Below are 57018 nucleotides of genomic sequence, written 5' to 3' on the forward strand. Positions count from 1 at the left end.
GAGCTGGAGGAAAGTGCGTGAGCGCGACTGATGAGACCTCGGCCCGTCGCCCTCGGGGGTCGGCGCGGCCGGGGTACTCCCTGGACGTCAGGCTGTGGAAGGTCACCAAGACGGGCCGCAAGTCCCGTCCGTACCGGCTCCGCTGGGTCGTTGGCGGGCGGGTGCATGGCGACACCTTCGGGACCTCCGCCCTTGCGGAAAGCCGACGCTCGGAGCTCTGGCAGGCCATGAGGCGCGGGGAGGCGTTCCACGTCGAAGACGGCTTGCCTGAGTCGGAGATCCGGGCCGCTGAGGAAGCGGCCGCCGTTAAAGCGCCGATCCGCTGGTTCGAGTTCTGCCGGGACTACGTGGCTGGGCGCTGGCGTACGAGCGCGGGCAAGACGCGTGAGGGGCTGGCCGACAGTCTGGCGACGGTGGCTTTGGCCATGGTGGAGCGGGGCGATGGCGTACCGCCAGATGAGGATCTGCGGCTTGCCTTCCGCTGGGCGGTGGTACCGGCGAATCACGGGGAGGAGCCGCCGCCAAAGCTGAAGGCCGCTTACCACTGGTTGAGCACGTTGGACCGACCCGTGACCGACCTCCACAAGCCGGAAGTGTTCCGGGATGTGCGGTACCGGCTCAGCTTCCGACTGGACGGCGTACTGGCCGCAGGTGATACGTTCCGGCGTCGGCGCCGGGCGCTGAACACCGCGCTTGAATACGCCGTAGACGCTGGGATCCTCGCCGAGAATCCGCTACAGCGTGCGCGTATGGCGCGGCTGGCATCGACGGACGCCGTAGACCCGCGCGTCCTCGTGAACGCAGTACAGGGGCGCCAACTCCTCGCCGCCGTCTCCTACATCGGGTCATGGCACCGCAAGCGCGGGCGGCGGCTTATGGCGTTCTTCGCGGTCATGCTCTACGCCGGGCTCAGACCTGCTGAGGCGGTCGGGCTCCGGCTGGTCGATTGCCACCTTCCAGAGAAGGGGTGGGGCACGCTGACGCTGCGGGAGACGCGGCCGGTGTCCGGGAAGCAGTGGACGGATTCGGGGGAGCGGCACGACCGCCGGGGGCTGAAGGCGCGGGGGGCAACCGCGGACCGGCCGGTACCCATACCGCCCGTGCTGGTCGCCATTCTCCTGGCTCACCTAAAGGAATTCAGCATGGCCAAAGACGGACGGCTGTTCGGCAACGAGCGGGGCGACGTGGTCGGGACGTCGACCTACTGGCGGGTATGGGAGGAAGCACGGGCATACGCGCTTCCGCCAGACCGCTTCGCCTCACCGCTCGCCGGGCGTCCGTACGACCTGCGGCACGCATGCATCACACGGTGGCTCAACGCGGGGGTTCCCATCGCCGAAGTGGCCCGACGGGTCGGCAATTCCCCGGAGGTGATCCACCGCCGGTACCACGGCTGCATTGACGGTCACGAGGAAGCCGCCAACGAGAAGATCGCGAAGTCACTGGAGGAAGAAGGCGACACAGCTTAGAAGCTTCCTTTGCGTCAGGCCGGGCGGGAAACATCCGCCCGGCCTGACGTCAGGTGGCTTAACAAGGAGAGCGCGAGCGCAGCTGACGTGCTTCGTTGGTGATGCGGGAGGAGGCTCGATCGTGGATGCCTATGTGTGTAATCGCCTGGCCATTGGCATGCTGCTTGCGTCCTTCTGGCTTTGCACGCCTGAGGTCTTGGGGGAAGAGAGACTTCATCACTTTGTTCAAGTCCTCCACGGCAAGATTAACGCCCTAACTAATTTCCTGGAGGGTTGGGCTCCTGATTGGCTTCTAGGGGAACAGAGGCTCAGGTGGCGCGCCCTGAAGACGCTCGGTGTAGTAATGCTGTTCCTTCTAGTTATTGGGTTCCTGGCCGGTCTTGGGTTTGGAATTTATCTGTTGGTCTTGTATCGGATTCATTCTATTGAATCGCTCGTCCGGCATCGCTCTTCAGTCTGGTCTTACGCATTCGCTGGCACGGTTGTGAATCTGCTTTTTTATGCAGCTCTTGTTCTTGTGGTGCTCGGCATCGCGTTCGTTATCTTCTGGTCGCTCGTGATGGTGTCCACACTTGCTCTACTTCCGCTTTTTCTTTTGCTTGAACAATTGGCAAGTAGTTCCACATATCGCAAGCTCATGCTGAGATTTGGTGCTGTGCTATTTCATGTCGGTCTAGCTCTTCAGCTGGCCGCTACATTCCTTGAAAGTGAGGCATAGGCGGTGCGTACTGCAGCAGGTGAGGGGTCCGCTCGCCTCGTCTGGTGTCTCGCGATGCGCTACAACGACGATTGCGCTGGCGAGCCCGCTGAGTGCAACGGTCGGCAAGGTGGCTCTTCGGCCGACGCTGGTGGTTATCGCTGGCAAACCACGGGGCCGGTGTCCGGGAAGCAGTGGACGGACTCCGGGGAGCGGCACGACCGCCGGGGGCTGAAAGCGCGGGAGGCAACCGCGGACCGGCCGGTACCCATACGCCCGTACTGGTCGCCATTCTCCGGGCCCACCTAAGGGAATTCAGCACGGCCAAGGACGGACCGCTGGCAACGAGCGCGGGGGAGTGGTCGGCTCTTCCGCCTACTGGCGGGTGTGGGAGGAAGCGCGGGCGTACGCGCTCCCGCCGGAGAGCGCGTCGATTCGCCGTTGGCCGGGCGCCCGTACGACCTGCGGCACGCATGCACCACGCGGTGGCTGCGTTCCGCATGCCTTACTACTGGATAGCGCTCGAAGGACTCCTGGACCGCTATCCAGCGTTATAGAAGTTCGCAGTATGATGCCGCAGATTCTGCAAGTGGTAAAGACTCAGCGATTGATCATGGCGCCATCTCTAGTGCTCCAGTGCTTTCTGGGCTTCGGTGGTGAATTGCTCTGTCTGTCTTTTCAGGTGCACGAAATGCCCCATCGAAATATCCCAAAAGCTTCCAGTCTCCCAGGAGGTTTCTCGGCTGGGTTGACCGTCTTCCAGGTGATCGGCTAGCTCTTCAGCGCCCTCCGCCATCGTTTTAGCCAGCTCGCCTACCCCTGAAGGCCCTTCGATCATGACGGTGGAGGCGGCTGCACGCAGAGCGTGGGAGTGTTCGATGACGAGTTGCGCCTGCTCCGAGATTTCATCACGGTTGCGCTCTTCTAGACCTGCGTTGCTGTAGAGCTTGTCGATCGCTCGTTCTAATGCGGCGGCAGACCGGAGCAGTTCGCTGTAGGTGGTGCGTCTTCCGTCCCGTTGCAACTGCGCGTGATGGTTACGACCTTGAAGGTGCCCTGAGAGAAAAGCTGTGCCGAGGGTTCCCGTGGCGCCGAGGATGCCTCCAACAGTGGCGCCGAGAATGGCTGCTACTCCTGCGTCCATGCCGATCATGATGGCCCGGGCGTCACCGACGTCACTCGTTGGGTGCCGCACCACCAACTGCCCTGCGCATGAGGAACGTGTGGGTGTGTCGGAGGTGTGTCGCGAACAGTGAGAGACAACGAGAAAGAGCGGGAGTCAGTGAGACTCACTCCCGCTCTCCAGGCACGACATGATCGCAGGTAAGCGGCTTGATCACGCTGGTTGATGCGATGTGCCCCCGGCAGGATTCGAACCTGCGCACACGGCTCCGGAGGCCGTTGCTCTATCCCCTGAGCTACGGGGGCGACTCGTCGCGTGTTCGGCGACGGGTAGAACCCTACCAGCTCCGGCAGGGTGCCCATGAACAGGGTTTTCCGGGTGATGGGGCTCCCCCGCAGGTGGCGGAAGTGGGCAAAACCCGGACGCAGCCGGAGTCGTCGACCTACCCTCGGGTTGTGCCTGGCTCGTATGGCCGGGTCCTTGTCGTCGACGACAACAAGGTCATCCGGCAGCTGATCAGGGTCAATCTCGAACTCGAGGGGTTCGAGGTCGTGACCGCGGCCGATGGTGCCGAGTGCCTGGACATCGTGCATCGCGTGCGCCCCGACGTCATCACGCTCGATGTCGTCATGCCCCGGCTCGACGGGATGCGTACCGCGGCCCGGCTGCACGCCGATCCCGGGACCCGGCACATCCCCGTCGCGATCGTCAGTGCCTGCACGCAGCTCGAGCTCGACAGCGGGCACTCGATCGGGGTGGCCGCCTTTCTGGCGAAGCCGTTCGAGCCGGTCGATCTCGTACGGATGGTGCGTCGGCTGGCCGGGCGGACGGCGCCCGGGGCACCCGGCAGCTGCCTGCGCGGGCCGGCCGGAGGCGGAGGCGGCGGCGCCGAGACCGCCGTACGTCCCGCGCGCTGAACCGGGCAGTCACCGGTCGAAGCCAACCCAGCCCGACCCAGCCCGACCGAGCCCGGTCGAGCCCGACCCAGCCCGGTCGAGCCCGGCCACCCCGCGACAAACCCGTTCGCGGACCCACCCCCCACCTCCCATACGCTTGTCCCGTGACCCCCGCCGAGCTCTCCCGCACCGTGCTCTGCACCGTGCGCCGTGCCGTCGAGGCCGGTGAGCTGCGCGCGCCCGTGCCGGCCCGCGCGGTGGTCCGGCGTCCGCCCAGGCCCGGCTGCGGGGACTACGCCACCAACATCGCCCTCCAGCTGGCCAAGGGCGCGGGCCGCTCGCCGCGGCAGGTCGCCGAGATCCTCCGGCCCCGGATCGAGCAGGCCGCCGGGGTCGCGCGGGTCGATATCGCCGAGCCCGGGTTCCTCAACATCACCCTCGAGGACGGGTCGGACACCGCCCTCGTCCAGGCCGTGCTCGCGAGCGGCGCGTCGTACGGACACCAGCCGCCCAGCTCCGAGTCCGAGTCGTACGGGCACAGCGATCCCCGCACCCACCGCCCCGCCGTCGAGCTGAGCTTCCCCTACGACACCCGGGCCGCCGTCACCGCCGACGCGCTCGCCCGTATCCTCCGCGCCCGGGGCGCCACCGACGTCACCCTTCGCTGCGAGCGCGAGCCCGACCCCGTATGGGAGGAGCTGGGTGTCACCACCGATACCGAGACATACGGGTCGGTGTCCGCGGCCGACGAGCCCGCCGTCAGGCACGTCATCAGGCCCGTGCCCGTCAAGGTCCCCGCCCACGACCTCCTCAGGACCCTCGGACCCGACGCCACCCGCTGGGCTCTCCTCCGTCCTGCCGCCCACGACCACCCCCGCACCGCCCCCGCGCAGCTCCTCGCCCAGCGCGAGTCCAACCCCCTCTTCCGCGTCCAGTACGCTCACGCCCGCGCCCGCGCGCTCCTCCGCAACGCCGCGGACCTGGGCATCACGGACCCGGCCGCAGGCGATCCCGGCGACCCTGGCAACCCCGGCGACAAGCCCAGCCTCACCACCTTCGCCCCCCTCCTCGCCGCCCTCGGCGAGTACCCCGCCGTCCTCGCCTCCGCCGCCCGGCTCCGCGCCCCCGACCGGGTCGCGCGTCACCTCGAGGCGCTGGCCGACGCGTTCTTCCGCTTCCACGACACCTGCCCCGTCCTCCCGCGCGGTGACGAGAAACCCGAAGGCCCCCACCGAGCCCGTGCCGCCCTCGCCCAGGCCGCCGGGACGGTGCTCGCAGGCGGCCTGCACCTGCTCGGCATCACCGCACCCACCCACCTCTGAGCCTCCCTGAGCCCCGCAACCCCTGAACCCGCAACCCCTGAACCCCGTAACCCCTGAACCCCGTAACCCCTGAACCCTGTAACCCCTAAGCCCCCCGCCCCCTCTGACGCCCCCTCTGACGAGGATCCGAGGAGACTGAAAGACCCATGAGCCGTTCCGCCCACCCCGCCGGGCCCCGCCACGCCGACGTGCTGCCCGAAGGGCACTACACCGCTCCGCCCGCCGACCTCAACGCGCTCGACCCGCGCGTCTGGTCCCGTACGGTCACCCGTGACGCCGACGGCGTCGTCACCGTCGGCGGCCTCGACGTCAAGCGGCTCGCCGAGGAGTTCGGCACCCCGGCCTACATCCTCGACGAGGACGACTTCCGCGCCCGCTGCCGCGCCTGGCGCAGCGCGTTCGGAGAGGGCGCCGATGTCTTCTACGCGGGCAAGGCGTTCCTCTCCCGCGCCGTCGTCCGCTGGCTGCACGAGGAGGGGCTGAACCTCGACGTCTGCTCCGGCGGCGAACTCTCCACCGCCCTCGCCGCCGACATGCCCGCCGAGCGCATCGCGCTGCACGGCAACAACAAGTCGACCGAGGAGATCCACCGGGCGATCGAGGCGGGCGTCGGCCACATCGTCCTCGACTCCTTCCAGGAGATCGTCCGCGTCGCGCACATCGCCGAGCGGCTCGGCAAGCGCCAGCGCGTCCAGATCCGGGTCACGGTCGGAGTCGAGGCGCACACCCACGAGTTCATCGCGACCGCGCACGAGGACCAGAAGTTCGGCATCCCGCTCGCGGGCGGCCAGGCCGCCGAGGCCGTACGCCGGGTGCTCAGCCTGGAGAGCGTCGAACTCGCCGGAATCCACTCCCACATCGGCTCGCAGATCTTCGACACCTCAGGCTTCGAGGTGGCGGCCCACCGCGTCGTCGGACTGCTGAAGCAGGTGCGCGACGAGCATGGCGTCGAGCTGCCCGAGATCGACCTCGGCGGCGGCCTCGGCATCGCGTACACCTCGGACGACGACCCCCGCGAGCCGCACGAGATCGCCAAGTCGCTCGGCGAGATCGTCACCCGCGAGTGCGAGTCCGCCGGGCTCGCCGTGCCGCGGATCTCGGTCGAGCCGGGCCGGGCGATCGTCGGCCCCACCGCCTTCACCCTCTACGAGGTCGGCACGGTCAAGCCGCTGCCCGGCCTGCGGACGTACGTGAGCGTGGACGGCGGCATGTCGGACAACATCCGCACCGCCCTCTACGACGCCGAGTACAGCGTCGCCCTCGTCTCCCGCCGCTCGGACGCCGAGCCGATGCTGTCCCGCGTCGTCGGCAAGCACTGCGAGTCGGGCGACATCGTCGTACGGGACGCCTTCCTGCCCGCGGACCTGGCGCCCGGGGACCTGCTCGCCGTGCCGGCCACCGGCGCGTACTGCCGCTCCATGGCGAGCAACTACAACCATGCGCTGCGCCCGCCGGTGGTCGCGGTCCGGGACGGCGAGGCGCGGGTGATCGTGCGGCGCGAGACGGAGGAAGATCTCCTGCGTCTCGACGTCGGATAATTGAGAACGGTGTCTTGAATTCTGGACCGGGGATAGAAAGTCCGGTCCGGTGCGTGAGACTGGTGCAGCACCTGTATGTGGGAGAAATGAGGTCGGATGATGCGTACGCGTCCGCTGAAGGTGGCGCTGCTGGGCTGTGGAGTGGTCGGCTCAGAGGTGGCGCGCCTCATGACGACGCACGCGAACGACCTCGCGGCACGCGTCGGCGCCCCGGTCGAGCTGGCCGGGATCGCCGTACGCCGCCCCGGCCGGGCCCGCGAGGGCGTGCCCGCCGAGCTGATCACCACCGACGCCACCGCGCTGGTCAAACGCGGTGACATCGACGTCGTGGTCGAGGTCATCGGCGGCATCGAGCCCGCCCGCTCCCTCATCCGCACCGCCTTCGAGTACGGCGCGAGCGTCGTGTCCGCCAACAAGGCGCTGCTCGCCGAGGACGGCGCGGCGCTGCACGCGGCGGCCGAGCAGCACGGCGCCGACCTCTACTACGAGGCCGCGGTCGCGGGCGCGATCCCGCTCGTCCGGCCGCTGCGCGAGTCACTCGCGGGCGACAAGGTCGACCGGGTCCTCGGCATCGTCAACGGCACCACCAACTACATCCTCGACAAGATGGACACCACCGGCGCCGGGTACTCCGAGGCGCTGGACGAGGCCACGGCGCTGGGGTACGCGGAGGCCGACCCGACCGCCGACGTCGAGGGCTTCGACGCCGCCGCCAAGGCGGCGATCCTGGCCGGGATCGCCTTCCACACCCGCGTCACCATCGAGGACGTGCACCGCGAGGGCATCACCGAGGTCACCGCGGCCGACATCGCCTCGGCGAAACGGATGGGCTGTACGGTCAAGCTGCTGGCGATCTGCGAGCGGGCCGCCGACGGGCGGTTCGTCACCGCGCGCGTGCACCCGGCGATGATCCCGCTCAGCCACCCGCTCGCCTCCGTCCGCGAGGCGTACAACGCGGTCTTCGTCGAGGCCGACGCCGCCGGCCGGCTGATGTTCTACGGGCCCGGCGCGGGCGGCGCGCCCACCGCGTCCGCCGTCCTCGGCGACCTGGTCGCCGTCTGCCGCAACAAGGTGGGCGAGACGACGGGCCCCGGTGAGTCCGCGTACACGCAGCTGCCGGTCGGCCACATGGGCGAGGTCGTCACGCGCTACCACATCAGCCTCGACGTCGCCGACAAACCGGGCGTCCTGGCCCAGGTCGCCACCGTCTTCGCCGAGCACCACGTGTCCATCGACACCGTCCGCCAGCAGGGCAAGGACGGCGAGGCATCGCTCGTGGTCGTCACCCACCGGGCGCCCGACGCCGCCCTCTCGGCCACGGTCGAGGCGCTGCGCCGGCTGGATACCGTACGCGACGTCGCGAGCATCATGCGGGTCGAAGGGGAGTAAAGGGAGTCAAGGAACCATGTCTGCAATCGTCGACCGGCCAACCGGCACCCACCAGTGGCGGGGCATCATCGAGGAGTACCGCGACCGCCTGCCGGTGAACGCGAAGACCCCGGTCGTCACCCTCCGCGAGGGCGGCACCCCGCTGGTGCCCGCCCAGATCCTCTCCGAGCGCACCGGCTGCGAGGTCCACCTCAAGGTCGAGGGCGCCAACCCCACCGGGTCCTTCAAGGACCGCGGCATGACCATGGCGATCTCGCACGCGAAGGAGGAGGGCGCGCAGGCCGTCATCTGCGCGTCCACCGGCAACACCTCCGCCTCCGCCGCCGCGTACGCCGTACGGGCCGGGATGGTCTGCGCCGTCCTCGTCCCGCAGGGCAAGATCGCGCTGGGCAAGATGGGCCAGGCGCTGGTGTACGGGGCGCGCATCCTGCAGGTCGACGGGAACTTCGACGACTGCCTCACGCTCGCCCGCGGGCTGTCCGAGAAGTACCCGGTGGCGCTCGTCAACTCGGTTAATCCGTACCGCATCGAGGGCCAGAAGACCGCATCCTTCGAGGTCGTCGACGCGCTCGGCGACGCCCCGGACATCCATGTGCTGCCGGTCGGCAACGCGGGCAACATCACCGCGTACTGGCGCGGTTACCGTGAGTACGCCGAGAGCGGCGACGCCTCCCGCAAGCCGCGGATGTGGGGCTTCCAGGCCTCGGGCTCGGCCCCGATCGTGCGCGGCGAGCCGGTCAAGGACCCGCACACCATCGCCACCGCGATCCGGATCGGCAACCCGGCGTCGTGGAAGTTCGCCGAACAGGCGCGGGACGAGTCGGGCGGTCTCATCGACGAGGTGACCGACCGTCAAATCCTCGCCGCCTACCGGCTGCTGGCCTCGCAGGAGGGCGTCTTCGTCGAGCCCGCCTCGGCGGCGAGCGTCGCCGGGCTGCTGAAGGCGGCCGAGCAGGGCAAGGTCGACCCGGGCCAGCGGATCGTCTGCACGGTCACGGGTAACGGTCTCAAGGACCCGGACTGGGCGGTGGCGGGCGCGCCGCAGCCCGTCACCGTACCGGTGGACGCGGACGCGGCCGCCGAACGGCTGGGAATGGCATAGGCAGCCGCAGGTGAGCGGCTGGAAGCACGGGAATACGGCGACACGCATCGTGCGCCTCCCGTGCGCCCTATGTCGCGACAGAACCTTCCTTCGATAGGCTGGCAGTCGAACCCCGCCCCGCCGCAGCCTTCCGCCTGCATGCGCGGTCCTGTCGCCGGGCCAGGGGGTGCCCCTTGGGGACGCCCAGGGGCAATTCCTTCAGATCCACACCAAGGAGTGTCATCGAGCGATGGCCGGTCCCGCATTCCGAGCCGCCGCCGTACGGGTGCGCGTCCCCGCCACCAGCGCCAACCTCGGCCCTGGCTACGACGCCTTCGGCCTGGGCCTGGGGCTCTACGACGACGTGGTCGTCCGGGTGGCGGACGCCGGGCTGCACATCGACATCGCGGGCGAGGGAGCCGAAACCCTGCCGCGCGACGAGGACCACCTGCTCGTACGGTCCCTCCGGACGGCGTTCGACCTGCTCGGCGGGCAGCCGCGCGGCCTGGAAGTGGTCTGCGCCAACCGCATTCCGCACGGCCGCGGCCTGGGCTCCTCCTCCGCCGCCATCTGCGCGGGCATCACCGCCGCCCGCGCGGTGACCATAGGCGGGGCCGAGAAGCTCGACGACACCGCGCTCCTCGAGCTGGCCACCGAGATCGAGGGCCACCCGGACAACGTCGCCGCCTGCCTGCTGGGCGGCTTCACCGTGGCCTGGACCGAGGCGGGCGCGGCGCGGGCGATCAGGATGGAGCCCGCAGAATCCATCGTTCCGGTGGTTTTCGTGCCCGCGAAGCCGGTCCTCACCGAGACCGCCCGCGGCCTTCTGCCGCGTACGGTCCCCCATGTGGACGCGGCGGCGAACGCGGGCCGGGCGGCGCTGCTGGTCGAGGCGCTGACCAAGCGCCCCGAGCTGCTGCTCGCCGCCACCGAAGACCGTCTCCACCAGGAGTACCGCGCTCCCGCGATGCCGGAGAGCGCGGCCCTGGTGAGCCGACTGCGCGCGGACGGCGTCCCCGCGGTCATTTCCGGCGCGGGCCCCACGGTGCTCGCGCTGGCCGAGGACAGTGCGGCCGACAAGGTCGCACAGCTGGCGGGCGAGGGGTGGGCGGCGGGCCGCCTGACGCTCGACATGGCGGGTGCGAGTGTCCTGCCGCTCGCGTGACACACGATTGCCGGTCTTGGAGAGGGGGAATGTTTGTTGGATCCGGTAGTGTTAACCTCATGTCTGCACCCGACACCTCATCGGTGCGGTGCTCCGTGTCCCACTGTCGGGACGACCTTCTTCCGGGAGCCTCCCAAACTGCCTGAGCAGCCTGCCTGAGCAGATATCGAGCACGCTCCGGAAATCGGCGCATGAGCGCCGGAACCAATTAATTGTTCTCTCCGCCGTACCGGCGGACCACCGCCCCGGCCCGGTCCGCATTCCAGGACCGCAAGCCGGACAGCACAACCGGTCGCCGAGCCAGACAGGCCGACGCCCGCTCCAGGGAAGGACCCTTCGTGAGCGACACCACCGATCTGATGGGCGTGACTGCCGACAACACGGTCGGCGCTGCCTCCACGCCCGCCACGGACGCTCCCGCCGCGCCTGCCGCCGGTGCTGCCACTGGTACTGCCTCGCGGCGACGCCGCTCGGGCACCGGTCTCGAGGGCATGGTCCTCGCCGAGCTCCAGCAGGTCGCCTCCGGCCTCGGCATCAAGGGCACCGCGCGGATGCGCAAGAGCCAGCTGATCGAGGTCATCAAGGAGAAGCAGGCGGGAGGCGGGGCCCCCGCCAAGGGAGCCGAGGCTCCGGCCGGGGAGGCCGAGGCCAAGCCGAAGCGCCGTACCACCTCCAGGGCCCGTACGGGTGAGGCCGCGGCGGGCGCGGAAGCCCCCGCCGCGTCGGCCGAGAAGGCCGAGAGCCAGCAGCAGATCGAGATCCCCGGCCAGCCGGCGAGCGACGAGCAGCCGGCCGGTGAGCGCCGCCGGCGCCGCGCCACCGCGCAGGCGGGCAGCCCCGAGACCGCCGAGGGCGCGTCCGACACCAAGGTCGAGACGCGGACCGAGACGAAGACCGAGACGAAGACCGAGGACCGATCCGAGGCCAAGGCCGAGGCCGCGACCGACACTGCCGAAGGCCGTGGCAAGGGCGGCGACCGCCAGGAGCGCGGCCAGGGCGGTCAGGGCCAGGACCGCGGACAGGGCGGCCAGGGCGGTCAGGGCCAGAAGGGCGACCGCCGCGAGCGCGGCCGCCGCGGCAAGGGCGGTGACGACGGCCAGGGTGGGGGCAACCGCCAGCAGCGTGAGGGCCGCCAGGGCGGTCAGCAGGACGACGAGGAGTTCGAGGGTGGGCGGCGCGGCCGCCGTGGCCGCTACCGCGACCGCAGGGGGCGGCGCGGCCGCGACGAGTTCGCGGGCGAGCCGCAGATCGCCGAGGACGACGTTCTGATCCCCGTCGCGGGCATCCTGGACATCCTCGACAACTACGCCTTCATCCGGACCTCCGGCTACCTGCCGGGTCCGAACGACGTGTACGTGTCGCTGGCTCAGGTCCGTAAGAACGGTCTGCGCAAGGGCGATCACGTCACCGGCGCGGTCCGCCAGCCCCGCGAGGGGGAGCGCCGCGAGAAGTTCAACGCGCTGGTCCGCCTGGACTCGGTGAACGGCATGGCGCCCGAAACCGGGCGCGGGCGGCCGGAGTTCGGCAAGCTGACCCCGCTGTACCCGCAGGACCGGCTGCGCCTGGAGAACGAGCCCAGCGGCCTCACCGCGCGGATCATCGACATGGTCGCGCCGATCGGCAAGGGCCAGCGTGGTCTGATCGTCTCGCCGCCGAAGGCGGGCAAGACCATGGTGCTGCAGTCGATCGCCAACGCGATCACGCACAACAACCCCGAGTGCCACCTGATGGTCGTCCTCGTCGACGAGCGGCCCGAAGAGGTCACCGACATGCAGCGGTCGGTCAAGGGCGAGGTCATCTCCTCGACCTTCGACCGCCCGGCCGAGGACCACACCACGGTCGCCGAGCTCGCCATCGAGCGGGCCAAGCGCCTCGTGGAGCTGGGCCACGACGTGGTCGTGCTGCTGGACTCCATCACCCGCCTGGGCCGCGCGTACAACCTCGCCGCGCCCGCCTCCGGCCGCATCCTGTCCGGTGGTGTCGACTCGACCGCGCTCTACCCGCCGAAGCGCTTCTTCGGCGCCGCGCGGAACATCGAGGACGGCGGCTCGCTGACCATCCTGGCCACCGCGCTGGTCGAGACCGGCTCGCGGATGGACGAGGTGATCTTCGAGGAGTTCAAGGGCACCGGCAACATGGAGCTCAAGCTCGACCGGAAGCTCGCCGACAAGCGAATCTTCCCGGCCGTGGACGTGGACGCCTCCGGCACCCGCAAGGAGGAGATCCTCCTCGGCAGCGACGAGCTGAACATCGTCTGGAAGCTCCGCCGGGTTCTGCACGCGCTCGACCAGCAGCAGGCCATCGAGCTGCTGCTGGACAAGATGAAGCAGACCAAGTCCAACGCCGAGTTCCTGCTGCAGATCCAGAAGACGACGCCGACGCCGAACGGCGACTGACTTACGTTCCGACAGCACAGCCAGCAGCGCCAGCAGGGCCTGCTCCTCACTGCCGCACCGCAGTGACGAGCAGGCCCTGCCGCGTATGCGAGCGCACTCGAGCCCGGCGACGGCGGACCGACTACACCGCGCGCACGTCCGGCGGCAGCCGGTATCCGCGCCCGGGCACCGGCAAGGCCCCGCCGGAGATCTTTGACACAACCGACAAGATCGGCAGCGGCTGGAGCCAGTGCCGCATCTTCCGATGAATCCGCAGGTGAAAGGGGCCGTACGCAGCTGAGGGCGGGCGCGGCGCCCCCGCGACCGCTCCGAGCAGTCACTCAGAGGCGCCGTGCGAACCTGAACCTCGCCGTGTCGGCAGGGCAGGGAAGGGGAACCCGGGAGCGACGCACCAGCGAGGACTGAGGAGCAGATGGCGGACGAGAGCAGCGCAAGGGGTTCACACCCCGGTGGCATACCCGCCACCGGGCGGCGAGGCAGGCCGCCCGGGCGGAGCCGCAGGGTGCTCACGATCGCCGCCTGGTCCACCGCGGGCCTGGTGCTGCTCGGCGGGGCCGGCCTCGGCTACATCTACTTCCAGCTCGACGGCAACCTCAAGGGCATCGACATCAACGCGGCCCTGGGCACCGACCGCCCCGACGACGTCGACGACGGCTCGATGGACATCCTGCTCATGGGTTCGGACTCGCGCGAGGGCGCCAACGCCGAGTACGGCGACGACGACGGGACCTCCCGCTCCGACACCGCGATGATCCTGCACGTCCACAAGGGCCACACGAAGGCCAGCGTCGTGAGCATTCCCCGCGACACCATGGTCAGCCGCCCCGCGTGCAAGAAGACCGACGGCAAGGGCGTATCCCCCGCCGTGAAACGCACCATGTTCAACGAGTCGTACCAGGTGGGCGGCCCGGCCTGTGCCGTGAAGACCGTCGAGAAGATGTCCGGCATCCGCATGGACCACTACCTCGAGGTCGACTTCTCCGGCTTCAAGAAGCTCGTCAACGAGCTCGGCGGGGTGCCCGTCACCACCAGCCAGGCGATCAAGGACAAGGAGAGCCGGCTCAGCCTCACGCCTGGCACACACACCCTCAATGGCGAGCAGGCCCTCGGCCTCGTACGGACCCGGCACGCGGTCGGGGACGGCAGCGACCTCGGCCGGATCAAGCTCCAGCAGGCCTTCATGAAGGCGTTGATCGACCAGGTCAAGGACATCGACCTGTTCGGAAGCCCGGGCAAGCTCTACGGCCTCGCGGACACCGCGACCCGGACGGTCACCACCGACTCCGAGCTCGCGTCGGTCAACAAGCTCCTGGACTTCAGCAAGGGGCTGAAGGACATCGGCTCGGGCGACCTGCGCATGGTGACGCTGCCGGTGGCCTACGACAAGGCCGACCCCAACCGCGTCGTCCCGCTGGACAAACAGGCTCGCGAGGTCTGGGACGCGCTGCGCCACGACCGGGCCGTCCCGGCGTCCGCGACCAAGGGCACGGCGAGTGACAGGGCCGATACGTCGGAAGTCCTCACGGGCTGACTTGCTGCCACGGCGAGTGACAGGGCCGATACATCGGAAGTCCTGAAGGGCTGACTTGCTGCCACGGCGAGTGACAGAGCCGATACGTCGGGTGTCCTGAAGGGCTGAGCCTCCTCGGCAGGCGGCTGGAATAGATTCCGGCCGCCCCCGGTTTTGGGAGACACGGCCGGTCCTGGCAGACTGGTACGTCGGCCCCGGTTCACGTACGGGCAAGCCCGCCCGATACGACCCGGTGCCCTCCCGAACCTAGGAGAACCCTTGAAGCGCGACATCCACCCCGAGTACGTCGAGACCCAGGTGAGCTGCACCTGCGGAGCCTCGTTCACCACCCGTAGCACCGTCACCGAGGGCAACATCCGTGCCGATGTGTGCTCCGAGTGCCACCCGTTCTACACGGGCAAGCAGAAGATCCTCGACACTGGTGGCCGTGTGGCCCGCTTCGAGGCCCGCTTCGGCAAGAACGCCGGGTCCGCCAAGAAGTAGCGACCCTGTAGCGCCGGTCCTCGGCCGCCCCCGTCCGGGCGGCCGGACCGGCGCTTTTGCTCTTGTCCGGCCCACTTCTCCTACGCGTCACGTAAAGGAAAAACGATGTTCGAGGCGGTCGAGGAACTGATCGGCGAGCACGCCGACCTCGAGAAGCGGCTCGCCGACCCCGCGGTCCACGCCGACCAGGCCAACGCGCGGAAGCTCAACAAGCGTTACGCCGAGCTGACCCCGATCATCGGCACGTACCGCGCATGGAAGCAGGCGGGCGACGACATCGAGGCGGCCCGCGAACTCGGCGCGGACGACCCGGAGTTCGCGGCCGAGGTCAAGGAGCTGGAGCGGGAGCGCGAGGAGCTGACCGACAAGCTGCGGCTGCTGCTCGTCCCACGCGACCCCAGCGACGACAAGGACGTCATCCTCGAGATCAAGGCGGGCGAGGGCGGCGACGAGTCGGCGCTCTTCGCAGGCGACCTGCTGCGCATGTATCTGCGCTACGCCGAGCGCAACAACTGGAAGACCGAGATCATCGAGGCCAACGAGTCCGACCTCGGCGGCTACAAGGACGTCCAGGTCGCGGTCAAGACGAAGGGCGGCTCAGGCGCGGAGCCCGGCCAGGGTGTCTGGGCGCGGCTGAAGTATGAGGGCGGGGTGCACCGCGTGCAGCGGGTGCCCGCCACCGAGTCGCAGGGCCGTATCCACACCTCTGCCGCGGGCGTGCTCGTGCTCCCCGAGGCGGAGGACGTCGACGTCGAGATCAGCCCCAACGACCTGCGCATCGACGTCTACCGCTCCTCGGGCCCCGGCGGCCAGTCGGTCAACACCACCGACTCCGCGGTCCGTATCACCCACCTCCCCACCGGCATCGTCGTCTCCTGCCAGAACGAGAAGAGCCAGCTGCAGAACAAGGAGCAGGCGCTGCGCATCCTGCGCGCCCGGCTGCTCGCGGCGGCCCAGGAGGAGGCCGAGAAGGAGGCGTCGGACGCCCGGCGCAGCCAGGTCCGTACGGTCGACCGCTCCGAGCGGATCAGGACGTACAACTACCCGGAGAACCGGATCTCCGACCACCGTGTCGGCTTCAAGGCGTACAACTTGGACCAGGTGCTCGACGGTGAGCTGGACCCGGTGATCCAGGCGTGCGTGGATGCCGACTCGGCCGCGAAGCTGGCGGCCGCGCAGTAACGGGCGCGGCGCAGAACCCGCTGGAGGAATTGACGTGAACGTGCTGCTCGCCGAGGTGGCCCAGGCCACCCAGCGGTTGGCCGACGCCGGCGTTCCCTCACCGCGCTTCGACGCGGAGGAGCTCGCCGCGTTCGTCCACGGCGTCAGGCGGGGCGAGCTGCACGCGGTGCCGGACGCGGACTTCGACGCCCGCTACTGGGAGGCCGTCGCCCGCCGCGAGGCCCGCGAGCCCCTCCAGCACATCACCGGGCGCACCTTCTTCCGCTACCTGGAACTCCAGGTCGGGCCCGGTGTCTTCGTGCCGCGCCCGGAGACCGAGTCGGTCGTCGGCTGGGCCATAGACGCCGTACGGGCCATGGACGTCGTCGAGCCGCTGATCGTCGACCTGTGCACGGGCTCGGGCGCCATCGCGCTCGCCCTGGCGCAGGAGGTGCCGCGCTCGCGCGTGCACGCCGTCGAGCTCGACGAAGGCGCCCTGCAGTGGGCGCGGAAGAACGTCGAGGGCTCCAGGGTCCAACTGCACCAGGGCGACGCCCTGACCGCCCTGCCGGAACTGGACGGCCAGGTCGACCTGGTGATCTCCAACCCGCCGTACATCCCGCTCACCGAGTGGGAGTACGTCGCGCCCGAGGCCCGGGACCACGACCCGCAGCTCGCGCTGTTCTCCGGCGAGGACGGCCTGGACACCATCCGAGGCATCGAGCGCACCGCCCACCGGCTGCTGCGGCCGGGCGGCGTCGTCGTCGTCGAGCACGCCGACACCCAGGGCGGCCAAGTGCCGTGGATCTTCACCGAGGAGCGGGGCTGGGCCGACGCCGCCGACCACCCCGATCTGAACAACCGGCCGCGGTTCGCGACGGCCCGGCGGGCCACACCGTGACAGCGACCAGCCCTACGGACAGCAGGACAAGCAGCAGCCCCACCGACAGCAGGACGAAAGGCAGTCCCAGGGACGGCAGAACAAATCAGCAGTCCCACGGACAGCAGAACAAAGCAACAGTCCCATGGACAGCAGAGCAAAACAGCAGTCCCACGGACAGCAGGATGAGCTTCAAGGCCCGGAACTGAGCCTCAAGCCCCGGAACAGGGAGGCCCGTTAGACATGGCACGGCGCTACGACTGCACCGACGCGACCGACCGCACGTCAGGTCTGCGCGAAGCCGCATCCGCCGTCCGCCGCGGCGAGCTCGTCGTGCTGCCCACCGACACCGTCTACGGGATCGGTGCGGACGCGTTCAGCTCCGAGGCCGTCGGCGACCTCCTGGAGGCCAAGGGCCGCGGCCGCAATATGCCTTCGCCCGTCCTCGTCGGCTCCCCGAACACCCTGCACGGCCTGGTCACCGACTTCTCCGAGCAGGCCTGGGAACTCGTCGACGCCTTCTGGCCGGGTGCCCTGACCCTCGTCGCCCGGCACCAGCCGTCGCTGCAGTGGGACCTGGGGGAGACTCGCGGGACCGTCGCGGTACGGATGCCGCTGCACCCGGTGGCCATCGAGCTGCTGACCGACGTGGGTCCGATGGCCGTCTCCAGCGCCAACCTCACGGGACACCCCTCTCCGCAGGACTGTGACGCCGCCCAGGAGATGCTCGGTGACGCCGTCTCCGTCTACCTCGACGGCGGACCGACCCCTGCCGCCGTGCCGTCCTCGATCGTGGACGTCACGGGCAAGGTGCCGGTGCTGCTGCGTGCGGGCGCATTGAGCGCCGAGCAGCTGCGGGAGGTCGTACCCGACCTCGAGGTGGCCAATTGACAGTCCCTGAGGGGCGTGGCATAGCGGGGGGCAGCAGCAACGACACCTTCCGCATCCTCCACGTCAGCACCGGCAACGTCTGCCGCTCGCCGATCACCGAGCGGCTGACCCGGCATGCCCTGGCGCACCGCCTCGGCGACCCCCAGACCGGCGGCCTGATCGTGGAGAGCGCGGGCACCTGGGGCCACGAGGGCGCCCCGATGGAGGCGCACGCCGCGACCGTCCTCACCGATTTCGGCGCCGACCCGGCCGGCTTCACCGGCCGCGAGCTGCTCGACGAGCACGTCATCCGCGCCGACCTGGTCCTCACCGCGACCCGCGACCACCGCGCCCAGGTGATCTCCATGGGGCACTCGGCGGGCCTGCGCACCTTCACGCTGAAGGAGTTCACCCGGCTGGTCCGGGCCATCGATCTGGCGACGCTGCCGGAGCCGGAGCCCGCGGGCTCGGTCGTCGGCCGGGCGCGGGCCCTGGTCAGGGCGGCCGCGGCGCTGCGCGGCTGGCTGCTGGCGCCGAGCCCGGAGGCCGACGAGGTGTACGACCCGTACGGCGCGCCCATCACCTTCTTCCGCAGCATCGGCGACGAGATTCACCAGGCGCTCGACCCGGTTGTCACGGCGCTGACGGGGGTCAAGACGTAGCTCTGGGGTGGGCGGCGTACTGGGTGTGGGGGTATCGGCGATGAGTTTCACCAGGCGTTCGACCTGGTTGTCACGGCGCTGACGGGGGTCACGGCGAGGACCTGAGGGAGTCCCTTCGCGGGCGGCTGCACACACCGCGCGGGGCCGCCGTACCGGCCCTACATTGGGGTTGACGCCCGGTGCACTCCCCGCCGGTGGTGCGCCACTTCCTCAGGCCAGCCCGGAGCCAGCGATGCCGGTCAGCACGTCAGCCAGCCAGGGGGCGCAGCCCAGCGCCCGCGCCGAACACCTCCGGGAAGGCACCGCGCCCGCCGGAACCCGTACGCACTGGGGTCCGGACTTCGACGCGCTGCGCCGCCAGGACCCCGACCTCGCCGGGCTGCTGCTCGCCGAGCTGGAACGCCAGTCCGCGGGGCTGCAGCTCATCGCCGCGGAGAACTTCACCTCCCCCGCGGTCCTCGCGGCGCTGGGCTCACCGCTCGCCAACAAGTACGCCGAGGGCTATCCGGGCGCCCGCCACCACGGCGGGTGCGAGCTGGTCGACCTAGCGGAGCGGCTCGCCGCCGAGCGGGCCGCCACCCTCTTCGGCGCCCAGCACGCCAACGTCCAGCCGCACTCCGGCTCCTCGGCCGTCCTCGCCGCCTACGCCGCCCTGCTGCGGCCCGGCGACACCGTGCTGGCCATGGCCCTGCCCCAGGGCGGCCACCTCACCCACGGCTCCCCGGCGAACTTCTCCGGCCGCTGGTTCGACTTCGTCGGTTACGGAGTCCACCCGGATACCGGCCTGATCGACTACGACCGGGTCCGCCGCCTCGCCCGCAAGCACCACCCCAAGGCGATCGTCTGCGGCTCGATCTCCTACCCCCGGCATCCCGACTACGCGGCCTTCCGGGATATCGCCGACGACGTGGGCGCGTATCTGATCGCCGACGCCGCGCACCCGATCGGCCTGGTCGCAGGGGGAGCGGCGCCCAACCCCGTGCCGTACGCCGATGTGGTGTGCGCGACCACGCACAAGGTGCTGCGGGGTCCGCGCGGCGGGATGATCCTCTGCGGCGCCGACCTTGCCGACCGGATCGACCGGGCGGTCTTCCCCTTCACCCAGGGCGGCGCTCAGATGCACACCATCGCCGCCAAGGCCGTCGCCCTCGGTGAGGCCGCGACGCCCGCCTTCGCCGCGTACGCCCACCAGGTCGTGGCCAACGCGCAGGCGCTCGCCGAGGGGCTGGCCGCCGAAGGGCTCATGGTCACCACAGGCGGTACGGACACCCACCTGATCACCGCCGACGTGGCCCCGCTTGACCTCGACGGGCGTACGGCCCGGGGCCGCTGCGCCGCCGCCCGTATCGTCCTCGACACCTGCTGCCTGCCGCACGGCGCCGCCCCGCCCGCCCCGGCCACCGGGATCCGGCTGGGCAGCGCGGCGGTCACCACGCAGGGGATGGGCGAGCCCGAGATGTCGCGGATCGCGAAGGTGCTGGGGGCAGCGCTGCGGGACGACGCGGAGGCCCGGACCCAGGCCATGGAACTCGCCGCGGAGTTCCCGCCGTATCCCGCGGCGCATCCGGGGCAGGCGGTGAGCGCGTAGGGGGCGGCTGCAACTGTCCAGCAGTACTCGCCGCGGGATTCCCGCCGTATCCCGCCGCGTATCCCGCCGCGCATTCCGCCGCGCATCCGGGCCAGGCGGCGAGCGCATAGGGGACGCGGCTGAAACCATCCCGGCAGCGCGCGTGTCTTTCACCAATGAAGCTAGGGTGTGGGGCTGAGATGGTCGGCGATACTTCTGGGGCAGCCCGTGCGTGAATACCTGCTGACGCTGTGCGTCACGGCCGTGGTCACTTACCTGCTGACCGGACCCGTGCGGAAGTTCGCCATCACGATCGGGGCGATGCCGGAGATCCGGGCCCGTGACGTGCACCGCGAGCCGACCCCCCGGCTCGGCGGGATCGCGATGTTCGGCGGCCTGTGCGCGGGCCTGCTGGTGGCGGCCCACCTCCCCAACGTCGGCAAGGTCTTCGAGCTGTCCAACGAGCCGCGCGCGCTGCTCTCCGGCGCCGCGCTGATCTGGCTGCTCGGGGTGCTCGACGACAAGTGGGGCGTGGACGCCCTGGTCAAGCTCGGCGGCCAGATGATCGCCGCGGGCGTCATGGTCATGCAGGGCCTGACGATCCTGTGGATCCCGGTGCCGGGTGTGGGATCCGTCGCACTGACGTCGATGCAGGGCACGCTGCTCACGGTCGCCCTCGTCGTGATCACCATCAACGCCGTCAACTTCGTGGACGGACTGGACGGACTGGCCTCCGGCATGGTCTGCATCGCCGCCGCGGCGTTCTTCATGTACGCCTACCGGATGTGGTTCGGCTACGGCCTCGAGGCAGCCGCGCCCGCGACCCTCTTCGCCGCGATCCTCATGGGCATGTGCCTGGGCTTCCTGCCGCACAACATGCACCCGGCGCGGATCTTCATGGGCGACTCCGGCTCCATGCTGATCGGCCTCGTCCTCGCGGCAGGTGCGATCTCCATCACGGGCCAGGTGGACCCGGACGCGCTGAAGCTCTTCGCCGGTTCCGAGCGGGCGGCGGTGCACGAGACGGTGCCGGTCTACATCCCGCTGCTGCTGCCGCTGTCCGTGCTGATGGTCCCGGTCGTGGACCTGGTGCTGGCGATCGTCCGCCGTACGTGGAAGGGCCAGTCGCCGTTCGTCGCGGACCGCGGCCATCTCCACCACCGCCTGCTGGAGATCGGCCACTCCCACAGCCGCGCGGTCCTGATCATGTACTTCTGGTCGGCGCTGATCGCCTTCGGTGCGGTCGGCTACTCGGTCAACGGGGCCAGCGTCTGGATCGTTCTGGCGATCGTCGCGCTGAGCGCGGTGGGACTGGTGTTGCTGCTGATGCCGCGCTTCACCCCGCGCGCCCCGCGCTGGGCGGAGTCCTTCATCCCACCGCGCTACCGGCGCGGCGGGCGCCCCGCGGTAGCGGCCCCTGACCTTCCGGTGGTGGGCGTGACCGCGGCCGCCACTCCGAGTGAGAACGGCGATGGCCGTGACGACCGTACGCGGGTCCCGGCGGGCGCCACCGCGATCGGCGGCCGGTCGCGCACCTGGTAACAGCACAGCACCTCGTAGCACCTCGCAACACCTCGTAGCACCCCGGCTGCACCCGTCGGCATCCGACCCCGCCCGGAACTCAAAGCGGACATAAGCCCCATACTGGGCAGACGAATTGGTGTCAGCTCATCGGTGCAGGGCTTAGCTCGTCTGTGTGATGGGCAGCACACAGGCTAGGTAAAGACCTCATCAAATAGTTTGTGATACCGTTCACGAAACCCGGTGCTAACGCCGAAGGACCGTAGTGCGACGGCTCTTTGGTTACGAGGTGTGACCTCGACCGGGCCCTACGCTCGTCCATGACGACACTCGCCCCAACCCCCAGCGGAGTTGCCGCCATGCAGTCAAACGACGCCCGGATGTTCCTTCACACCGCCGTGCCCACGGCCGCCGCCGGCGTGATCGCCGTCGTTGCCGGTGCCGTGCTCGCCGGTGGAAAGGGGGCGCTCGGTGCGGCATTCGGCACACTGCTGGTGATCCTTTTCATGGGGCTCGGCCTCATCGTGCTGCAGCGCACCGCACGTTCGCTGCCCCATCTGTTCCAGGCGATGGGCCTGATGCTCTATACGACGCAGCTGCTGGCACTCGCCATCGTGCTGGCGGTGTTCAAGGACACAACTCTGTTCAGCGTCAAAGCCTTCGGGTTCGCGCTGCTCGCGACGACCCTCATCTGGGTCGCGGCGCAGGCCCGCGCGCACATGAAGGCCAAGATCCTTTACGTCGAGCCGGAGTCCACCGAGGAGCGCAAGCCCGAGCCCACGGGGTCGGCGGCGTGACAGGTGGGGCCGGTATAAGCATGCGATCGAGGTCCTGCTATCGTCCGGTGCCAACTGCGGCATCGCGGGCGCAGGCGGCTGAGTTTCCCGGTTCCACGGGACGGAACCGGCAGCCCATGCAGCTGATGCCAGCGCTCGGCTCAACCAGCCGCCCCCATATTCGTAAGACCAGTCCAGTGCCGACACGCGGCTGTGTGCCGCGCCGACACATCGAGGTTGCCGTACCCATGCGCCACGCTGAAGGAGCTCTCGGTGAGTGCTGACCAGACGACGCTCGCCTTCGAGACCGATTGCCACATCTTCGATGGGTGCGGCTTCGATGAAGTGGCCCCTGGGCTGCACTCCTTTGTCTTCCAGCCGCTCTTCACCGTCGGCGGCTACGACTTCAACAAGCCGATGCTGCTCGCCTTCCTGGGGTCGCTCATCATCGTCGGCTTCTTCTGGGCGGCGTTCAGCAAGCCGAAGATCGTGCCGGGGAAGCTCCAGATGGTGGCCGAGGCGGGCTACGACTTCGTCCGCCGCGGCATCGTCTACGAGACGCTCGGCAAGCGTGAGGGCGACAAGTACGTCCCGCTCATGGTCTCGCTGTTCTTCTTCGTGTGGATCATGAACCTCTGGTCCATCATCCCGGTCGCCGCGTTCCCGGTGACGTCGATCATCGCTTTCCCGGTGGGGTTGGCCGCGATCGTGTACGTGCTGTGGGTCTTCCTGACCTTCAAGAAGCACGGATTCGTCGGCGCCTTCAAGAACTTCACCGGCTACGACAAGTCACTCGGCGCTGTACTGCCGCTCTCCGCGACCATCGAGCTCTTCTCCAACCTGCTGGTGCGGCCGTTCACCCACGCGGTGCGGCTCTTCGCGAACATGTTTGCCGGTCACACCCTGCTGCTGCTGTTCACCATCGCCAGCTGGTACCTGCTCAACGGCATCGGCGTCGCCTACGCGGGTGTGTCGTTCGCAATGGTCATCGTGATGACCATCTTCGAGCTGTTCATCCAGGCCGTGCAGGCGTACGTCTTCGTCCTGCTGGCCACCTCGTACGTCCAGGGTGCTCTCGCCGAGCACCACTGAGCCTCACCTCCCAGACCAACAGACGTCCGGTGGCCAACCCCCACCGGTCAGTGAAAGAGAAGGAAGAACCGGCATGTCTGCTGCGCTCCAGACCCTCGCCCAGGGCGTCGAAATCAAGGGCAACCTCGGTGCGATCGGCTACGGTCTCGCCGCGATCGGCCCCGGCGTCGGCATCGGCATCATCTTCGGCAACGGCACCCAGGCCCTGGCCCGCCAGCCCGAGGCGGCCGGCCTGATCCGCGCCAACCAGATCCTCGGTTTCGCGTTCTGTGAGGCGCTGGCCCTGATCGGCCTCGTCATGCCGTTCGTCTACCCGAGCGCCTGATCTCGGTAAGACCAACCCTTTTCGACGGAAGGCACTGATGTGAACGCCCTGGTACAGCTGGCGCAGGAGGCCGAGGGGGAGAACCCCCTCATCCCGCCGATCCCAGAGCTCGTCATCGGCCTGATCGCGTTCGCCATCGTCTTCGGCTTCCTCGCCAAGAAGCTGCTCCCGAACATCAACAAGGTTCTGGAGCAGCGCCGCGAGGCCATCGAGGGCGGGATCGAGAAGGCCGAGGCGGCGCAGACCGAGGCCCAGGACGTGCTCGAGCAGTACAAGGCTCAGCTCGCCGAGGCCCGGCACGAGGCCGCCCGCCTGCGCCAGGAGGCGCAGGAGCAGGGAGCCGCGCTCATCGCCGAGATGCGTGCGGAGGGCCAGCGGCAGCGTGAGGAGATCATCGCCGCCGGCCACACCCAGATCGAGGCCGACCGCAAGCAGGCCGCTGCGGCGCTGCGCCAGGACGTGGGCAAGCTCGCCACCGACCTGGCCGGCAAGCTCGTCGGCGAGTCCCTCGAGGACCACGCCCGGCAGAGCCGCACCATCGACCGCTTCCTCGACGAGCTCGAGGAGAAGGCACAGTCGACTGGGGCCGCCCGATGAATGGAGCGAGCCGCGAGGCACTGGCCTCCGCGCGCGAGCGGTTCGACGCGCTGACGGACAACACGTCCGTCGACGTGGGCGTTGCCGCCGGGGAGCTGGCCGCCGTCACGGGGCTGCTCGACCGCGAGGTGTCGCTGCGACGGGTCCTCACCGACCCGGCGCAGGCCGGCGAGGCCAAGGCCGAGCTGGCCGCGCGCCTGCTCGGCAGCCAGGTCGGCGGCGAGACCGTCGACCTGGTCTCCGGCATGGTCCGCTCCCGCTGGTCGCGGTCCCGCGACCTGGTGGACGCGCTCGAGGAGCTGGCGAGCACCGCAGAGCTCGTCGCGGCGCAGCGCGCCGACGCGCTCGACGACGTGGAGGACGAGCTGTTCCGGTTCAACCGGATCGTCTCTTCGTCCCCCGAGCTGCGCTCCGCGCTCACCGACCGGGTCGCCACCGCCTCGGCCAAGGCCGAGCTGCTGCGCAGCCTGATGGGCGGCCGGGCGCACCCGGTCACCGTGCGGCTCGTCGTGCGTCTTGTGACACAGCCGCGTGGTCGTAGCCTGGAGGGAGGGCTCGAAGCCCTGTCCAAGCTGGCCGCGGAGCGCCGGGACCGGATGGTCGCGGTCGTCACCTCGGCGGTGCCGCTCAGTGACCAGCAGAAGCAGCGCCTCGGTGCTGCGCTGTCGGCGCTGTACGGCCGGGAGATGCATCTGAACCTCGACGTGGACCCCGAGGTCCTCGGCGGGATCCAGGTCCGCATCGGCGACGAGGTCATCAGCGGCACCATCGCCGACCGCCTCGAAGAGGTGTCCCGGCGGATGGCCGGCTGACCGGCCACCAACTCAACAAGCAGGTAGACGGCCCGAGTTGGGCCGTACGCAGAGTCTTCTGGGGTCGCCCCCCAGACCCCTAGAAAACTTCGGGCCCAACAAGGAGAGCAGGGAACCCAGATGGCGGAGCTCACGATCCGGCCGGAGGAGATCCGGGACGCGCTGGAGAACTTTGTCCAGTCGTACAAGCCGGACGCGGCCTCGCGCGAGGAGGTCGGTACGGTCAGCGTTGCCGGCGACGGCATCGCGAAGGTCGAGGGTCTTCCCTCGGCCATGGCGAACGAGCTGCTGAAGTTCGAGGACGGCACCCTCGGCCTCGCCCTCAACCTCGAGGAGCGCGAGATCGGTGCGATCGTCCTCGGCGAGTTCAGCGGCATCGAGGAGGGCCAGCCGGTGTCCCGCACCGGTGAGGTCCTGTCCGTCGCCGTCGGCGAGGGATACCTGGGCCGGGTCGTCGACCCGCTGGGCAACCCGATCGACGGTCTCGGCGAGATCGCGACCGAGGACCGCCGCGCCCTCGAGCTGCAGGCCCCGGGCGTCATGGCCCGTAAGTCCGTGCACGAGCCGATGGAGACCGGCCTCAAGGCCGTCGACGCGATGACGCCGATCGGCCGCGGCCAGCGCCAGCTGATCATCGGTGACCGCCAGACCGGCAAGACCGCCCTGGCCGTCGACACGATCATCAACCAGCGCGACAACTGGCGTTCCGGCGACCCGGCGAAGCAGGTCCGCTGCATCTACGTCGCCATCGGCCAGAAGGGCTCCACCATCGCGTCCGTGCGCGGCGCCCTGGAGGAGGCCGGCGCCCTGGAGTACACGACGATCGTCGCGGCTCCGGCGTCCGACCCGGCCGGCTTCAAGTACCTCGCCCCGTACACCGGCTCGGCCATCGGTCAGCACTGGATGTACCAGGGCAAGCACGTACTGATCATCTTCGACGACCTGTCGAAGCAGGCCGACGCCTACCGCGCCGTGTCCCTGCTGCTGCGCCGCCCGCCGGGCCGTGAGGCCTACCCGGGTGACGTCTTCTACCTGCACTCCCGCCTGCTGGAGCGCTGCGCCAAGCTCTCCGACGACATGGGCAAGGGCTCGATGACCGGTCTGCCGATCGTCGAGACCAAGGCGAACGACGTCTCGGCGTTCATCCCGACCAACGTCATCTCCATCACCGACGGCCAGTGCTTCCTGGAGTCCGACCTGTTCAACGCGGGCCAGCGCCCGGCGCTGAACGTCGGTATCTCGGTCTCCCGCGTCGGTGGCTCCGCCCAGCACAAGGCCATGCGGCAGGTCTCCGGCCGGCTCCGCGTGGACCTCGCCCAGTACCGCGAGCTCGAGGCGTTCGCCGCCTTCGGCTCCGACCTGGACGCGGCCTCCAAGGCGGCCCTGGAGCGCGGCAAGCGCATGGTCGAGCTGCTGAAGCAGGGCCAGTACGCGCCGTACGCGACCGAGGACCAGGTCGTCTCCATCTGGGCCGGCACCACCGGCAAGATGGACGACGTGCCGGTCGAGGACATCCGCCGCTTCGAGCGCGAGCTGCTGGACTACCTGCACCGGGAGCACAAGGGCCTGATGACGTCCATCCGCGAGGGCGGAAAGATGTCGGACGACACGCTCCAGGCGATCGCCGACGCCATCGCCTCCTTCAAGCAGCAGTTCGAGACCTCGGACGGCAAGCTGCTGGGTGAGGACTGAGATATGGGCGCTCAGCTTCGGGTCTACAAGCGCCGTATCAAGTCCGTCACCGCCACCAAGAAGATCACCAAGGCGATGGAGATGATCGCCGCTTCGCGGATCGTCAAGGCGCAGCGCAAGGTCGCGGCCTCGACGCCGTACGCGAGCGAGCTCACCCGCGCGGTGACCGCGGTGGCGACCGGCTCCGACACCAAGCACCCGCTGACCACTGAGGCGGACAGCCCGACGCGGGCCGCGGTGCTGCTCGTCACGAGCGACCGCGGTCTGGCCGGCGGCTACTCCTCCAACGCCATCAAGGCGGCCGAGCGGCTCATCGAGAAGCTCACCGCCGAGGGCAAGGAGGTCCTCACCTACATCGTCGGACGCAAGGGTGTCGCGTACTACAGCTTCCGCGGCCGCAAGGTCGAGGAGTCGTGGACGGGCTTCACCGACAACCCGTCGTACGGGGACGCCAAGCGCGTCGCCGCCCCGCTCATCGAGGCCGTCACCCAGGAGACGGCCGAGGGCGGAGTCGACGAGTTGCACATCGTCTTCACCGAGTTCGTTTCGATGATGACGCAAGAACCGGTCGACCGGCGGCTGCTCCCGCTCAGCCTCGAGTCGGGCGAGGCGGCCGAGGAGACGGAGAAGAAGGACGAGATCCTTCCGCTCTACGACTTCGAGCCCTCCTCCGAGGACGTCCTCGACGCTCTGCTGCCCCGGTACGTCGAAAGCCGGATCTACAACGCTCTGCTGCAGTCGGCCGCCTCCGAGCACGCCGCCCGCCGCCGTGCGATGAAGTCGGCGACCGACAACGCCGAGGAGCTCATCAAGTCGCTCACGCGGCTTGCCAACGCGGCCCGCCAGGCCGACATCACCCAGGAAATCAGCGAGATCGTCGGTGGCGCCAGCGCCCTGGCCGACGCGACCGCGGGGAGTGACTGAGAACTATGACCACCACTGTTGAGCCGACCGCTCCTGCCGGCGTGGCCGCTGGCCGCGTCGCGCGGGTCATCGGCCCGGTCGTCGACGTGGAGTTCCCCGTCGACGCGATGCCGGAGATCTACAACGCACTGACCGTCGAGGTCGCGGACCCCGCCGAGGAGGGCAGGAGGAAGATCCTGACCCTCGAGGTCGCCCAGCACCTGGGCGAGGGTCTGGTCCGCGCGATCTCGATGCAGCCCACCGACGGCCTGGTCCGCCAGGCCCCGGTGACCGACACCGGCAAGGGCATCACCGTGCCGGTCGGCGACTTCACCAAGGGCAAGGTGTTCAACACCCTCGGTGAGGTGCTGAACGTCCCCGAGGAGAACGGCAAGGAGACCGAGCGCTGGACGATCCACCGCAAGGCCCCCGCCTTCGACCAGCTCGAGTCCAAGACCGAGATGTTCGAGACCGGCCTGAAGGTCGTCGACCTGCTGACCCCGTACGTCAAGGGCGGCAAGATCGGTCTGTTCGGTGGTGCGGGCGTCGGCAAGACCGTCCTCATCCAGGAAATGATCATGCGTGTCGCCAACCTCCACGAGGGCGTCTCCGTCTTCGCGGGCGTCGGCGAGCGGACGCGTGAGGGCAACGACCTCATCCACGAGATGGAGGAGTCGGGCGTCCTGGACAAGACCGCGCTGGTCTTCGGTCAGATGGACGAGCCCCCGGGCACCCGTCTTCGCGTCGCCCTGGCCGGTCTGACCATGGCGGAGTACTTCCGCGATGTGCAGAAGCAGGACGTGCTGTTCTTCATCGACAACATCTTCCGCTTCACCCAGGCCGGTTCCGAGGTGTCCACCCTGCTCGGCCGTATGCCGTCCGCGGTGGGTTACCAGCCGAACCTCGCGGACGAGATGGGCCTCCTCCAGGAGCGCATCACCTCCACCCGCGGCCACTCGATCACCTCGATGCAGGCGATCTACGTGCCGGCGGACGACCTGACCGACCCGGCCCCGGCGACCACCTTCGCGCACCTCGACGCGACGACGGTGCTCTCCCGGCCGATCTCGGAGAAGGGCATCTACCCGGCGGTGGACCCGCTGGACTCGACGTCCCGCATCCTGGACCCGCGCTACATCTCGCAGGAGCACTACGAGACCGCCTCGCGCGTCAAGGGGATCCTGCAGAAGTACAAGGACCTCCAGGACATCATCGCGATTCTCGGTATCGACGAGCTCGGCGAGGAGGACAAGCTGGTCGTCCACCGCGCCCGCCGCGTCGAGCGCTTCCTGTCGCAGAACACTCACGCGGCGAAGCAGTTCACCGGTGTGGACGGCTCGGACGTCCCGCTGGACGAGTCCGTCGCGGCGTTCAACGCGATCTGCGACGGCGAGTACGACCACTTCCCCGAGCAGGCCTTCTTCATGTGCGGTGGTCTCGACGACCTCAAGAAGAACGCCAAGGAGCTGGGCGTCTCCTGAGCCCCTGCGCTCAGCGGTCAGGGGCGGGCCCCGCCCCGTCCCTGACCGCCACGCCCGTTATTCTTGACACCCCAGTCTTTTTCTGGACACCTGCCACGGCAGGTGGAGACCCGAGGAGCCACGTTGGCTGCTGAGCTGCACGTCGAGCTGGTCGCCGCGGACCGCAGTGTCTGGTCCGGCGAGGCCACCCTGGTCGTCGCGCGCACCACATCGGGTGACATCGGCGTTATGCCCGGCCACCAGCCGCTGCTCGGTGTGCTGGAGCCCGGCCCGGTCACCATCCGTACGAGTGACGGCGGCACCGTCGTCGCCGCGGTGCACGGAGGCTTCATCTCGTTCTCCGAGAACAAGCTCTCGCTGCTCGCCGAGATCGCGGAGCTGGCGGAGGAGATCGATGTGGCCCGTGTCGAGCGAGCCCTGGAGCAGGCGAAGTCCGAGGCCGACGCCGCCGCGGAGCGGCGCGCGGAGGTCCGGCTGGCCGCAGCGGCGGCGGGCGCCCGCTGAGCCGTTAGGCGTCGTTCCCCCAGCTGCCGCTGGGAGGTGCCCCGCACTCAGCCGCGGACTGCTCTGGGACTCACCAGAGCAGTCCGCGGCTGAGGCAGATCAAGAGGTCATACTGGTCCGGTACATGAGGCGAGGAGGTCGGTGAAGATGTTCCTCGCACTGCTGGTGAGCTGCGTGGTCATCGCGCTGGTGCTGCTGGGTCTTTTCGTGTTCGGCCTGCGGCGCAGGCTGATCCAGCGGTCCGGCGGCACGTTCGACTGCAGCCTGCGCTGGAACGTGCACGTCCCCGCGGACACCGACCCCGGACCATCGGCCCCGGAGCCCAGCGGCAAAGGCTGGGTGTATGGGGTCGCGCGCTATAACGGTGACCGGATCGAATGGTTCCGGGTGTTCTCGTACGCCCCGCGCCCGCGCCGCGTACTGGAGCGCTCCTCGATCGAGGTGCTGTCCCGCAGGGCTCCGCAGGGCGAGGAGGAGCTGGCGCTGCTCTCCGACGCGATCATCCTCGGGTGTCTGCACCGCGGCACGCGTCTCGAGCTCGCGATGAGCGAGGACGCGCTGACGGGATTCCTGGCCTGGCTGGAGGCGGCTCCGCCAGGCCAGCGCGTTAATGTGGCTTGAGACTTCTTGCGTCTTCTTGCGTCTTCTTGAGACTTCGTGGAGAGACCGGGGAGGCGGGGGCGACACCGCCTCCCCGGCCGGTTCATACGGCTATCTCAGACCGCTGTCGATCGCGGCCGCGAGTTCGCCGTTCGTGGTGTCACCGCTGAATTCCCAGAAGAACGCGCCCTTGAGCCCCTGGTTCTTCACGTAGGTCATCTTCCCGTTGATCGTCGACGGGGTGTCGTAGCTCCACCACTGGCTGCCGCAGTGGGCGTACGCCGTGCCCGCGACGGTTCCGTTCGCCGGGCACCTGGTCTTGAGGACCTTGTAGTCCTCGATGCCCTGCTCGTACGTGCCGGGGGCGGGGCCTGTGGCCGAGCCGCCGGGCGCGCTCTGCGTCACGCCGGTCCAGCCGCGCCCGTAGAAGCCGATGCCGAGGTTCAGCTTGCTCGCGGCGATCCCCTTGGACTTGAGCTTCTGGATGGCGGCGTCCGAGTTGAAGCCCTGCTGCGGGATGCCGCTGTAGGAGGTGAGCGGCGAGTGCGGGGCGGTCGGGCCGTCCGCGTCCCAGGCGCCGAAGAAGTCGTACGTCATCACGTTGTACCAGTTGACGTACTGTGCGGCGCCCGCGTAGTCGGCCGCGTCGATCTTGCCGCCGGAGGAGGCGTCCGCGGTGATGGCCGCGGTGACCAGGTTGTTGCTGCCGAACTTGGCCCGCATGGCCTGCATCATGTTCTTGAAGGCGGCCGCGCCGCTGGTGTCGCAGCTGAGCCCGCAGGCGTTGGGGTACTCCCAGTCGAGGTCGATGCCGTCGAAGACGTCGGCCCAGCGCGGGTCCTCGACGAGGTCGTAGCAGGACTGGGCGAAGGCGGTCGGGTTCTGCACGGCCTGGGGGAAGCCGCCGGACCAGGTCCAGCCGCCGAAGGACCACAGCACCTTGATGTTCGGGTACATCTTCTTCAGCTTGCGCAGCTGGTTGAAGTTGCCGCGGAGCGGCTGGTCCCAGGTGTCGGCGACGCCGTCGACGCTCTGGTCCGCGGTGTAGGCCTTCTCGTAGTCGGGGTAGGCCTCGCCGATCGTGCACTTGCCGCCCTGGACGTTGCCGAAGGCGTAGTTGATGTGCGTGATCTTGGACGCGGTGCCGCTGGTGACCAGGTTCTTGACGTGGTAGTTGCGGTCGTAGACGCCCCACTCGGTGAAGTAGCCGAGCTTGACCTTGGTGCCCGGGTCACCGGGGTCACCAGGATCGCCGGGGTCTCCCGGATCACCTGGGTCTCCCGGGTCTCCGGGGTCGCCGGGGTCGGAGCCGCCGTCGCACGACCCGCCGTTGATCCGGCAGTTGCCCGGGCTGCCGCCGCCCGTGCCGTTGAAGCCGAAGCTGACGCTGGCGCCGGGGGCGAGGCTGCCGTTCCAGCTCTTGTTCTTGGCCGTCCAGTGGGTGCCCGAGTGGGTCACGTCCGCGTCCCAGGCGGAGGTGACGGAGGTGCCCGAGGGGAAGTCCCACTCGACGGTCCAGCTGTTGATGGCCGTGGTCCCGGTGTTCTTCACCGTCCACTTGCCTTCGAAGCCGGTGCCCCAGTCCTGGACCTTGGTGTAGGTGGCGGTCGGCCCGGCCGCGTGTGCGGGGGTTGCCAGGCCGACGAGGGTGGCGAGCGGAAGGAGCAGCGCGGTGAGGACCGCGGCCGCTCTGGATGCGGTGCGTCTGGGACGTCTGAGACGTTTGTTGGGTAGGGAGGTTCCTGTGCTCAAGGGGTGCTCCTCGAGTGATTCCGGACCAACAGGGATCGGTTGTGTCCTTTGAGAAACCTGCGTCGCCCGGTGAGCACCCAAGGACATGGGGACGGAACGCTCACCGCAGTGAGGGGAGCGTAAAGTGGTCTGGACCAACGGTCAATAGGTCTGGACCAAAGCTCAGATGTCCAACTCTTGTGCTAGAACTGCCGCTTGGACCCGGCTGCGCAGCTTCAGCTTGCCCAGGAGCCTGCTGACGTGCGTCTTCACGGTGGCCTCCGCCATGGTGAGGCGGCCCGCGATCTCGGCGTTCGACAGGCCCTCGCCGAGGCAGCCGAGGACCTCGCGCTCGCGGCGGGTGAGAACGTCCAGCACCGACGGATCGCAGTTCGGGGACTTTACGGGCCGGGTCGCGGCGAATTCGGCGATCAGTCGGCGCGTCACGGCGGGGGCGATCAGCCCGTCCCCGCGCGCCACCGTCCGTACCGCCTCGACCAGGCCCGCGGCGTCGCTGTCCTTCAGCAGGAAGCCGGCCGCACCGGCGCGCAGCGCGCCGAAGACGTACTCGTCCAGGTCGAAGGTGGTCAGGACCAGGACGTCCGCCAGGCCCTCAGCGACGATCTGACGGGTGGCCGAAACCCCGTCGAGCCGGGGCATCTGAACGTCCATCAGGACCAGATCGGGGCACAGTTGGCGGGCGAGACCTACCGCCTCCTCGCCGTCCCCGGCCTCCCCGGCGACCTCAATGCCGTCGGCGGAACGCAGGATCAGCACGAGCCCGGCCCGTACCGCGCTCTGATCCTCGGCGATGACGACCCGGATGCTCATGCGCTGTGTCTTCCCGGGCTGTTCCCCACTGAGCTGTCTCCTCCCGTGTTGATGACTTGCTCTTCGGCGATGACGACCCGGATGCTCATGCCCTGTGTCCCTCCGCACTCTTGTCCTCGACAGGCAGCACCGCCCGTACCTGCCATACCTTCGCCCGCCCGTCCCCTGGCACGGCGACCGGGCCCGCCTCGAACTCGCCGCCGAGCAGCGCGACGCGCTCGCGCATGCCGACGAGCCCGGCGCCGGAGCCCGGGGCGCGCGGGCCGGGGCGGTCGCCGTACGGGCTGGTGACGCGGACGGTGAGCGGTCCGTGGGTGCTTGTGCCGTCGTGGATGCTTGTGCCGTCGGGGGCGGCGGAGTCGTGGCCGATCCGCACCAGGACTTCGCCGGCGGTGGCGTGCTTGAGCGCGTTCGTCACGGCTTCCTGCGCGATCCGGTAGGCGGCGAGCTCGACGGGCGCCGGGAGCGCGGGCGCACCGGTGGCCCGGCCGTCGCGCAGGGCGAACGACAGCCCGCTCGCAGCGCCGTTCGTACGAGCCTGGGCGATCAGCGCGTCGAGGCCGTCGAGCCTCGGGGCGGCCGCGGGCTCGCCGTCCGCGCCCGCGTCCCGCAGCAGCCCGATCAGGCGGCGCATTTCGGCCAGACCCTGCACGCTGTTCTCGCGGATCACGGCGAGTGCCTCGCTCGTCGCCTTCGGGTCGGCGATCGACTGGGCGGCGGTGGAGTGGATGGCGATGGCGGAGAGGTGGTTGGCCACCATGTCGTGCAGCTCGCGCGCCATCCGGGCACGCTCCGCCGTCACCGCCTGGCTGCGGTCCATCTCGGCGAGCAGCGCGGTCTGTTCGGCCCGCAGCCGCTCCGCCTCCGCGGCCTCGCGGTGCTCGCGGATGGCCAGGCCGCTCCAGGCAGGGGCGACCGAGATCAGCGCGCTGACGACGCCGATCATCAGCGCGTCGGGCGTCCGGTAGGTGGCGAGCGCCCAGATCGTGAGCCCGATGGTGATCACCGTGGCGACCGGGATGATCCGGCGGGACATCCGCTGGTACCCGTAGAGCACCGCCGCGTAGATCACGTCCGTGAACATCAGCACGGTCGCGATCAGCGAGCCGATCAGCTGGTCGGCGAGGAGCGCACCGCTGGCCAGGAAGAGCCCCCACGGCTGGCCGTTCCTGCGCATCAGCACGGCGCAGCACATCAGCGCGAGCGGGATGAGCGGATACGCGCCGGGGTCCTGGCCCCGCGGGATGTTCGTCTGGATGCCCAGCGCCCAGAGGACGAGGCCGCCGGCCAGCCCGGCGAGGGCGATCAGCACGTCGTCCCGGTGCGGGCGCCCGGGCGGGGCGAACGGTCTCGCGGTCACGGATCCATCAAACACGGCCGGGAGGGCCGTACGCCTCCGCGTCCAGGCCGATAGCCGGTGCGGCGCCGGTACATCGAAGGATGCAGTCCGAGATCGTCGCGCATGACGAGGTCACGGGCCGGACCGGCCAGGACGCTGGAAGGGTCCACCCCCCGCCGCGAAGACCACGAGACCGCGAGACCGCGAGACCGCGAGACCGCGAGACCGCGAACCACGAAGAGGAGATTCCTGTGATCGTCACGCTGATCATCGCCTGCGAGGTCGGCTTCTGGGTGCTGCTGGCCGCAGGCCTGAGCATGCGCTATCTGGCCGGGAAGCCGCGCGCAGGCGTCGCCGTGCTCCTGCTGGAGCCACTGCTGGAGCTCGTCCTGCTGGTGGCGACGGCGATCGATCTGAAGCACGGCGCGGAGCCGGACTGGAAGCACGGGCTCGCCGCGGTGTACATCGGCTTCTCGTGCGCCATGGGCCACTACATGATCACGTGGGCGGACGCACGGTTCGCGCACCGCTTCGCCGACGGACCGCCGCCGGTCAAGCCGCCCAAGTACGGGACGGCGCGCACCGTCCACGAGTGGAAGACGGCGGCGCGCTGGATCCTCGCCGCCGCCATCGCCATAGCCCTGCTCCAGGGTGCCGTCTGGTACGTCGACGACCCGGCGCAGTCCGGGTCCCTGCGCACCTGGCAGGTCCGGATGCTGTTCGTGGCCGGCATCAACCTCGTGATCGCGCTGAGCTACACGGTCTGGCCGAAACAGGCCCCTGCCGGGGCTCCCGCCGAGCAGGAGCGGACCGGATCCCTGACCAAGTCCTCCTCGTATTGATCACGAGCGTTGCTCACAGACGCGGGCCTTGATCATGACGAAGAAAGATCTCCGGTGTGGTCGCGGGCTCAGCGATTCTCGCCAGGCACCCAGAGAATGTCCCCGCGCTCCTTGTTCGCCGTCCTCGCCAGAATGAACAGCAGGTCGGACAGCCGGTTCAGGTAGGTCGCGGTCAGCGGGTTCATGATGTCGGCGTGCTTTTCGAGCGCCGCCCACGTGGACCGCTCCGCCCGCCTGACCACCGTGCACGCCTGGTGCAGCAGCGCTGCCCCGGGCGTGCCGCCCGGGAGGATGAAGCTGCGCAGCTTCTCCAGGCCCTCGAGGAAGCGGTCGCAGTCCGCCTCCAGCTTGTCGATGTACGACTGCTCGACGCGCAGTGGCGGGTACTCCGGCTCCTCCACCACCGGGGTCGCGAGATCCGCACCCACGTCGAACAGGTCGTTCTGCACCCGGACCAGTACCTTGACGACGTCCTCGGGCAGCTGTCCCAGCGCGATGGCCACACCGATCGCGGCATTCGCCTCGTTCGCGTCGGCGTAGGCCGCGATCCGCGAGTCGGTCTTGAGCGTGCGGCTCATGTCGCCGAGGGCGGTCGTGCCGTCGTCCCCGGTCCGTGTGTAGATTCGCGTCAGATTGACCATGCCTCCGAGCCTAGCTAGGCCCCGGCCTTCCGGAAGAACCGTGTGCCGGCGGTCACGGAGACGGCGCCGAGCGCCCTGGCACGCTGACCGGTTGCCGACCGGCGATCAGCGCTCGGTCAATCCCGATTTCACTCGATCGAGCGGCATGCCGGAGGTTTGCCTTTGACGGGGAGGCGGGCGCAGAGGGATGCGGTCAGCGCGCCGTTGCGGCCGCGGCCTTCCGCGCCATCCTGGACGGGCTCGCCGAGGTCGAGGAGCTGCTGGAGGAGCTGTCGAGGAGCTGCTGAGCGAAAAGGGGCTCAACTACGCACTCCGGTCAGCTGAATGGCCCGACGAGTGTGATGTCCGTCTGATGAGACGTGACGCGCATCTCTTCCCCGGCATCCCGGGCCTCACGGGCGCTAAGGTCCCGCGGAGAGCCTGATAGCGAACAGCGCATAAAGGGGACAGCAGTGGCCAGGAAGCTCGCCGTCATCGGTGCCGGACTCATGGGGGCCGGTATCGCTCAGGTCTCGGCCCAGGCGGGCTGGGACGTCGTCCTGCGCGATGTCACCGACGAGGCCCTGGCCCGCGGCACCGACGGCATCAAGGCCTCCTACGACAAGTTCGTGTCGAAGGGGAAGCTCGAGGCCGCCGAGGCCGAAGCCGCCCTGGCCCGTATCACCGCGACCACTGACCTCGACGCCGTCGCCGACGCCGACATCGTCGTCGAGGCCGTCTTCGAGAAGATCGACGTCAAACAGGAGATCTTCCGCAGCCTCGACAAGCTGGTGAAGGAAGAGGCCGTCCTCGCCTCCAACACCTCCGCCATCCCGATCACCAAGATCGCGGCGGTGACGAGCCGCCCCGAGAAGGTGGTCGGCACCCACTTCTTCTCGCCGGTCCCGATGATGCAGCTGTGTGAGCTCGTACGGGGCCTCAAGACCAGCGACGAAACCCTCGCCGCGGCGCGCGAGTTCGCCGAGAGCGTCGGCAAGACGTGCATCGTCGTCAACCGCGACGTGGCGGGCTTCGTCACCACCCGCCTCATCTCGGCGCTCGTCGTCGAGGCCGTGAAGCTGTACGAGTCGGGCGTGGCCTCCGCCGAGGACATCGACATCGCCTGCAAGCTGGGCTTCGGCCACGCCATGGGCCCGCTCGCGACGGCCGACCTGACCGGTCTGGACATCCTGATGCACGCCACCGGCAACATCTACGCGGAGACGCAGGACGAGAAGTTCGCGCCGCCGGAGCTGATGCGCCGGATGGTGGACGCGGGTGACATCGGCCGGAAGAGCGGGCAGGGGTTCTACAAGCACTGACCGGCCCGTCAACCCAAGGGGTAACCCTGAAGGGTGAATTCGGTATCGGTTCGCTTACGGGCGGCAACTTTGCCGCGTGAGAGGCAGTCAGTTCTATAGATGTTGACCACGTAACGCACCACTTTCCCGGGGAGCGCATATGCACATCAGGGGCGACCACGCCGAACTGGTCGTCGGGGGCCGCCTCGACGTCCGCAGCGCGGCGGACGCCCGTACGGTCCTGCACACCGCCGTCGACTCCGGCTGCGGCGACCTCGTGCTCGACCTGACCGAACTCGACTCCTGGGACGCCACGGGACTCGGCGTGATCATGGGCGTGCACCGCCGGGCCGGCCGGGCCAACCGCCGGCTCGTCCTGCGCGGCGTACCGCCCCAGATGCAGCGCCTGCTCGTGGCCACCCGGCTGCACCGCATCCTCGCCATCGAGGGCGGTATCGAGGCGGAATCGCTGCCCCGGGTCTGACCGGGCCTGCCTTGGCGAACGTTTCCACTTTGGTCGCAGTGGTGCCGCTGCCCCGGGTCTGACCGGACCTGGGGGTCCGACGGACCCCCGGCTCCGACGCGACCTGCTCAGGCGGCGGCCGTGAGTGATCACCGAGGTGATCCTCACCAAGCTGTGACCTTCCCCTCCGCCGGGCGCCCCTTCTGTTCCTGAATACTGTGCGAGGGTTTAGGGTTCGGCGTGCCGACAGGCCCGGGAGAGGAAGACGGCATGCGACCCGGATCTGGGGGGCTGTGACATGAACCCGAACAACCGGGGACCGGAAGACCACGACCACGACGCCGCCGAGCGCCGCGACGGAAGTCCCCGCGGCGCGCGCGGTGATGCCGGTGGCGCGCGCGGTGATGCCGGTGGCGGCGGGCCGCAGCGGCCCGCGGTCGCCCGTACCGTCCAGCTCGTGGCGGGCGAGTACCTACTGACCGTCAACCCCGTCGACGGCAGCGAGATCGAGCCCTGCCCGCCCGGGGAGCACCCCGGCAGGCCAGGGCGCCGCGGCCCCGAGGAGCGCGCCGCGCAGCGCCGCGCGGCCCTGCCGCCCGAACCCGTCGGCCCGGCCGCCCCCGGGCCGCAGCCGCTCATGGAGCGCGGCGGGGAGCGCGAGCGGCTCGTACGGCTGCTCTCCCGAGGCCGCTCCGTACGCGTCACGGGCCCCTCGGGATCCGGCCGTTCGGCGCTCCTGGACGCCGTCGCCGCCGACTGCGCGGAACTCGCCCCGGACGGCATCGTCCGGCTCTCCGGCTACCGCCGCACGCCCACCGACGTGCTGTACGAGCTGTTCGCCGCGGTCTACGACGCCCCGCTGCACCGGCCCGACCGGTCGGAGCTGCTGACGGCGGTCCACGAGATCGGGGCCGTCGTCGTCCTCGACGACATCGAGTTCGGCGGCAGCGCCCTCGACGAGATCCTCGCGGCCACCCCCGAGTGCGCCTTCCTCATCTCCGCCACGCCCGACGTCGCCGCGCCTTCCCCGGACTCGCACCTCGAAGAGGTCTTCCTGCCCGGACTCAGCCGCGCCACCTGCGTGGAGCTGCTGGAGGAGGCCGTGCAGCGGCCGCTCACGGAGGACGAGACCTCGTGGGCGGGCGACCTGTGGTTCGAGTCCGAGGGGCTGCCGCTGCGCTTCGTCCAGGCCGGGGCGCTGCTCCGGCAGCGCGACGCCCTGCGCGCCGGCGCCGAGGCCTTCGAGGAGCACGGCGTCTTCGCCGAGCAGCCGTACGAGCCGCACGACGTACCCCACGAGGCGCCCCGCGAGGCGCACTTCGGCGAGGACGGGCGGGACGCACCGCTGCCCTCGCTCGGCCAGGCCGCCGCACCCGCCCCCCTGCTCGCCTCCCGCCTCAGCGAGGCGGCCCGCGAAACCCTGCGCTTCGCCCTCGCCCTCGGCGGCGCATGCCCGCACCAGGCGCACCTGCCCGCGCTCGCCGGGGAAACCCACGCCGACGCGGCGGTCGGCGAGCTGCTCGGCTGCGGCCTCCTCTCCCCGGTCGGGGCGCACTACCGGCTGGCCGCCGGGGTCGCGGCCCAGCTCGAAGCCGCCGACGCATACGGCGAAGACACCGAGGCACGCGCCCAGAGCGCCGCCCAGCACTACGCCTGGTGGGCCGGGCACCCGTCCGTCGCCCCCGAGCGGGTCGCAGCCGAGGCGGACGCGATTCTCGCGGCCATGTCCGTCCTGGTGGCCCAGGGCGAGGCGGGCCGGCAGAGCGCGGTCGTGCTGCTGGCCCGTACGGCGGCGCCCGCGTTCGCCGCCGCCGGAAGGTGGGGCGCCTGGGAGCGGGCGCTGCGGCACGGCCAGGAGGCCGCGCGGGTGGCCGGGGAGGTCGCGGAAGAGGCGTACTTCCACCACGAGTTGGGCGTCCTGGCTCTCTGCACCGGCAACCTGGATCGGGCGCGCGCCGAGCTGGAGGCCTCGATAGGGCTGCGCGGTGCGCTCTCCGACCGGCGCGGCACGGTCGCGGGCCGCAGGGCTCTGGCGCTCGTCGCGGACAGGGGCGGATTCGCGCCCGGCGCCGGGAGTACGGCGGCGGGCGAGGAGACCCCGGGCGGCGGCACCGACCTGTCGGCCTCCCCGCCGGGCGGCGTGCGCGCGGTGCTCGCCCGCCTGCAAGCGGACGAGGCCGCCACGGTCGTCACCCCCAGGCGGACCGGCAGCCCCGGCCTCCGCCGTACGGTCCTCGGCGGGGCCAGGCGCAACAAGGTCGCGGCGGGCGCAGGCGCACTGCTGGCGGTCGTGCTCGGTACGGTCGTCACGCTCGGCGCCATGTCCGGCGACGACGGCGGCCCGAGCGACCGCGTGAGGTCCGGGCAGACCGCTGACGAGGACGACGGCAACAACGGGCTCATCGCCGACGAGACGCCCACGCAGGGCGCGACGAGCCGCCCGCAGAAGCCGGGCGGCACCACCGCGCCCGGGCCGTCGGTCTCGCCCGGCACGGGCGGCGGCGACGCGCCGTCGGGGGAGCCGTCGAACAGCGGCGAGCCGAGCGAGTCGAAGCCGGGGGAGACGGACGACCCGGAGCCGACCAGGCCGCCGTCTTCGTCCCGGCCGCCGTCCCCGAAGCCGCCGACGAAGCCGCCGTCCAGCTCGCCGTCCACCACGTCGCCGACCCCGACGGGGACCTCGACGTCGGAGGCGCCCGGCGAGCCCGGCGACGGCACGTCGAACAGCGCCAGCGGGCCCGCCTCGAGCGACCCCGCCACTGCCAGCGACTTGGCGTGGGGCGCCACGGACGCGACCCCGCTCACCTGATCCGGGCGCCGGCCCGCTCCCCGCACCACCCGGAGCTCCGCGCCAGGCCTTCCCACCCACCTGCCCACAAATGGGCGGGTGGGGCGGGAAGTGAAGAACTGCCCGCGGCGCAGGCGTGGTTGGGGGCGCCCGGCTGGGGTTGCCAAGCAACCCGGGGGGCCAGCCCTACGGGAGGCCAGGCGTACGGGAGGCCAGCCGTACGGGGGCCAGTCGTTACCGGTAAAGAGCCCTCCCCGCCTCAGAACAAGCGCAGTTTGTCGTCCTCGACGCCTCGCAGCGCGTCGTAGTCGAGGACGACGCAGCCGATGCCGCGGTCCGTCGCCAGGACGCGCGCCTGGGGCTTGATCTCCTGCGCGGCGAAGACCCCCTTCACCGGCGCAAGGTGCGGGTCCCGGTTGAGGAGTTCGAGGTAGCGGGTGAGCTGCTCCACGCCGTCGATCTCGCCGCGCCGCTTGATCTCGACGGCGACCGTCCCGCCGTCTGCGTCCCGGCACAGGATGTCCACGGGACCGATGGCGGTGGGGAATTCACGCCGAATCAGCGAATAGCCCTCGCCAAGGGTTTCAATGCGGTCCGCGAGCAGTTCCTGCAGGTGTGCTTCCACGCCGTCCTTGATCAGGCCTGGGTCCACCCCGAGCTCGTGCGAGGAGTCGTGCAGGACCTCCTCCATGGTGATGATGAGCTTCTCGCCCGCCTTGTTCACCACGGTCCACACATCGCCGTCCCCCTCCTTGAGCGTGCAGGGCGGGGACATCCAGTTGAGGGGTTTGTAGGCCCGGTCGTCGGCGTGCACGGAGACGCTGCCGTCCGCCTTGACGAGGATCAGACGGGGTGCCGACGGGAGGTGGGCCGTGAGCCGCCCCGCGTAGTCCACGGAGCAGCGGGCAATGACGAGACGCATGGTCGGCCACGCTACTCGACCCGGGCCGCTCCACGCGATTCGCCCACCCGTCTCCCTCCACCACCCTCAACCGAGGCCCTGCGGGCCGCCCCGTTTAATCCGTATGGCCGTGTTCGGGAGTGGCCGGTTGTGTGCCCGTTCGCCTGGTGCGGCCGCCATGCCCGGCCTACCGTTGAAGCGGGAAGTTGTCGTGCGAGCACGCTGCGTCGCGACCGACGGCTTCCTTTCCCTGCCCGTAAGACCCCTTCCCGGGGTCGCGAGAGGAGAACCCATGTCGCTCGACGTCTCACCGGCCCTTCTGGAGAAGGCCGAGCGAGGCGAGGTCGACGAAGCCGAATTCGTCGACTGCGTCCGGACCTCCCTGCCTTACGCATGGGAGATGATCAGCTCTCTGGTGGCCCAGCTCAAGGTGGACGGCGGCGAGTTCGCCGACAACCAGGTTCCCCCGCCGGACGAGCAGGCGCGCGGCCAGCTGCTTCGTGCGCTGGCGAGTGACGCGATACGAGGGGCGCTGCAACGGCACTTCGGAGTGCGGCTGGCGTTCCAGAACTGCCACCGGGTGGCGGTCTTCCCGCTGGACCCGGTGGCCAACGAGCGACTGGCCCGGTTCACGTCCGTGCGGGGACAGCTGCTCAATCAGTCGCCCGAACTCAGGGACTGCTGAGGCTCTCCGCTGCCGCTCCGCAGAGTAGTGGGGGAGGTGCATCGGGCAGGAGCGGCAGCACCTCTCCCCCCAGCCGTCGCACGTTCTCCTCGGTGGCCGCGAGATCGCCCGTTCCCTCGACCAGCAGCGCGAAGCGGCTGATGCCCGTGCGCTCCGCCGTGGCCGCGAGGCGATCGGCGCACAGGGCGGGCGGGCCCACCGGATGCAGTGCGCAGAGCAACTCGGTGTACGCGTGCGGATCGCGCATCGGCCGCAGTCTGCCGTCGACCGTGACATGGGCGCCGAGCCCCCGACGCAGCCAGCCGGGCATCGCCTTCATGAGGGACTCGACCGCGTCCTGCCGCGCGTCGGCGATCTGCACCACACCCGCGGAGACATGCCCCGCGGAGGCGACTTCGTCGGGTGAACGGCCCGCCGCCAGCGCCGACTTCCGCCAGAGCGCGACCATCTCCGCCTTCTCGTCGTCGCCGCAGTGCATGCCGAGCAGCATCGGAAGGCCGCGCTCGGCGGCCAGCCGGACGCTCGCGGGCGAGGTGCACGCCACCACCACGGGCGGCCCCTCGGGCCCGTCCAGCAGCTCGTCCGCGCGCGGCACGACCGGGACTTCACGGAAGGAGAAGCGCTCGCCGTCCGCGCCGACGCGGGGCTCCCGCAGCCAGCGCAACAGCAGGTCGAGGGATTCGGGGAAGCCCGACTCGTAGGCCGCGAGGCCCGAGCCGAACACCTCGAGGTCGACCCACGGTCCGCCGCGGCCCACGCCCAGCGTGAAGCGCCCGCCCGAGGTGAGGTGCAGCAGCGCGGCCTGCTCGCCGAGCGCCACGGGGTGGGCGGTCGGCAGCACGCTGACCGCGGTGCCGACGCCGATCCGGCGGGTGCGGCCGAGCAACAGAGCCGCGAGCGTCACGGCGGACGGGCAGACCCCGTACGGTACGAAATGGTGTTCCGCGAGCCACACCGAGTCGAGCCCGGCCGTCTCTGCCGCCTCGGCGGACCGCACTGCGCGGTGCAGCGCCTCCCCCTGTCCCTGGCCCGGGAATTGGGCGGCCAGTACAAAAACTCCTACGCGCATCGCCTCTTGCCTCCTTGCGGCCGACGCGGCACCCCCCTTGTCGGCATTAACGCCTGACACGTGCCAAGGGCACGGCCCCGCAAGAAGTTTTGCGGATTATCGGGGTGATCGGGGTGATCGGGATGAACGCGGCGTTCGCCGTCGGTGTGCGCATGCCCAGGAGCCCGGCGCGTACGCTGGATGCGGCCCAGCAGACCCCGGAAATTTCACGAGGTGCCCCCGTGTCTCCGCGTCGAAAGCGCCCGAGCGGCGCAGGAAAGCCGCCGCCCCAGCGCGGTGTCGTCGACCGCCACGGTCTGGGGGCTCCTCCCAGCGGTAGCTGGGGGAGCGTGGACACCTGGCAGGGCGAGGAGTGGATGGTGCGCCAGATCAGCGGCAGCGCCGCGGCCAAGCACTACCGCTGCCCCGGGTGCGACCAGGAGATCCCGCCCGGCGTCCCGCACGTCGTCGCCTGGCCCCAGGAGGGCGCGGTGGACGACCGGCGGCACTGGCACCGGGCGTGCTGGAACGCGAGAGACCGCCGCACCACGCGGGTGCAGCGGTCCCGTAACGCGCCGCGGTACTGACAGTCGTATGGCTGGGTGGCTGTGCGGCTGTGCGGCTATGCGTTGCGTATGGCTGGGTGGCTGCGCGGGCCTACGGCTATGCGTCGCGAGACCGCCGCACCACGCGGGTGCAGCGGTCCCGTAACGCGCCGCGGTACTGACAGCCGTATGGCTGTGCGGCTGTGCGGCTGTGCGGCTATGCGTCGCGAGACCGCCGCACCACGCGGGTGCAGCGGTCCCGTAACGCACCGCGGTACTGACAGCCGTATGGCTGGGTGGCCGTAGGGCCCGCTGGCCGTACGGCTACACGTCGCGCTTCTCCAGCAGAGCGAACGCCCCGACCAGGGCCGCGGCCGTCACACCCGCCAGGACCCAGAGCAGATCCCAGCCGGTGCCGTCGCCACCGTCCATCGGAATGCGGTAGAGCGAGGCCAGACCGTTCAGCGGCGAGTACTCGATCAGCTTGTCGCGCACCGACTCCAGGCTCTCCGTCACCATGAACAGGGCCAGCAGCAGCGGCAGCAGGACGACGCCGAGCATCGTGGTGATCGCGCCCGCCGAGTGGCGCAGCATCGCGCCCACGGCGAGCGACAGCAGGCCGAGCAGCGCCACGTACAGCCCGGCGCCGACGGTCGCGCCGAGCCACTCGCTGCCCGAGGCGACCACCTCGCCGCCCGAGATCGACTCCTTGGGGATCTCGGCGTACTCCATCGCCGGCTTGCCGCTCAGCATCGAGGAGTTGATCAGTGCGGTCAGCCCGGTGGCCGCGGTCGTCATCACGAACGACAGCAGGAAGAAGACGATCGCCTTCGCGGCCAGCACCCGGCTGCGGGGCGGGGAGGCGGTGAGGGTCGTGCGGATCATGCCCGTGCTGTACTCGGAGGTGATCACGAGCACGCCGAGCGTGATGATGCAGATCTGGCCGAGCATCAGCCCGAAGAGGCCGCCTGCCAGAAGCGGCATCTGAGCCGTGTCGGAGCTGTTGAGGCCGAGGGCGGTGAGAAAGCCGACGCCGACGACGAGGGTGAACATGATGCCGAGCGTCCACATCGTGGAGCGCACGGTCCGGATCTTGGTCCACTCCGACGCGAGCGCGCCCCCGAGGTGGGTGCGGTGTACGGGGAGCGGCGAGGCGTAGCCGCCCATGGCGGGGCCGGGGCCCGGGGGCTGCGGGGGTGCCTGCGGCGGCACGGCGGGCGCCGCGCCCTGCTGCTGGTACGGAGTCGTCATCGGGCGTCCTCGTTGTCGCGCGGGGTCGTGTAGGGGGCGGCAGGTGCCTGCGGCCCGGCCGGAGCGGCCGGGCCGCCGGGCGGCTGTGGAGCCTGCCAGGCCGCCTGCGGCGAGCCGTACGGGTTCGGCGGACTTGCCGGTGCCGGTGCCTGTGCCGGCGCACCCGCCGGAGCTCCCGCGGGCGGGTAGCCGCCGGGCTGGGGCGGCGGGTAACCGCCCGGCGGGACCGGGCCGCCGGGGCCGTAGCCCGGCGTGCCCTGCGGCCCGTAGCCGCCTGGCGGCTGCGCCTGAAGCCCGGCCCTGGGGTCCTCGGTCGAGCGGTAGTCCACGGCGCCCTGCGTCATCCGCATGTACGCCTCCTCCAGCGACGCCTGGTGCGGCGAGAGCTCCCACAGCCGTACGTCCGCGCCGTGCGCCAGGTCGCTGATGCGCGGCAGCGGCAGGCCCGACACGCGCAGCGCGCCGTCCGGCTCCGGCTGCACCTGCCCGCCGGCCTCCGCCAGCGCAGACGTCAGCTTCTCGCGCTGCCCCGGGTCGCCCTCGGGCGTACGGACCCGGGCGAAGTCGGCCGAGTTGGCCGATATGAAGTCCTTCACACTCATGTCGGCGAGCAGCTGCCCACGCCCGATCACGATCAAGTGGTCGGCGGTCAGCGCCATCTCGCTCATCAGGTGGCTGGAGACGAAGACCGTACGGCCCTCGGACGCCAGGCGCTTCATCAGGTTGCGGACCCAGAGGATGCCCTCGGGGTCCAGGCCGTTGACGGGCTCGTCGAAGAGCAGCACCTGCGGGTCGCCGAGCAGCGCGGCCGCGATGCCGAGCCGCTGGCCCATGCCGAGCGAGAAGCCCTTGGACCGCTTCTCGGCCACCTCGTGCAGACCGACGACGCCGAGCACCTCGTCCACCCGGCGGGCCGGAATGCCGGACAACTGCGCCAGGCACAGCAGGTGGTGGCGCGCACTGCGGCCGCCGTGCACCGCCTTCGCGTCGAGCAGCGCGCCGACCTGGCGCGGTGCGTTGGGCAGCCGTCGGTACGGATGGCCGCCGATCGTCACCTGCCCGCTGGTGGGCTGGTCGAGCCCCAGGATCATGCGCATCGTCGTGGACTTGCCGGAGCCGTTGGGCCCCAGGAAACCGGTGACCGCGCCAGGCCGTACCTGGAACGACAGGTTGTACACGGCTGTCTTGGCGCCGTAGCGCTTTGTCAGACCGACTGCCTCGATCATTCTCCGCCCCTCGACAGGTTCGTCGGGGCTCAGCACAGGCCCCCCGTAAGGCTTAGGACGATATCGCGGCGTTGACGGTTCAGTTCACGTCACAGAGGCTTTCAGGCGAGAGCAGCCAGGCAAGAAGCGGCCAGGTGAGCGGAGCCAGGCGAGCGCTGCCAGTGAGAGCAACCCGGCGAGCGCTGTCAGGTGAGCGCCGTCAGGCGAGAGGCGACAGCGAATCGCCGAGCGGCGGCAGCTCGTCGTAGAGCCGCGGCTCGGCGCTGTCGTCCACGTACGGAAGGAAGTCGGTCTGCGGCAGCAACCGGCCCTCCTCGCCGAAGATCCGGGTGCCCTGCTCGCGGAGTTCCCTGTCGGCGGCGGCCCGCAGGACCCAGGTCTGCGGGTCGGGGCCGAGCAGCTCGCGCAGCCGGGCCGAGTCCTGGAGCAGGGCGGCGATCAGCTCCCTCTGGTCCCCGCCTCCGGGCCGCGGGCGGCCGTCCGGCCCCACGAGCACCCCGTGGACGCTGACGTAGATGTACGCACCGCCGAGCCGCTCCCCGGACGGCATCGTCAGGGGGAAGCGGTCGCCCGGCAGGATCGCCCGGTGGTAGTGGATCTCGGTGTCGTCCACGGCCTTGAGCTGAGCGGCGTCCAGCCAGGAGACGACGAGCGTCGTCACGGCGTCCCGCACCAGGTACGGCGCCGCGGCCACATAGCCCGCGCGGCCGATGTGCGCGGAGTAGCCGACGGCGATCCCGCGCACCCGCACCGGCACCATCGGCACGGCGACGGGCAGGCCGAGCCGGATGAGCTTGTTGCGGACTTGGGCGGGCGAGGCGTTGGAGCCCACCGCGACGACCGGGTGGCGCTGCCCCGTACCGACCTGGCCGAGGGCGCTCAGCGCCTGGTCGAGCTGCTGGGCGGGGCCAGGGTGCCGGTCCGTGCGCCTGCCGATGTACCAGGCGCCCAGGCGGCGCGGCCGTACGCGCAGCGGCAGCAGCTCGCCGCCGGCCAGCAGACCCGGCTCGGCGACCGGCCGGCCGGGGTAGATGAGGGGCTGCTCGGCCGGCACGTCCGCGAGGCCCAGCGCCTCCAGGGTTCTGTCCTTCACGGGGTGAGCCTTTCCGGCCGACGGGTGGGATTGAATCCAGCCGAGACCTGGCCTCTCCAGATGTCCGTCCTTCACGGGGTGAGCCTTTCCGCCACAAGCAGGTCTACCCGGAGCTCCGCCAGAAGCTCTACCCCGACCTCCGCCGCAAACAGCTCTACCCGGACCGGCGGACTACGCGTCCCGCTGCCTGATGACGGCGTAGCCGCCGACGAGGGCCGCGGCCACCCAGGCGGCCATGATGGCGAGACCGCCCCACGGCCCGTACGGCGTCGTGTCGTCCGGCCGCGTGACCACCTGCATGACGTGGCCGCCCGCCTGGTCCGGCAGGTACTGGCCGACCTTCCGGGTGGCGTCCACGTTGCCCAGGATGTTGGAGATGATGAAGAAGAAGGGCATCAGGATGCCGAGCGACAGCATGGGGCTGCGCAGCATGGCGGCGACGCCCATCGAGAACATCGCGATGAGGCCCATGTAGAGCCCGCCGCCGAAGACGGCGCGCAGCACCCCGGGATCGCTGATGGAGGCCCGGTGCTCACCGAGCAGGGCCTGGCCGAGGAAGAAGGCGCCGAAGCTGGTCACGAACCCGATGAGGAACGCGAGGGCCGAGGCCACCGCGATCTTGCCGAAGAGGAACGTGCCGCGCTGTGGGACGGCGGCGAGCGAAGTGCGGATCATGCCGGTGCTGTACTCGCTGGAGACGACCAGCACCCCGAAGACGATCATCGCCAGCTGACCGAGGCCCATGCCCGCGAAGCTGGTGTACGTCGCGTCGAAGGACAGCTGGTCCCGCGCCGGCATGGTGTCGAACGTGCTGCGGGTGACGATGCTGATCAGCGCGCCGAGCGCGAGCGAGACGACGAAGGCCAGACTCAGCGTCCAGATCGTCGACGTCACGGACCTGATCTTCGTCCACTCCGACTGGAGGACCTGCGTCGCCGCCATCGCTCAGGCGCCCTTTCCGTCGTTGATACCCGTTCCACTCCCGATGCCCGTGCTGTCCTTGCTGTCCGTGATGCCCCCGCGGCTGCTCTGCGCGCGCCAGTCGGTGCCCCAGCCCTGCGCGCCGCCGTTGTGCGCGTGGTACTCCACCGACTCCGCGGTCAGCCGCATGAACGCCTCCTCGAGCGACGCCTGCTGCGGGCTCAGCTCGTGCAGCACCAGCCGGTGCTCCGCTGCCAGTTCGCCGATCCGCGCCGCGTCCGCGCCCTCCACCTCCAGTGAGCCGTCCTTCGCCGCGGTGACGGGCGCGATCCCGGCGCCGTCCAGCACATCGCGCAGCTTCTCCTGCTCGGGCGCGCGCAGCCGTACGTACGACCGCGAGTTCTGCGCGATGAACTCCGGCATCGAGGTGTCGGCGAGGAGCCTGCCCTGTCCGATGACGACCAGGTGGTCGGCGGTCAGCGCCATTTCGCTCATCAGGTGGCTGGAGACGAAGACGGTGCGACCCTCGGCGGCGAGACGCTTCATCAGGTTGCGGATCCAGTGGATGCCCTCGGGGTCGAGGCCGTTGACGGGCTCGTCGAACATCAGGATCTGCGGGTCGCCGAGCAGCGCGGCCGCGATGCCGAGCCGCTGGCCCATGCCCATGGAGAAGCCCTTGGCGCGCTTCCGCGCGACGGAGGCGAGGCCGACGGCGTCCAGTACCTCGCGGACCCGGCCGCGCGCGATGCCGTTGCTCTGGGCGAGGCAGAGGAGGTGGTTGTACGCGCTGCGGCCGCCGTGCACCGCCCTGGCCTCGAGCAGGGCGCCGATGTACATGAGGGGGTCGCGCAGGTCGGCGTAGTGCCGGCCGTCGATCCGTACGTCCCCTGCGGTGGGGTGGTCGAGGCCGAGCACCATGCGCATGGTGGTGGATTTGCCCGCGCCGTTGGGGCCCAGGAAGCCGGTGACCATGCCGGGGCGGACGGTGAAGGACAGCCGGTCGACGGCCAGCGTGTCCCCGTAACGCTTCGTCAGGCCCTGGAGCTCGATCATTCCCTCACGCTAGGCACCGCGGCGGCCGCCCCGCCATGCGTGAGCACCCGCCCGGGTCAGAGCCGCGCGCTGCGGCACCTTCCATGGACGCGATGGGCGCCCCCTCGGTGTGAGAGGGCACCCATCGCATGTGAGTGGAGGCCTGGCGCGGGGCGCGGGCTGCGGGGCGTAGGGGGACGGACCCGGTTACCGCGTCTGCTGGGCCGGGACGCCCCGGGTGACGGGCTCCTCCTCCGGCGTGCCGGCCGCGGCCACCGCCGCGCCCGTCAGCGTGGCGAGCATCTCGCGGACGTTCGTCAGCTGGGCGTTGATGCTGTCGCGGCGGTTGGTGAGCGCCGCCAGCTCGCGCTCGGACTCGCTGCGGATCCGGTCGGCCTTGGCGTTGGCGTCGGCGACGATGTCCTCGGCCTGGCGCTGCGCGGTCTCCACCGTCTGGCGGGCCCGGCGCTCCGCGTCCGTACGCAGCTTCTCCGCCTCCAGGCGGAGCTGCTCGGCGCGGTGCTCGATCTCCGCGAGGCGCTTCTCCGCCTTGGCCTGACGGGAGGCCAGGTCGCGCTCGGACTGCTCGCGGCGCTTGGCGAGGTTCGTCTCGAAGTCGGCGGCGGCCTGGGCGGCCTTGGCGCGGGTCTCCTCGAAGAGGGTGTCCGCCTCCTCGCGCTTGGACTGCGCGTCCTTCTGCGCGTCGGCGCGCAGCGCCGCGGCGTCGCCCTTCGCCTTCTCGACGATCCGGGCGCCCTCGTCCTCGGCCTTCGCCTTGCGCTCGGCCGCGAACGATTCTGCATCGTTACGAACTTGCTGCGCCGCGCCCTCGGCCAGTTCGCGGTGCTGCTCGGCGGCCCTGCGGGCCTCCTCGCGCAGGTCCTTGGCCTCCTCCTCGGCGAGCCGGAGGATCTTCTCCACGCGCGCGCCGAGCCCGGCGTAGGACGGCTCGGCGTCGTTGACCTGAGCCTGGGCGTTCTGCGTTTCGAGATGGAGCTCCTCGATGCGCTTTTCCAGAGAGGTGATACGAGCCAGTGCACTGTCACGGTCGGCGACGAGCTTGGTGATGCGGTCGTCCACCTGCCCGCGGTCGTATCCACGCCGCACGAGCTCGAAGCCGAAGGGGGAGGAAGTGTCGCTCATGGGGTTCCTGTCGAAAGAGACCGGTGAGGTGATAGGGGGAATCCTAGGGGCCGCGACGGCGTGTCATCGAGTCAATGCGGCTTTGATCTGGAGAATGAACCCACTTTTGGGTGGCTTAGCCCTCTGACGGCTTGCCACTCGATCGGGTGGCGCCCGCACCGGCCGCCGCCTTGACGCCGCCCGGGGTTGAGCCGCCGTTGGGCCCGGACTTGCCCGAGCCCGGTGCCTCGAATGACTCCAGAGCCTCCAGAACGTCCTGGACACGGGAGATTTCGGCCTGGATGTCCTCGCGGCGGCGCACCAGGATCTCCAGCTCGCGCTTGCCCTCGTCGACCGTACGCTTGGCGTCCTCCGCGGCCTCGGCACGGAGGCGCTCGGCCTCCCGCAGCGTCTCGGCCTTCTTCTGCTCCGCCTCCTTGAGCAGGCCCTCGGCCTTCCGCACCGCGGCGATCCGCACCTTGCTCGCCTCGCTGCCGGCATCCGAGACGAGGGTCTTGGCCTTCTCCTCGGCGTCCGCGAGCTGTTCGCGCGCCGCCTTCACCAGCTTGTCCACCCGCTCGCCCGCGGACTTCATCGCCTCGGAGGTCTCGCGGCGGGCGCGGTCATGGAGCTCCTCCACCTCGCCCTCGACGCGGGCGCGCAGCTCCTCGCCCCGCTCCCGGATCGCGGTGGCGTCCCTGCGGGCCTCGCCGAGCAGCGTGTCCGCGTCCGTGCGGGCCCGCTCCACAAGTCCGTTGCCCTCGTTCGTCGCCTCGGTGACGATCCGGTCGGCCTCCTTGCGGGCGGCGCCGACCATGGTGTCGGCCTGCTCCTCGGCGGCGGTCGCCGCGCGTACGGCCTCCTCCTGGGCCTTGGCGACGAGCTGGTCGGCCTGCTCTGCGGCTCCGGCCAGGCGCTTGGCCGCTGCCTCGCGGGCCTCGTCCAGCGTGCGGTCCGACTCCTCCTGCGCCTCCCTGCGCAGCCGTTCGGCCTCGGCCTCGGCGTCGCGCCTGATCTGCTCGGCCTCGGCGCGGGTGTGGGCCGCGTGCTCCTGAGCGGAGGCCGTCGTGGCCGCCGCCTCGGAGCGCAGCCGCTCGGCCTCGGACGTCGCCTCGGTGATGAGCCGGTCGGCCTGCCCTGCGGCGTCCGCCCGCTTGCGGCCCGCATCCGCGCGGGCCGACGCCAGCAGCCGGTCGGCCTCCTCGATGGCCTCGGAAACCGTGCGCTCGGCAAGCGACTTGGCGGCCTCGGACTCCTCCTGCGCCTCGCGCCGGACCCGGGTCGCGTCGGCCGAGGCGCGCTCCCGCTCCGCGTACGCGTCGGCGCGGACCCGGTCGGCCTCCTCCTGGGCCTCTGCGCGGGTCCGCTCCGCCGCGTGCTCGGCGGCGGAACGCAGCCCCGCGATCTCCTCCTCGGCCTGCTCGTGCAGCCCGGCGACCGAGTCCCGTACCGCCTGTGCCGTCTGCTCGGCTGCGGCGACCATTTCGGCCGACCTGCGCTCCGCCTCCTCGACCAGGCGCTGCGCCTCGGTCTGCGCCTCCTCGACCCGCTGGCGGGCGGAGGCGAGCAGCTCCTCGCTCTGCTCGCGCGCCTGGGCCCGCTCCTGATGGGCCTCCTCACGGGCGTCGCCCAGCAGTTGCTCGGCCTCCCGGCGGCGGCGGGACGCCTCCTCCTGGGCGGCGGCCAGCGCCTCGGCGGCCTCGGCGCCGGTGCGTTCCGCGGCGGCCGCGGCCTCGGCCCGTACCCGGTCCGCCGTCTCCTGCGCCTGCGCCCGCAGCTCCTCGGCCTCGGCGGCCGCCTCGCCACGCAGCCGTACGGCGACGGCCTCGCCCTCGGCGCGGGCGTTCGAGGCGTCCGCGGCGGCCTCGTTGCGCAGCCGGTCGGCCTCCGCCTCGGCCTGCTGCTGAAGCGTGCGCAGCCGCTCGGCGGCCTCGGTGCGCAGCCGCTCGGTCTCCTCGGCGGCCTCCCGGCGCAGCCGCTCGGCCTCCGTACGGGCCTCGCGCAGCGCCTCCTCGGCCGCGGTGACCCGGGTCTCCGCCTCCGAGTGCAGCCGGGCCAGCTCGTCCGCGGCCTCGGCGCGCCGGTCGCGGGCCGCCTGCTCGGCCTCCTCGCGCAGCTGCCGGGCCTCCTCGGCCGCCGCCTCCGAGAGCTGCCGGGTCTGCTCCGTGGCCTCGGCCCGCAGCTCCTCGGCCTCCGTACGGGCCCGCTCCAGCGCCTCGTCGGCCTGCCTGCGCAGCGTCGAGGCGCGCTCGATGGCCTCGGTGCGCACCCGCTCGCTCTCGGCGGTGGCGGAGTTCCGCAGCTCCTCCGCATCGGCCTTGGACCTGGCCAGCAACTCCTCCGCGGAGTTGGCCGCCTCCTCGATCTGCTGGACCGCCTCGCGCCGGGCCTCGCCGCGGATCCGCTCGCCCTCGGCGACCGCCTCGGCCCGCAGCTGCTCGGCCTCGCCGCGCAGCCGGCGCGCCTCCTCCTGCAGCTCGACGGTCTTGGCGCGGTACTCCTTGGTGTCGTCCTTGGCCGCACCCTTGAGCTGCTCGGCCGAGTCGTGCGCCTCGGCGCGCAGCCGGTCCGCCTCGGCCTCGGCCTCGCGGCGGATCCGCTCGGCCTCCTCGCTCGCCGCCTTGGTGGTCGCCTTGGCGTCCTCCGACGCCTTCTTCAGCACCTCCTCGGCGCTGCGGGCGGCCTTGGCGAGCTGAGCGGCGGAGTCCTCCGCGGCCCTGGAGCGGGCGGTCTCCTCGGCCTCGGCGATCAGCCGCTCGGCCTCGGCGCGGGCGTCGGCCCGCAGCTGCTCGGCCTCGGCCTTGAGGGCCTCGGTCTCCTTGGTGGCCTCGGTGACCAACCGGGCGACCTGGGCCTTGGCCGTACGGGTGCGCTGCTCGTTCTCGGACTCGGCGCTGCTCAGCCGCTTCGCGGCGGCGGCCTCCGCCTCGTCGCGCAACCGGTCGGCCTCGGCGCGCGCGACGCGCAGCGCCTCGTCGGCCTCCTTGATCCGCTGCTCGGCGGTCCGGGTCAGCTCGATGGCCTGGCGGCGGGCGCTGTCGGACTCGGTGGCCGTGGAGCTGCGCAGCTGCTCGGCGTGGTCGGTGGCCTCCTGGGCCTGCGCGCCGGCCGCGGTCAGCAGCCGCTCGGCGTCCGTCCTGGCCCGGCGCAGGATCGCCTCGGCCTCGGCGCGGGCCGCCTCGGTCTCGGAGACGAGCCGCTCGCGGGCCTGCTCGGCGAGGCGGTGGGCCTCGGCGCGGGCGTTGGCCAGCGACTGCTCGGTCTCGGCCCTGGACTCCTCCATGAGCCGGCGGGCCTGGGCCTCGGTGCGGGCACGCAGCTGCTCGGCCCAGGCGACGTTCTCGTTGACGTGCGACTCGACGGTGGCGCGGCGCTCGGCCAGCTCCTCGTCCAGGCGCCGGCGCCGGTCGACCGCCTCGGCGTGCAGCTCGGCCTCGAGCCGGGCCTGCCGCTCGGCCTGCTCCTGGAGCAGCCGCTGGGTCTGGGCGCGGGCCTCGCGCAGCTCGCGCTCGGCGTCGGCGCGCAGCTGGTCGGCCTGGATCTGGGCGTTACGGAGCAGCTGCTCGGCCTGGTAGCCGAGTCCTGCGGCGTCGTAGGCAGGGCGGGACGCGAGGTTACGACGCGCCTCGTGGAGCTTGGCGCGCAGCACCTCGACCTGGTAGCCGAGGTCGTCGGCGTGCTGGACCGCCTTCTCGCGCTCAGTTCGCAGCCGCTCCATCTCGGCTTCGAACTTCGAGAGGTGATCGTCAGCCTCGTAGCGGTCGTAGCCCCGCACTCCGCGGTCCCATCCGTCCCCTGGTCGCGTCGACACCGGCGCCTCTCCTGCCCGTACAGCTGCCGGTCCGGTCTCCGATCTGCGCTGTCCTTCTCCGATACGTGTCTGTCTGGATACGTGCCTATCGGAGAATGGTGTCAGATCATCGGCGAGGCATGGGTCACAGCCCCCAACCCGCACCCGGCCGAGGGGTAACTCTACCGGCCGGGCGACGTGGAGGTCAGTGCTCGTTCGTGGCCGTCGAAGCCGCCTTGGCGCAGCGACCCGTCACCCAGCCACCCGCCGGACCGGCGGTGGCGCCCCAGCCCATTGGACCGGCCGTGGCGCACCGACCTGTCACCCAGCCACCCGTCGGGGGCCGCGGTGGTGCACCGAAGCGTCGGACCGGCCTTGGTGCACCGACCTGTCACCCAGCGGAGCAGCTCCGCTCTACCGGATTCACCGGCCAGGGACGTGTGGTCAGTGCTCGTCCGAGGCCGGAGGAGCTGCCGTCACGAGCTCGGTCAGCACGCCGTGGCAGTCCTTGGGGTGCAGGAACGTGATGCGCGAGCCCATGGAGCCCCTGCGCGGCTCGTCGTAGAGCACGCGCACGCCCTTGTCCCGGATGGCGGCGGCGTCGCCGTCCACGTCCGCGGTGCCGAAGGCGATGTGGTGCACGCCTTCACCGTTCTTGGCCAGCCACTTCCCGACGGCGGAGTCCTCGCGCGTGGGCTCCAGGAGCTGGAGGTAGGAGGCACCGCCGTCCGAGGTCTCGTTGATCTTGAGCATGGCCTCACGGACCCCTTGCTCCTCGTTGACCTCGGTGTGGAACACCTCGAAGCCGTACGTGGCACGGTAGAACTCGACGGTCTTGTCGAGGTCGAAACAGGCGATCCCGATGTGGTCGATACGCGTCAGCATGGGTCCAGTGCACCGCTCACACGGCCCGTTACGCAACGTGCGCGCGATCACACCTTCTGGCCGATGACCCGGCACGTACCGCTCAGTACATTGAGGTAAACCCTCGTTCACATCCTTCACATGAAGGGGCCGCTCCATGACTGGTTCGACCGGCAACACCTCCGTGATCGTCGCAGGAGCCCGTACGCCCATGGGGCGCCTGCTCGGGTCCCTGCGGACCTTTTCCGGGGCCGACCTCGGAGGCGCCGCCATCAAGGCCGCGCTGGACCGGGCCGGCATCGGCGGCGACCAGGTGCAGTACGTGATCATGGGCCAGGTGCTCCAGGCCGGCGCCGGGCAGATTCCGGCCCGCCAGGCCGCCGTGAAGGCCGGCATCCCCATGAGCGTGCCCGCCCTCACGGTCAACAAGGTGTGTCTGTCCGGGCTCGACGCCATCGCGCTGGCCGACCAGCTGATCCGCGCGGGCGAGTTCGACGTGATCGTCGCGGGCGGCCAGGAATCGATGACCAACGCCCCGCACCTGCTGCCGAAGTCCCGCGAGGGCTTCAAGTACGGCGCGGTGGAGATGATCGACGCCATGGCGTACGACGGTCTCACCGACTCCTTCGAGAACGTCGCCATGGGCGAGTCGACCGAGAAGCACAACACCCGGCTGGGGATCGGGCGGGAGGCGCAGGACGAGATCGCGGCGCTCTCGCACCAGCGGGCCGCGGCCGCCCAGAAGAACGGGGTGTTCGAGGCCGAGATCACGCCGGTCGAGATCCCGCAGCGCAAGGGCGACCCGGTGATCTTCTCGAAGGACGAGGGAATCCGCGCGGAGACGACGGTCGAGTCGCTCGCCAAGCTGCGCCCGGCCTTCGCCAAGGACGGCACCATCACGGCCGGTACCTCGTCGCAGATCTCGGACGGCGCGGCCGCCGTCGTGGTCATGAGCAAGGCGAAGGCCGAGGAGCTGGGCCTGGAGTGGATCGCCGAGATCGGGGCGCACGGCAATGTCGCGGGCCCGGACAACTCGCTCCAGTCGCAGCCGAGCAACGCGATTGCGCATGCGCTGGGCAAGGACGGGCTGCGCGTTGAGGATCTCGATCTGATCGAGATCAACGAGGCGTTCGCCGCCGTGGCGGTGCAGTCAATGAAGGACCTCGGGGTTTCCCCCGAAAAGGTGAACGTCAACGGTGGCGCGATCGCCCTCGGCCACCCCATCGGGATGTCGGGCGCACGGATCGTGCTGCACCTGGCGCTGGAGCTGAAGCGGCGCGGTGGCGGTCTCGGCGCGGCCGCGCTGTGCGGTGGCGGCGGGCAGGGCGACGCGCTGATCATCCGGGTGCCGCAGAACGGCGGGAAGTAACGGGAAGTAAGAAGTAAGGCGAGGCGGGGGTAAGGCGGGAGCGGGCACCCGCCAGGCAACCCGTACGAGCGCGAGGAGCAGAGCACTCATGGCTGACGTCCCCACCCTGGTGGAGCAGGCGAGGCAGGGGCGGCCGCGTGCCGTGGCCCGGCTGATCTCACTGGTGGAGGGGGCGTCGCCGCAGCTCCGCGAGGTGATGGCCGCACTGGCTCCGCTGACCGGCGGGGCCTACGTGGTGGGGCTCACCGGGTCGCCGGGTGTCGGCAAGTCGACATCGACGTCGGCGCTGGTGACCGCGTACCGGAAGACCGGCAAGCGGGTCGGCGTCCTCGCCGTCGATCCGTCCTCGCCCTTCTCCGGTGGGGCGCTGCTCGGCGACCGGGTGCGGATGAGCGAGCACGCCTCCGATCCGGGGGTCTACATCCGGTCCATGGCCACACGCGGCCACCTGGGCGGTCTTGCGTGGGCCGCGCCGCAGGCGATCCGGGTGCTGGACGCGGCGGGGTGCGACGTGATCCTCGTCGAGACGGTGGGGGTCGGCCAGTCGGAGGTCGAGATAGCCTCCCAGGCCGATACGAGCGTGGTGTTGCTGGCGCCCGGCATGGGGGACGGGATCCAGGCGGCGAAGGCCGGGATCCTCGAGATCGGTGACGTGTACGTCGTCAACAAGGCCGACCGGGACGGCGCGGATGCCACTGCGCGCGAGCTGAACCACATGCTGGG

The 57018-nt window shown here is 70.5% G+C and carries 51 protein-coding genes, 1 tRNA gene and 1 pseudogene (2 of these 53 running past the window's edge); 37 read left to right on the top strand and 16 right to left on the bottom strand.

Annotated elements, in window-relative coordinates; genetic code table 11:
* The 4 genes and pseudogenes from ACTWQC_RS16900 to ACTWQC_RS16915 form a co-directional block, all read left to right on the top strand.
* Positions 1-21: the 3' end of a helix-turn-helix transcriptional regulator gene (locus ACTWQC_RS16900; RefSeq protein ID WP_443316513.1), read on the top strand. It extends 168 nt beyond the left edge of the window; the window shows 21 of its 189 coding nt (coding positions 169-189); its start codon lies off the left edge, out of view; it ends in the stop codon at positions 19-21.
* The gene (locus tag ACTWQC_RS16905; RefSeq protein WP_443316514.1) at positions 18-1469 is read left to right on the top strand and encodes a tyrosine-type recombinase/integrase; all 1452 of its coding nucleotides are present in this window, start codon (positions 18-20) and stop codon (positions 1467-1469) included. Before ACTWQC_RS16900 ends, ACTWQC_RS16905 begins: the two co-directional genes overlap by 4 nt.
* 121 nt (positions 1470-1590) lie before the next feature.
* Entirely contained in the window at positions 1591-2187 is a 597-nt protein-coding gene (locus ACTWQC_RS16910) for a hypothetical protein (RefSeq protein WP_443316515.1), read from the top strand.
* 150 nt (positions 2188-2337) lie between these two features.
* Positions 2338-2664: pseudogene (locus ACTWQC_RS16915) on the top strand (tyrosine-type recombinase/integrase); the annotation flags it as partial.
* A gap of 127 nt (positions 2665-2791) precedes the next feature.
* On the opposite strand, the gene ACTWQC_RS16920 reads toward ACTWQC_RS16915, so the two are convergent.
* Positions 2792-3310 carry a hypothetical protein gene (locus ACTWQC_RS16920; protein ID WP_443316516.1) on the bottom strand — a complete coding sequence of 173 codons (519 nt, stop codon included), beginning with the start codon at positions 3308-3310 and terminating at the stop codon, positions 2792-2794.
* Positions 3311-3522: 212 nt separating this feature from the next.
* Positions 3523-3594: transfer RNA gene (locus ACTWQC_RS16925), tRNA-Arg, on the bottom strand.
* Positions 3595-3696: 102 nt separating this feature from the next.
* On the opposite strand from ACTWQC_RS16925, the gene ACTWQC_RS16930 reads away from it, so the two are divergent.
* From ACTWQC_RS16930 to ACTWQC_RS17050, 25 genes are all read left to right on the top strand, one after another.
* Entirely contained in the window at positions 3697-4206 is a 510-nt protein-coding gene (locus tag ACTWQC_RS16930; RefSeq protein WP_443316517.1) for a response regulator, read from the top strand.
* Between the two features lie 143 nt (positions 4207-4349).
* The gene (nrtL, locus tag ACTWQC_RS16935; RefSeq protein WP_443316518.1) at positions 4350-5507 is read left to right on the top strand and encodes an ArgS-related anticodon-binding protein NrtL; all 1158 of its coding nucleotides are present in this window, start codon (positions 4350-4352) and stop codon (positions 5505-5507) included.
* A 146-nt stretch (positions 5508-5653) separates the two neighbouring features.
* Positions 5654-7045 carry a diaminopimelate decarboxylase gene (gene lysA / locus ACTWQC_RS16940; RefSeq protein WP_443316519.1) on the top strand — a complete coding sequence of 464 codons (1392 nt, stop codon included), beginning with the start codon at positions 5654-5656 and terminating at the stop codon, positions 7043-7045.
* 96 nt (positions 7046-7141) lie between these two features.
* A complete protein-coding gene (locus ACTWQC_RS16945) occupies positions 7142-8434 on the top strand; it encodes a homoserine dehydrogenase (protein ID WP_443316520.1) in 1293 nt (430 codons plus the stop codon).
* 16 nt (positions 8435-8450) lie between these two features.
* Positions 8451-9536, top strand: a complete 1086-nt coding sequence (thrC, locus tag ACTWQC_RS16950; RefSeq protein ID WP_443316521.1) for a threonine synthase — start codon at positions 8451-8453, stop codon at positions 9534-9536.
* Positions 9537-9765: 229 nt separating this feature from the next.
* Positions 9766-10680: a homoserine kinase gene (gene thrB / locus ACTWQC_RS16955; RefSeq protein ID WP_443316522.1), complete on the top strand. Its 915-nt coding sequence runs from the start codon at positions 9766-9768 to the stop codon at positions 10678-10680.
* Positions 10681-11018: 338 nt separating this feature from the next.
* Positions 11019-13076, top strand: coding sequence for a transcription termination factor Rho (rho, locus tag ACTWQC_RS16960; protein ID WP_443316523.1), 2058 nt, complete (start codon positions 11019-11021; stop codon positions 13074-13076).
* 412 nt (positions 13077-13488) lie between these two features.
* Complete coding sequence (locus ACTWQC_RS16965; protein ID WP_443316524.1) at positions 13489-14607, top strand: LCP family protein; 1119 nt, start codon at positions 13489-13491, stop codon at positions 14605-14607.
* Between the two features lie 258 nt (positions 14608-14865).
* Positions 14866-15090: a 50S ribosomal protein L31 gene (gene rpmE / locus ACTWQC_RS16970; RefSeq protein ID WP_443316525.1), complete on the top strand. Its 225-nt coding sequence runs from the start codon at positions 14866-14868 to the stop codon at positions 15088-15090.
* A 105-nt stretch (positions 15091-15195) separates the two neighbouring features.
* Positions 15196-16272, top strand: coding sequence for a peptide chain release factor 1 (prfA, locus tag ACTWQC_RS16975; protein WP_443316526.1), 1077 nt, complete (start codon positions 15196-15198; stop codon positions 16270-16272).
* Positions 16273-16306: 34 nt separating this feature from the next.
* Positions 16307-17152 (top strand): peptide chain release factor N(5)-glutamine methyltransferase, encoded by an 846-nt coding sequence (gene prmC / locus ACTWQC_RS16980; protein WP_443316527.1) that lies wholly within the window; start codon positions 16307-16309, stop codon positions 17150-17152.
* Positions 17153-17374: 222 nt separating this feature from the next.
* Positions 17375-18022 carry an L-threonylcarbamoyladenylate synthase gene (locus ACTWQC_RS16985; RefSeq protein WP_443316528.1) on the top strand — a complete coding sequence of 216 codons (648 nt, stop codon included), beginning with the start codon at positions 17375-17377 and terminating at the stop codon, positions 18020-18022.
* The gene (locus ACTWQC_RS16990) at positions 18019-18663 is read left to right on the top strand and encodes an arsenate reductase/protein-tyrosine-phosphatase family protein (protein ID WP_443316529.1); all 645 of its coding nucleotides are present in this window, start codon (positions 18019-18021) and stop codon (positions 18661-18663) included. Before ACTWQC_RS16985 ends, ACTWQC_RS16990 begins: the two co-directional genes overlap by 4 nt.
* A gap of 232 nt (positions 18664-18895) precedes the next feature.
* Positions 18896-20251 (top strand): serine hydroxymethyltransferase, encoded by a 1356-nt coding sequence (glyA, locus tag ACTWQC_RS16995; protein WP_443316530.1) that lies wholly within the window; start codon positions 18896-18898, stop codon positions 20249-20251.
* A 207-nt stretch (positions 20252-20458) separates the two neighbouring features.
* Positions 20459-21772 carry an MraY family glycosyltransferase gene (locus ACTWQC_RS17000; RefSeq protein ID WP_443316531.1) on the top strand — a complete coding sequence of 438 codons (1314 nt, stop codon included), beginning with the start codon at positions 20459-20461 and terminating at the stop codon, positions 21770-21772.
* Between the two features lie 338 nt (positions 21773-22110).
* A complete protein-coding gene (locus ACTWQC_RS17005; RefSeq protein ID WP_443316579.1) occupies positions 22111-22548 on the top strand; it encodes a hypothetical protein in 438 nt (145 codons plus the stop codon).
* 252 nt (positions 22549-22800) lie between these two features.
* Positions 22801-23619, top strand: a complete 819-nt coding sequence (gene atpB / locus ACTWQC_RS17010) for a F0F1 ATP synthase subunit A (RefSeq protein WP_443316532.1) — start codon at positions 22801-22803, stop codon at positions 23617-23619.
* A gap of 73 nt (positions 23620-23692) precedes the next feature.
* Entirely contained in the window at positions 23693-23944 is a 252-nt protein-coding gene (gene atpE / locus ACTWQC_RS17015; protein WP_443316533.1) for an ATP synthase F0 subunit C, read from the top strand.
* Between the two features lie 39 nt (positions 23945-23983).
* The gene (locus tag ACTWQC_RS17020) at positions 23984-24541 is read left to right on the top strand and encodes a F0F1 ATP synthase subunit B (RefSeq protein WP_443316534.1); all 558 of its coding nucleotides are present in this window, start codon (positions 23984-23986) and stop codon (positions 24539-24541) included.
* Complete coding sequence (locus tag ACTWQC_RS17025; RefSeq protein ID WP_443316535.1) at positions 24538-25353, top strand: F0F1 ATP synthase subunit delta; 816 nt, start codon at positions 24538-24540, stop codon at positions 25351-25353. Before ACTWQC_RS17020 ends, ACTWQC_RS17025 begins: the two co-directional genes overlap by 4 nt.
* 120 nt (positions 25354-25473) lie before the next feature.
* Positions 25474-27045 carry a F0F1 ATP synthase subunit alpha gene (gene atpA / locus ACTWQC_RS17030; protein WP_443316536.1) on the top strand — a complete coding sequence of 524 codons (1572 nt, stop codon included), beginning with the start codon at positions 25474-25476 and terminating at the stop codon, positions 27043-27045.
* A 3-nt stretch (positions 27046-27048) separates the two neighbouring features.
* Positions 27049-27969 (top strand): F0F1 ATP synthase subunit gamma, encoded by a 921-nt coding sequence (locus tag ACTWQC_RS17035; protein ID WP_443316537.1) that lies wholly within the window; start codon positions 27049-27051, stop codon positions 27967-27969.
* A gap of 5 nt (positions 27970-27974) precedes the next feature.
* On the top strand, positions 27975-29429 hold the full coding sequence (gene atpD / locus ACTWQC_RS17040) for a F0F1 ATP synthase subunit beta (protein WP_443316538.1): 1455 nt from the start codon (positions 27975-27977) through the stop codon (positions 29427-29429).
* A 123-nt stretch (positions 29430-29552) separates the two neighbouring features.
* Positions 29553-29933, top strand: a complete 381-nt coding sequence (locus ACTWQC_RS17045; RefSeq protein WP_443316539.1) for a F0F1 ATP synthase subunit epsilon — start codon at positions 29553-29555, stop codon at positions 29931-29933.
* 147 nt (positions 29934-30080) lie between these two features.
* A complete protein-coding gene (locus tag ACTWQC_RS17050) occupies positions 30081-30554 on the top strand; it encodes a DUF2550 domain-containing protein (RefSeq protein ID WP_443316580.1) in 474 nt (157 codons plus the stop codon).
* A 90-nt stretch (positions 30555-30644) separates the two neighbouring features.
* Here ACTWQC_RS17050 and ACTWQC_RS17055 read toward each other — a convergent pair whose 3' ends face one another.
* The 3 genes from ACTWQC_RS17055 to ACTWQC_RS17065 form a co-directional block, all read right to left on the bottom strand.
* The gene (locus ACTWQC_RS17055; RefSeq protein ID WP_443316540.1) at positions 30645-32285 is read right to left on the bottom strand and encodes a glycosyl hydrolase family 18 protein; all 1641 of its coding nucleotides are present in this window, start codon (positions 32283-32285) and stop codon (positions 30645-30647) included.
* A 162-nt stretch (positions 32286-32447) separates the two neighbouring features.
* Positions 32448-33095 (bottom strand): response regulator, encoded by a 648-nt coding sequence (locus tag ACTWQC_RS17060; RefSeq protein WP_443316541.1) that lies wholly within the window; start codon positions 33093-33095, stop codon positions 32448-32450.
* Between the two features lie 85 nt (positions 33096-33180).
* Entirely contained in the window at positions 33181-34455 is a 1275-nt protein-coding gene (locus tag ACTWQC_RS17065) for a sensor histidine kinase (protein WP_443316542.1), read from the bottom strand.
* Between the two features lie 230 nt (positions 34456-34685).
* Here ACTWQC_RS17065 and ACTWQC_RS17070 point away from each other — a divergent pair, with 230 nt between their 5' ends.
* Entirely contained in the window at positions 34686-35276 is a 591-nt protein-coding gene (locus tag ACTWQC_RS17070; RefSeq protein WP_443316543.1) for a hypothetical protein, read from the top strand.
* Between the two features lie 68 nt (positions 35277-35344).
* Here ACTWQC_RS17070 and ACTWQC_RS17075 read toward each other — a convergent pair whose 3' ends face one another.
* Entirely contained in the window at positions 35345-35917 is a 573-nt protein-coding gene (locus tag ACTWQC_RS17075) for a cob(I)yrinic acid a,c-diamide adenosyltransferase (RefSeq protein WP_443316544.1), read from the bottom strand.
* Between the two features lie 452 nt (positions 35918-36369).
* Here ACTWQC_RS17075 and ACTWQC_RS17080 point away from each other — a divergent pair, with 452 nt between their 5' ends.
* From ACTWQC_RS17080 to ACTWQC_RS17090, 3 genes are all read left to right on the top strand, one after another.
* A complete protein-coding gene (locus ACTWQC_RS17080; RefSeq protein WP_443316545.1) occupies positions 36370-37218 on the top strand; it encodes a 3-hydroxyacyl-CoA dehydrogenase family protein in 849 nt (282 codons plus the stop codon).
* Positions 37219-37357: 139 nt separating this feature from the next.
* The gene (locus ACTWQC_RS17085; protein ID WP_443316546.1) at positions 37358-37681 is read left to right on the top strand and encodes an STAS domain-containing protein; all 324 of its coding nucleotides are present in this window, start codon (positions 37358-37360) and stop codon (positions 37679-37681) included.
* Between the two features lie 277 nt (positions 37682-37958).
* Entirely contained in the window at positions 37959-40469 is a 2511-nt protein-coding gene (locus ACTWQC_RS17090; RefSeq protein WP_443316547.1) for an ATP-binding protein, read from the top strand.
* A gap of 238 nt (positions 40470-40707) precedes the next feature.
* On the opposite strand, the gene nucS is transcribed toward ACTWQC_RS17090, so the two are convergent.
* Positions 40708-41370, bottom strand: a complete 663-nt coding sequence (gene nucS, locus ACTWQC_RS17095) for an endonuclease NucS (protein ID WP_443316548.1) — start codon at positions 41368-41370, stop codon at positions 40708-40710.
* A 271-nt stretch (positions 41371-41641) separates the two neighbouring features.
* Between nucS and ACTWQC_RS17100 the strand changes: the two genes are divergently transcribed.
* Positions 41642-42034, top strand: coding sequence for an SCO5389 family protein (locus ACTWQC_RS17100; RefSeq protein WP_443316549.1), 393 nt, complete (start codon positions 41642-41644; stop codon positions 42032-42034).
* Here ACTWQC_RS17100 and ACTWQC_RS17105 read toward each other — a convergent pair.
* Positions 42021-43103 carry an LLM class flavin-dependent oxidoreductase gene (locus ACTWQC_RS17105; RefSeq protein ID WP_443316550.1) on the bottom strand — a complete coding sequence of 361 codons (1083 nt, stop codon included), beginning with the start codon at positions 43101-43103 and terminating at the stop codon, positions 42021-42023. The two genes, ACTWQC_RS17100 and ACTWQC_RS17105, sit on opposite strands and share 14 nt — an antisense overlap.
* A gap of 221 nt (positions 43104-43324) precedes the next feature.
* Between ACTWQC_RS17105 and ACTWQC_RS17110 the strand changes: the two genes are divergently transcribed.
* Positions 43325-43669, top strand: coding sequence for an ATP/GTP-binding protein (locus tag ACTWQC_RS17110; RefSeq protein WP_443316551.1), 345 nt, complete (start codon positions 43325-43327; stop codon positions 43667-43669).
* 282 nt (positions 43670-43951) lie between these two features.
* On the opposite strand, the gene ACTWQC_RS17115 is transcribed toward ACTWQC_RS17110, so the two are convergent.
* From ACTWQC_RS17115 to mce, 8 genes are all read right to left on the bottom strand, one after another.
* Positions 43952-44878: an ABC transporter permease gene (locus ACTWQC_RS17115; RefSeq protein WP_443316552.1), complete on the bottom strand. Its 927-nt coding sequence runs from the start codon at positions 44876-44878 to the stop codon at positions 43952-43954.
* On the bottom strand, positions 44875-46104 hold the full coding sequence (locus tag ACTWQC_RS17120; RefSeq protein ID WP_443316553.1) for an ABC transporter ATP-binding protein: 1230 nt from the start codon (positions 46102-46104) through the stop codon (positions 44875-44877). Before ACTWQC_RS17120 ends, ACTWQC_RS17115 begins: the two co-directional genes overlap by 4 nt.
* Positions 46105-46303: 199 nt before the next feature.
* Positions 46304-47197: a hypothetical protein gene (locus ACTWQC_RS17125; RefSeq protein ID WP_443316554.1), complete on the bottom strand. Its 894-nt coding sequence runs from the start codon at positions 47195-47197 to the stop codon at positions 46304-46306.
* Between the two features lie 171 nt (positions 47198-47368).
* Entirely contained in the window at positions 47369-48139 is a 771-nt protein-coding gene (locus ACTWQC_RS17130) for an ABC transporter permease (RefSeq protein ID WP_443316555.1), read from the bottom strand.
* Between the two features lie 3 nt (positions 48140-48142).
* The gene (locus ACTWQC_RS17135; protein WP_443316556.1) at positions 48143-49171 is read right to left on the bottom strand and encodes an ABC transporter ATP-binding protein; all 1029 of its coding nucleotides are present in this window, start codon (positions 49169-49171) and stop codon (positions 48143-48145) included.
* Positions 49172-49357: 186 nt separating this feature from the next.
* A complete protein-coding gene (locus ACTWQC_RS17140) occupies positions 49358-50293 on the bottom strand; it encodes a cellulose-binding protein (RefSeq protein WP_443316557.1) in 936 nt (311 codons plus the stop codon).
* A 115-nt stretch (positions 50294-50408) separates the two neighbouring features.
* A complete protein-coding gene (scy, locus tag ACTWQC_RS17145) occupies positions 50409-54047 on the bottom strand; it encodes a polarized growth protein Scy (RefSeq protein ID WP_443316581.1) in 3639 nt (1212 codons plus the stop codon).
* Positions 54048-54506: 459 nt separating this feature from the next.
* The gene (mce, locus tag ACTWQC_RS17150; RefSeq protein ID WP_443316558.1) at positions 54507-54947 is read right to left on the bottom strand and encodes a methylmalonyl-CoA epimerase; all 441 of its coding nucleotides are present in this window, start codon (positions 54945-54947) and stop codon (positions 54507-54509) included.
* 136 nt (positions 54948-55083) lie between these two features.
* On the opposite strand from mce, the gene ACTWQC_RS17155 reads away from it, so the two are divergent.
* Positions 55084-56295 (top strand): acetyl-CoA C-acetyltransferase, encoded by a 1212-nt coding sequence (locus ACTWQC_RS17155; protein ID WP_443316559.1) that lies wholly within the window; start codon positions 55084-55086, stop codon positions 56293-56295.
* An 88-nt stretch (positions 56296-56383) separates the two neighbouring features.
* Positions 56384-57018: the 5' portion of a methylmalonyl Co-A mutase-associated GTPase MeaB gene (meaB, locus tag ACTWQC_RS17160; RefSeq protein ID WP_443316560.1), read on the top strand. Its footprint extends 325 nt past the window's final position; the window shows 635 of its 960 coding nt (coding positions 1-635); its start codon is at positions 56384-56386; the stop codon falls past the right edge of the window.

Origin of the sequence: Streptomyces sp. 8N616 (assembly GCF_052246385.1) — a bacterium.
In the GTDB taxonomy this organism is placed as follows: domain Bacteria; phylum Actinomycetota; class Actinomycetes; order Streptomycetales; family Streptomycetaceae; genus Streptomyces.

Excerpts from the sequence above, each read along its gene's own strand:
- atpD (WP_443316538.1), top strand. The coding sequence starts at position 27,975 with ATGACCACCACTGTTGAGCCGACCGCTCCTGCCGGCGTGGCCGCTGGC.
- ACTWQC_RS17090 (WP_443316547.1), top strand. The coding sequence starts at position 37,959 with ATGAACCCGAACAACCGGGGACCGGAAGACCACGACCACGACGCCGCC.
- ACTWQC_RS17050 (WP_443316580.1), top strand. The coding sequence starts at position 30,081 with ATGTTCCTCGCACTGCTGGTGAGCTGCGTGGTCATCGCGCTGGTGCTG.
- ACTWQC_RS17105 (WP_443316550.1), bottom strand. The coding sequence starts at position 43,103 with ATGCGCGTAGGAGTTTTTGTACTGGCCGCCCAATTCCCGGGCCAGGGA.
- ACTWQC_RS17075 (WP_443316544.1), bottom strand. The coding sequence starts at position 35,917 with ATGGTCAATCTGACGCGAATCTACACACGGACCGGGGACGACGGCACG.
- ACTWQC_RS17155 (WP_443316559.1), top strand. The coding sequence starts at position 55,084 with ATGACTGGTTCGACCGGCAACACCTCCGTGATCGTCGCAGGAGCCCGT.
- atpE (WP_443316533.1), top strand. The coding sequence starts at position 23,693 with ATGTCTGCTGCGCTCCAGACCCTCGCCCAGGGCGTCGAAATCAAGGGC.
- ACTWQC_RS16945 (WP_443316520.1), top strand. The coding sequence starts at position 7,142 with ATGATGCGTACGCGTCCGCTGAAGGTGGCGCTGCTGGGCTGTGGAGTG.
- ACTWQC_RS17130 (WP_443316555.1), bottom strand. The coding sequence starts at position 48,139 with ATGGCGGCGACGCAGGTCCTCCAGTCGGAGTGGACGAAGATCAGGTCC.
- atpA (WP_443316536.1), top strand. The coding sequence starts at position 25,474 with ATGGCGGAGCTCACGATCCGGCCGGAGGAGATCCGGGACGCGCTGGAG.
- ACTWQC_RS17135 (WP_443316556.1), bottom strand. The coding sequence starts at position 49,171 with ATGATCGAGCTCCAGGGCCTGACGAAGCGTTACGGGGACACGCTGGCC.
- ACTWQC_RS17100 (WP_443316549.1), top strand. The coding sequence starts at position 41,642 with ATGTCGCTCGACGTCTCACCGGCCCTTCTGGAGAAGGCCGAGCGAGGC.
- ACTWQC_RS17140 (WP_443316557.1), bottom strand. The coding sequence starts at position 50,293 with ATGAGCGACACTTCCTCCCCCTTCGGCTTCGAGCTCGTGCGGCGTGGA.
- nucS (WP_443316548.1), bottom strand. The coding sequence starts at position 41,370 with ATGCGTCTCGTCATTGCCCGCTGCTCCGTGGACTACGCGGGGCGGCTC.
- glyA (WP_443316530.1), top strand. The coding sequence starts at position 18,896 with ATGCCGGTCAGCACGTCAGCCAGCCAGGGGGCGCAGCCCAGCGCCCGC.
- thrC (WP_443316521.1), top strand. The coding sequence starts at position 8,451 with ATGTCTGCAATCGTCGACCGGCCAACCGGCACCCACCAGTGGCGGGGC.
- ACTWQC_RS16920 (WP_443316516.1), bottom strand. The coding sequence starts at position 3,310 with ATGGACGCAGGAGTAGCAGCCATTCTCGGCGCCACTGTTGGAGGCATC.
- ACTWQC_RS17060 (WP_443316541.1), bottom strand. The coding sequence starts at position 33,095 with ATGAGCATCCGGGTCGTCATCGCCGAGGATCAGAGCGCGGTACGGGCC.
- prfA (WP_443316526.1), top strand. The coding sequence starts at position 15,196 with ATGTTCGAGGCGGTCGAGGAACTGATCGGCGAGCACGCCGACCTCGAG.
- lysA (WP_443316519.1), top strand. The coding sequence starts at position 5,654 with ATGAGCCGTTCCGCCCACCCCGCCGGGCCCCGCCACGCCGACGTGCTG.
- mce (WP_443316558.1), bottom strand. The coding sequence starts at position 54,947 with ATGCTGACGCGTATCGACCACATCGGGATCGCCTGTTTCGACCTCGAC.
- ACTWQC_RS16985 (WP_443316528.1), top strand. The coding sequence starts at position 17,375 with ATGGCACGGCGCTACGACTGCACCGACGCGACCGACCGCACGTCAGGT.
- ACTWQC_RS16965 (WP_443316524.1), top strand. The coding sequence starts at position 13,489 with ATGGCGGACGAGAGCAGCGCAAGGGGTTCACACCCCGGTGGCATACCC.
- ACTWQC_RS17085 (WP_443316546.1), top strand. The coding sequence starts at position 37,358 with ATGCACATCAGGGGCGACCACGCCGAACTGGTCGTCGGGGGCCGCCTC.
- thrB (WP_443316522.1), top strand. The coding sequence starts at position 9,766 with ATGGCCGGTCCCGCATTCCGAGCCGCCGCCGTACGGGTGCGCGTCCCC.
- ACTWQC_RS17120 (WP_443316553.1), bottom strand. The coding sequence starts at position 46,104 with ATGATCGAGGCAGTCGGTCTGACAAAGCGCTACGGCGCCAAGACAGCC.
- ACTWQC_RS17005 (WP_443316579.1), top strand. The coding sequence starts at position 22,111 with ATGCAGTCAAACGACGCCCGGATGTTCCTTCACACCGCCGTGCCCACG.
- ACTWQC_RS17025 (WP_443316535.1), top strand. The coding sequence starts at position 24,538 with ATGAATGGAGCGAGCCGCGAGGCACTGGCCTCCGCGCGCGAGCGGTTC.
- ACTWQC_RS17115 (WP_443316552.1), bottom strand. The coding sequence starts at position 44,878 with ATGACGACTCCGTACCAGCAGCAGGGCGCGGCGCCCGCCGTGCCGCCG.
- ACTWQC_RS17035 (WP_443316537.1), top strand. The coding sequence starts at position 27,049 with ATGGGCGCTCAGCTTCGGGTCTACAAGCGCCGTATCAAGTCCGTCACC.